At 73.2% G+C, this 57,671-nt stretch carries 49 protein-coding genes (1 of these 49 running past the window's edge); 36 read left to right on the top strand and 13 right to left on the bottom strand.

All coding sequences use genetic code 11. The annotated features are described in order from the left end of the window. The 6 genes from ABZ873_RS13335 to ABZ873_RS13310 all read left to right on the top strand — a co-directional run. Positions 1 to 157: the 3' portion of a ScbR family autoregulator-binding transcription factor gene (locus tag ABZ873_RS13335; RefSeq protein ID WP_360869781.1), read on the top strand. 1,604 nt of this gene lie to the left of the window's left edge; 157 of the gene's 1,761 nt are visible here — the last part of the coding sequence; the start codon falls outside the window, past its left edge; the stop codon is at positions 155 to 157. A 1,027-nt stretch (positions 158 to 1,184) separates the two neighbouring features. Continuing rightward, positions 1,185 to 2,099 (top strand): AfsR/SARP family transcriptional regulator, encoded by a 915-nt coding sequence (locus ABZ873_RS13330; protein ID WP_360869778.1) that lies wholly within the window; start codon positions 1,185 to 1,187, stop codon positions 2,097 to 2,099. 916 nt (positions 2,100 to 3,015) lie between these two features. Next, entirely contained in the window at positions 3,016 to 3,690 is a 675-nt protein-coding gene (locus ABZ873_RS13325; RefSeq protein WP_360869775.1) for a ScbR family autoregulator-binding transcription factor, read from the top strand. Positions 3,691 to 5,923: 2,233 nt separating this feature from the next. Continuing rightward, positions 5,924 to 7,315, top strand: a complete 1,392-nt coding sequence (locus ABZ873_RS13320) for a helix-turn-helix transcriptional regulator (RefSeq protein WP_360869772.1) — start codon at positions 5,924 to 5,926, stop codon at positions 7,313 to 7,315. 1,291 nt (positions 7,316 to 8,606) lie between these two features. Next, on the top strand, positions 8,607 to 9,557 hold the full coding sequence (locus ABZ873_RS13315; protein WP_360869770.1) for an SRPBCC family protein: 951 nt from the start codon (positions 8,607 to 8,609) through the stop codon (positions 9,555 to 9,557). Positions 9,558 to 9,571: 14 nt separating this feature from the next. Continuing rightward, complete coding sequence (locus ABZ873_RS13310; protein ID WP_360869767.1) at positions 9,572 to 10,225, top strand: hypothetical protein; 654 nt, start codon at positions 9,572 to 9,574, stop codon at positions 10,223 to 10,225. A gap of 55 nt (positions 10,226 to 10,280) precedes the next feature. On the opposite strand, the gene ABZ873_RS13305 is transcribed toward ABZ873_RS13310, so the two are convergent. Both ABZ873_RS13305 and ABZ873_RS13300 read right to left on the bottom strand, forming a co-directional pair. After that, complete coding sequence (locus tag ABZ873_RS13305) at positions 10,281 to 11,102, bottom strand: AfsR/SARP family transcriptional regulator (protein ID WP_360869764.1); 822 nt, start codon at positions 11,100 to 11,102, stop codon at positions 10,281 to 10,283. 154 nt (positions 11,103 to 11,256) lie between these two features. Next, complete coding sequence (locus ABZ873_RS13300; protein ID WP_360869761.1) at positions 11,257 to 11,469, bottom strand: hypothetical protein; 213 nt, start codon at positions 11,467 to 11,469, stop codon at positions 11,257 to 11,259. Between the two features lie 362 nt (positions 11,470 to 11,831). Here ABZ873_RS13300 and ABZ873_RS13295 point away from each other — a divergent pair, with 362 nt between their 5' ends. The 4 genes from ABZ873_RS13295 (at position 11,832) to ABZ873_RS13280 (ending at position 15,838) form a co-directional block, all read left to right on the top strand. Further along, the gene (locus tag ABZ873_RS13295; protein ID WP_360869758.1) at positions 11,832 to 13,061 is read left to right on the top strand and encodes an aminotransferase class V-fold PLP-dependent enzyme; all 1,230 of its coding nucleotides are present in this window, start codon (positions 11,832 to 11,834) and stop codon (positions 13,059 to 13,061) included. 63 nt (positions 13,062 to 13,124) lie between these two features. Then, the gene (locus ABZ873_RS13290; RefSeq protein ID WP_360869755.1) at positions 13,125 to 14,699 is read left to right on the top strand and encodes an acyl-CoA carboxylase subunit beta; all 1,575 of its coding nucleotides are present in this window, start codon (positions 13,125 to 13,127) and stop codon (positions 14,697 to 14,699) included. Further along, entirely contained in the window at positions 14,696 to 14,929 is a 234-nt protein-coding gene (locus ABZ873_RS13285) for a hypothetical protein (protein WP_360869752.1), read from the top strand. Before ABZ873_RS13290 ends, ABZ873_RS13285 begins: the two co-directional genes overlap by 4 nt. Positions 14,930 to 15,031: 102 nt before the next feature. Beyond that, entirely contained in the window at positions 15,032 to 15,838 is an 807-nt protein-coding gene (locus ABZ873_RS13280; protein WP_360869749.1) for an SDR family NAD(P)-dependent oxidoreductase, read from the top strand. A gap of 88 nt (positions 15,839 to 15,926) precedes the next feature. On the opposite strand, the gene ABZ873_RS13275 is transcribed toward ABZ873_RS13280, so the two are convergent. After that, positions 15,927 to 16,922: an AMP-binding protein gene (locus ABZ873_RS13275; protein ID WP_360869747.1), complete on the bottom strand. Its 996-nt coding sequence runs from the start codon at positions 16,920 to 16,922 to the stop codon at positions 15,927 to 15,929. Positions 16,923 to 17,288: 366 nt separating this feature from the next. Here ABZ873_RS13275 and ABZ873_RS13270 point away from each other — a divergent pair, with 366 nt between their 5' ends. The 4 genes from ABZ873_RS13270 to ABZ873_RS13255 all read left to right on the top strand — a co-directional run bounded on the left by ABZ873_RS13270 (position 17,289) and on the right by ABZ873_RS13255 (position 20,471). After that, positions 17,289 to 18,116, top strand: a complete 828-nt coding sequence (locus tag ABZ873_RS13270) for an NAD(P)H-binding protein (protein WP_360869744.1) — start codon at positions 17,289 to 17,291, stop codon at positions 18,114 to 18,116. Positions 18,117 to 18,196: 80 nt separating this feature from the next. Next, positions 18,197 to 18,832 (top strand): hemerythrin domain-containing protein, encoded by a 636-nt coding sequence (locus ABZ873_RS13265; protein ID WP_360869741.1) that lies wholly within the window; start codon positions 18,197 to 18,199, stop codon positions 18,830 to 18,832. Further along, positions 18,829 to 19,323 (top strand): anthrone oxygenase family protein, encoded by a 495-nt coding sequence (locus ABZ873_RS13260; protein WP_360869738.1) that lies wholly within the window; start codon positions 18,829 to 18,831, stop codon positions 19,321 to 19,323. Before ABZ873_RS13265 ends, ABZ873_RS13260 begins: the two co-directional genes overlap by 4 nt. Before the next feature lie 152 nt (positions 19,324 to 19,475). Further along, positions 19,476 to 20,471: an AraC family transcriptional regulator gene (locus ABZ873_RS13255; RefSeq protein ID WP_360869735.1), complete on the top strand. Its 996-nt coding sequence runs from the start codon at positions 19,476 to 19,478 to the stop codon at positions 20,469 to 20,471. Positions 20,472 to 20,573: 102 nt separating this feature from the next. On the opposite strand, the gene ABZ873_RS13250 is transcribed toward ABZ873_RS13255, so the two are convergent. The 6 genes from ABZ873_RS13250 to ABZ873_RS13225 form a co-directional block, all read right to left on the bottom strand. Next, entirely contained in the window at positions 20,574 to 21,242 is a 669-nt protein-coding gene (locus tag ABZ873_RS13250) for a 4'-phosphopantetheinyl transferase superfamily protein (protein WP_360869733.1), read from the bottom strand. Then, positions 21,239 to 22,075 (bottom strand): alpha/beta hydrolase, encoded by an 837-nt coding sequence (locus ABZ873_RS13245; RefSeq protein WP_360869730.1) that lies wholly within the window; start codon positions 22,073 to 22,075, stop codon positions 21,239 to 21,241. The genes ABZ873_RS13250 and ABZ873_RS13245 overlap by 4 nt, the downstream gene beginning before the upstream one ends. Next, a complete protein-coding gene (locus tag ABZ873_RS13240; protein ID WP_360869727.1) occupies positions 22,072 to 22,545 on the bottom strand; it encodes an SRPBCC family protein in 474 nt (157 codons plus the stop codon). Before ABZ873_RS13240 ends, ABZ873_RS13245 begins: the two co-directional genes overlap by 4 nt. A gap of 106 nt (positions 22,546 to 22,651) precedes the next feature. Further along, positions 22,652 to 24,178, bottom strand: a complete 1,527-nt coding sequence (locus ABZ873_RS13235) for an FAD-binding protein (protein ID WP_360869724.1) — start codon at positions 24,176 to 24,178, stop codon at positions 22,652 to 22,654. 13 nt (positions 24,179 to 24,191) lie between these two features. Next, on the bottom strand, positions 24,192 to 25,754 hold the full coding sequence (locus ABZ873_RS13230) for an NAD(P)/FAD-dependent oxidoreductase (protein ID WP_360869721.1): 1,563 nt from the start codon (positions 25,752 to 25,754) through the stop codon (positions 24,192 to 24,194). A 10-nt stretch (positions 25,755 to 25,764) separates the two neighbouring features. Further along, positions 25,765 to 26,661, bottom strand: coding sequence for a class I SAM-dependent methyltransferase (locus ABZ873_RS13225; RefSeq protein WP_360869718.1), 897 nt, complete (start codon positions 26,659 to 26,661; stop codon positions 25,765 to 25,767). 208 nt (positions 26,662 to 26,869) lie between these two features. On the opposite strand from ABZ873_RS13225, the gene ABZ873_RS13220 reads away from it, so the two are divergent. The 3 genes from ABZ873_RS13220 to ABZ873_RS13210 are packed head-to-tail and all read left to right on the top strand — an operon-like array spanning position 26,870 to position 28,871. After that, positions 26,870 to 27,124, top strand: coding sequence for a hypothetical protein (locus ABZ873_RS13220; protein ID WP_030390264.1), 255 nt, complete (start codon positions 26,870 to 26,872; stop codon positions 27,122 to 27,124). Between the two features lie 11 nt (positions 27,125 to 27,135). Further along, positions 27,136 to 28,122, top strand: coding sequence for a ketoacyl-ACP synthase III (locus ABZ873_RS13215; RefSeq protein ID WP_360869715.1), 987 nt, complete (start codon positions 27,136 to 27,138; stop codon positions 28,120 to 28,122). Next, entirely contained in the window at positions 28,119 to 28,871 is a 753-nt protein-coding gene (locus ABZ873_RS13210) for an SDR family NAD(P)-dependent oxidoreductase (RefSeq protein WP_360869712.1), read from the top strand. Before ABZ873_RS13215 ends, ABZ873_RS13210 begins: the two co-directional genes overlap by 4 nt. Positions 28,872 to 29,031: 160 nt before the next feature. Here ABZ873_RS13210 and ABZ873_RS13205 read toward each other — a convergent pair whose 3' ends face one another. Beyond that, complete coding sequence (locus tag ABZ873_RS13205; protein WP_360869709.1) at positions 29,032 to 29,937, bottom strand: bacterial transcriptional activator domain-containing protein; 906 nt, start codon at positions 29,935 to 29,937, stop codon at positions 29,032 to 29,034. A 324-nt stretch (positions 29,938 to 30,261) separates the two neighbouring features. Between ABZ873_RS13205 and ABZ873_RS13200 the strand changes: the two genes are divergently transcribed. From ABZ873_RS13200 to ABZ873_RS13145, 12 genes are all read left to right on the top strand, one after another. Further along, on the top strand, positions 30,262 to 31,473 hold the full coding sequence (locus ABZ873_RS13200) for an aminotransferase class I/II-fold pyridoxal phosphate-dependent enzyme (RefSeq protein WP_360869706.1): 1,212 nt from the start codon (positions 30,262 to 30,264) through the stop codon (positions 31,471 to 31,473). A gap of 95 nt (positions 31,474 to 31,568) precedes the next feature. Continuing rightward, a complete protein-coding gene (locus ABZ873_RS13195) occupies positions 31,569 to 32,822 on the top strand; it encodes a beta-ketoacyl-[acyl-carrier-protein] synthase family protein (protein ID WP_360869703.1) in 1,254 nt (417 codons plus the stop codon). After that, entirely contained in the window at positions 32,819 to 33,667 is an 849-nt protein-coding gene (locus ABZ873_RS13190; RefSeq protein WP_360869701.1) for a MaoC/PaaZ C-terminal domain-containing protein, read from the top strand. Before ABZ873_RS13195 ends, ABZ873_RS13190 begins: the two co-directional genes overlap by 4 nt. Next, the gene (locus tag ABZ873_RS13185) at positions 33,664 to 35,271 is read left to right on the top strand and encodes an AMP-binding protein (protein WP_360869698.1); all 1,608 of its coding nucleotides are present in this window, start codon (positions 33,664 to 33,666) and stop codon (positions 35,269 to 35,271) included. The genes ABZ873_RS13190 and ABZ873_RS13185 overlap by 4 nt, the downstream gene beginning before the upstream one ends. After that, positions 35,268 to 35,525 carry an acyl carrier protein gene (locus tag ABZ873_RS13180; RefSeq protein ID WP_360869695.1) on the top strand — a complete coding sequence of 86 codons (258 nt, stop codon included), beginning with the start codon at positions 35,268 to 35,270 and terminating at the stop codon, positions 35,523 to 35,525. The genes ABZ873_RS13185 and ABZ873_RS13180 overlap by 4 nt, the downstream gene beginning before the upstream one ends. Before the next feature lie 35 nt (positions 35,526 to 35,560). After that, positions 35,561 to 36,595, top strand: coding sequence for a hypothetical protein (locus ABZ873_RS13175; RefSeq protein WP_360869692.1), 1,035 nt, complete (start codon positions 35,561 to 35,563; stop codon positions 36,593 to 36,595). Then, the gene (gene trpA, locus ABZ873_RS13170; protein WP_360869689.1) at positions 36,588 to 37,475 is read left to right on the top strand and encodes a tryptophan synthase subunit alpha; all 888 of its coding nucleotides are present in this window, start codon (positions 36,588 to 36,590) and stop codon (positions 37,473 to 37,475) included. The genes ABZ873_RS13175 and trpA overlap by 8 nt, the downstream gene beginning before the upstream one ends. A gap of 72 nt (positions 37,476 to 37,547) precedes the next feature. Continuing rightward, a complete protein-coding gene (locus tag ABZ873_RS13165) occupies positions 37,548 to 37,922 on the top strand; it encodes an ectoine synthase (RefSeq protein ID WP_360869686.1) in 375 nt (124 codons plus the stop codon). Between the two features lie 61 nt (positions 37,923 to 37,983). After that, on the top strand, positions 37,984 to 39,129 hold the full coding sequence (locus ABZ873_RS13160; protein WP_360869683.1) for an acyl-CoA dehydrogenase family protein: 1,146 nt from the start codon (positions 37,984 to 37,986) through the stop codon (positions 39,127 to 39,129). Then, entirely contained in the window at positions 39,126 to 39,893 is a 768-nt protein-coding gene (locus ABZ873_RS13155) for an N-(5'-phosphoribosyl)anthranilate isomerase (protein WP_360869680.1), read from the top strand. Before ABZ873_RS13160 ends, ABZ873_RS13155 begins: the two co-directional genes overlap by 4 nt. Continuing rightward, on the top strand, positions 39,890 to 40,612 hold the full coding sequence (locus tag ABZ873_RS13150) for an indole-3-glycerol-phosphate synthase (protein ID WP_360869677.1): 723 nt from the start codon (positions 39,890 to 39,892) through the stop codon (positions 40,610 to 40,612). The genes ABZ873_RS13155 and ABZ873_RS13150 overlap by 4 nt, the downstream gene beginning before the upstream one ends. After that, positions 40,609 to 41,442, top strand: coding sequence for an alpha/beta fold hydrolase (locus tag ABZ873_RS13145; protein WP_360869675.1), 834 nt, complete (start codon positions 40,609 to 40,611; stop codon positions 41,440 to 41,442). The genes ABZ873_RS13150 and ABZ873_RS13145 overlap by 4 nt, the downstream gene beginning before the upstream one ends. Positions 41,443 to 41,530: 88 nt before the next feature. On the opposite strand, the gene ABZ873_RS13140 is transcribed toward ABZ873_RS13145, so the two are convergent. The 3 genes from ABZ873_RS13140 to ABZ873_RS13130 all read right to left on the bottom strand — a co-directional run bounded on the left by ABZ873_RS13140 (position 41,531) and on the right by ABZ873_RS13130 (position 44,220). Beyond that, entirely contained in the window at positions 41,531 to 42,166 is a 636-nt protein-coding gene (locus tag ABZ873_RS13140) for a DUF6875 domain-containing protein (protein ID WP_360869672.1), read from the bottom strand. Next, positions 42,163 to 42,714 carry a hypothetical protein gene (locus ABZ873_RS13135; RefSeq protein WP_360869669.1) on the bottom strand — a complete coding sequence of 184 codons (552 nt, stop codon included), beginning with the start codon at positions 42,712 to 42,714 and terminating at the stop codon, positions 42,163 to 42,165. Before ABZ873_RS13135 ends, ABZ873_RS13140 begins: the two co-directional genes overlap by 4 nt. 147 nt (positions 42,715 to 42,861) lie before the next feature. Next, positions 42,862 to 44,220, bottom strand: coding sequence for an aminotransferase class V-fold PLP-dependent enzyme (locus ABZ873_RS13130; protein WP_360869884.1), 1,359 nt, complete (start codon positions 44,218 to 44,220; stop codon positions 42,862 to 42,864). Positions 44,221 to 44,556: 336 nt separating this feature from the next. On the opposite strand from ABZ873_RS13130, the gene ABZ873_RS13125 reads away from it, so the two are divergent. The 7 genes from ABZ873_RS13125 to ABZ873_RS13095 form a co-directional block, all read left to right on the top strand. Then, on the top strand, positions 44,557 to 46,044 hold the full coding sequence (locus ABZ873_RS13125; protein ID WP_360869666.1) for a multicopper oxidase family protein: 1,488 nt from the start codon (positions 44,557 to 44,559) through the stop codon (positions 46,042 to 46,044). 277 nt (positions 46,045 to 46,321) lie between these two features. Next, on the top strand, positions 46,322 to 49,846 hold the full coding sequence (locus ABZ873_RS13120; protein ID WP_360869663.1) for a condensation domain-containing protein: 3,525 nt from the start codon (positions 46,322 to 46,324) through the stop codon (positions 49,844 to 49,846). A 74-nt stretch (positions 49,847 to 49,920) separates the two neighbouring features. Further along, a complete protein-coding gene (metK, locus tag ABZ873_RS13115) occupies positions 49,921 to 51,147 on the top strand; it encodes a methionine adenosyltransferase (RefSeq protein ID WP_360869659.1) in 1,227 nt (408 codons plus the stop codon). A gap of 160 nt (positions 51,148 to 51,307) precedes the next feature. After that, complete coding sequence (locus tag ABZ873_RS13110) at positions 51,308 to 52,288, top strand: carbohydrate kinase family protein (protein WP_360869656.1); 981 nt, start codon at positions 51,308 to 51,310, stop codon at positions 52,286 to 52,288. After that, positions 52,285 to 55,776: a methionine synthase gene (gene metH / locus ABZ873_RS13105; RefSeq protein WP_360869653.1), complete on the top strand. Its 3,492-nt coding sequence runs from the start codon at positions 52,285 to 52,287 to the stop codon at positions 55,774 to 55,776. Before ABZ873_RS13110 ends, metH begins: the two co-directional genes overlap by 4 nt. Positions 55,777 to 55,831: 55 nt before the next feature. After that, entirely contained in the window at positions 55,832 to 56,815 is a 984-nt protein-coding gene (metF, locus tag ABZ873_RS13100) for a methylenetetrahydrofolate reductase [NAD(P)H] (RefSeq protein ID WP_360869650.1), read from the top strand. Positions 56,816 to 56,820: 5 nt separating this feature from the next. After that, on the top strand, positions 56,821 to 57,671 hold an 851-nt coding region (locus ABZ873_RS13095; protein WP_360869647.1), incomplete at its 3' end, for an adenosylhomocysteinase.

Raw genomic sequence — 57,671 nt, 5'->3', positions numbered from 1 at the left:
GGGAACGGGCACAGGCGCGGGAGCCGGAACGGGCCCGAAGGCAGGGGCGGGCGGCCCAGGTGCAGGTGCGGGCAGAGGTGTTGGCCCAGGCGCGGGAGCGGAGGCGGGTACGGCCACAGTCGCAGGCGCGGGCCTATGTGCGCAGACGCTGGAGTAGGGGCGGGCGAAGGTACGGGCACGGACGCGGGCACCGGAACGGCTCGGGGCAGGGATGGGTGCTCCGGGCGCAGATGCGGGTACTGGGACAGGCGCAGGCGCTGCCGCGGACACAGGAGCGGCCACGGCCACGGGCGCGGGAATGAGCCCAGGCGCGAAGGAGTGGGCGTCCCAGGCGCAGGAACCGGAACGGGCACGTGTGCACGCGCGGGCCCAGAGTCGGCCTGGCTGCAGCTCCTGTACAGGCCACGGGCGAGGGCGTTGGGACGGGTGTCGGTACGGGACCGGGCCCAGATGCGGAATCCGGAACAAACGCTTGCATGCGTACGGGCACAAGCGCCAGCTCGGGCGCAGGCCCTGGGTACGGCGCTGGTACGGGGTGCCGGTCCGGGACCGGGTGGCCCCGGCGCAGAATCCGGAACGGGCGCTTGCGCGCGTACGGGCACAGGCGTCAGCCTGGGCACAGGCCCTGGGCGCGAGCGCTGGTACGGGACCGGGCGGCCCAGGCGTAGAAACCGGAACGGCCACGTGCACGCGCATGGGCGCAAGCACCAGCACGGGCACGGGCGCCGGTCCGGGCTGTCGGTACGGGACCGAGCGGCCCCGGCGCAGAAACCGGAACGGGCGCCTGTACGCGGACGGGCACAGGACCCGGCCTGGACGCAGGACTTGGGCCGGCCACGGGCGCGAGTGCTGGGAGGGGCCCTGGCGCGGGTGTCGGCACCGGATCGGCCCTGGGTGCGCCGCCACCCCGGCCCGCGCCCCAGCCCCCGCCCACAGACCAGACCGAGCGGTCTCTTTACAGCCCGGAAACCGGGCCCCTGTGGCCCTCGTCGAGCACCCGTCAAGCCTCGCCCAGTCCTCCCGCCGCCACCCATGGGGATCTCAAATGCCAGCTCACGCACACTTTCTGACGTTCCGTAGGAGCTGACTGACCGCCAAAACAGCGCGACCGGTTTGATATTGACAAACCGCCGGTCCTGTTTTCTACTGGCTGTGCGACTCATCCACGGACAGGGGAGTACGGCGTGGACATCGATGTACTGGGCGCTTTGGCCGTGCGGGAGAACGGAGTCTCCATCACGCCGACCGCTCCCAAGCCGCGGCAGGTCCTGGCCCTCCTGGCCCTCCATGCCGACCAGGTGGTGCCCGTATCGGCGCTGATAGAGGAACTGTGGGCGGGGGAGCCCCCGCGCAGTGCCCGCACCACCCTGCAGACCTACGTCCTGCAGTTACGCGCCCTGATCGCCACCGCCCTGGAACCCCCCAGAGCCGGCGACCCCCACGCCACCCCCGGCCCGCCCGCCGCAAGCGGCGCGGCCTCAGCCGCCGGTATGGGCATGGCGGGGGCGGGGCGGCGGCCGGGCGCGCGGACCGCGAAGGACATCCTCGTCACCCTGCCCGGCGGCTACCTCCTGAGCAGCGGGGGCGGAACCCTCGACGTCCGCGAGTTCGACCGCCTCGCCGGGACCGGCTACCGCGCCATGGACGCCGGGGACTTCCCCGGCGCCGCACGCCTGCTGCGCGAAGCGCTCGCCCTGTGGTCGGGGCCGGCGTTCGCCGACGTCCAGGGCGGCGTCCAGCTCGACATGGAGACCCGCCGGCTGGAAGAGACCCGCCTGTGCGCGCTCGACCAGCGTATCGAGGCCGACTTGCGGCTGGGCCGCCACCGCGAACTGCTCGCGGAACTGACCGTACTGGTCACCCGTTACCGCACCCACGAAAACCTCCACGGCCAGTTCATGCTCGCCCTGCACCGCTCGGGCCGGCGCGGCGAAGCCCTCGACGTCTACCAGCGGCTGCGCGCCACCCTCGTACGCGAACTGGGCCTGGAACCCTCCGTGGCCCTGCGCCGCCTGCAACGCTCGATCCTCATGGCCGGCCCGGAGAACCCGGCCGAGACCCACGCCGAACCCGGCGGCGAACGCCTCGTACGCGTCTGAGCACGGCCACCGGTGGGGCGTCTGCCCCGGGGGTGGGCGGGGTACGGGCTCCGCGGAAGCAGGGCCGGGCCCGCGGGTTCGGAAGCGGAAGCGGAACCAGGCGCGGGGCGCGGGAAGCCGGAAGCGAAAGTGCGGCCGGACCGGGGCCAGGGATGGGACCGGGACGGGTTCCATGCCAGCGGGATTACCGACGGCACCGGGTCCGGTCTCAGGGGACCGGGACCAGGGCCTGGTTCCAAAGACGCGGGAGAACGACACCGGAGTCCGGGGCTACGGACGGGACCGGGACCGGCGTCGGATCCAGGACAGCGAGACCACAGACGGGACCGGGCTGAGACAGGGTCCGGGTCCAGGGGACCGGGGCCACGGACCGGGACGCGACCGGCGTCCAGGCCCAGTGAGCCGGGACCACGGACGGGAACGGCAACGGCGCAGGGTCCCAGAGCAGCGGGACCAGGAAAGGGAACCAGGCCCAGCACCGGGACCGGGGACCGGGAGGCAGCTTCGGGGGAGTGGGACCCCGAAGGGCCCGCAACCGGCACCAGGTTCCAGAGCAACGGGACCAGGTACGGGACCGGCCCCAGGACCGGGTCACGACCGAGGCCGGGTCCCGCGGGATCGGGTCCGAGGACGGGACCCGGGACCGGGGAACGGGAGCAGGCCCGGGACCGCGACCGAGCCCAGAGACGGGACCGTGCCCAAAGACGGGACCGAGCCCACGGACGGGCCCGGCCCCAGAAGCAAGGCAGGGGTTCCGGGAAACCCGTAGCTCCGGTTACGGCCCCCCGGGGCGGGCAGCCGGAACAAGGGACAAGGAAGGGCAAGGAACAAAGGCAATAGAGACAAGGAACAAAGGGCAAGACGCAGCAAACGAGGGGGTCGGGGGACTGTGTCGGTGGCGAGAGGAGACGGATCGGTGCAGGAGAGGTCTGAACGGACCCGGAGGCGGCTGGTCTGGGCCGGGGCAGAGATGTTCCACCGCAACGGATACGCCCACGCCACCCTCGGCGAGATCGCCGCCGCGGCCGGGGTCACGAAGGGGGCACTGTACTTCCACTTCGCCTCCAAGGAAGAACTCGCCGAGGCCGTCCAGCAACGCGGCACCGCCCTCCTCCACGACGCGGTCCGCGCCCTGCGCGAGGACGGACTCTCCCCGCTGCAGGCCCTCATCGACATCACCCACTGGCTCGCCTGGACCCTCCACGAGGAACCGGCCATCCCCGCCAGCTTCCGCATCACCAAGGAATGCGGCGGCACCGGCCCCCGCGGCTGCGCCGGCACCCGCCCCGCCGTCGTCGACTTCCACGCCGCCTGGCTCTCCGCCGTCTGCACCCTGCTGCGCCTGGCCCGCGATGCGGGCGAACTCCCCGCCTCCGGCCGCCGCTGGGAAAGCGCCCAGGCCCTCGTCCAGGCCGCCGCCTGCGGCATCGAGACCATGGCCGGCACCGGCATGTCCTACGGAGAACTCCGCGGCAAGGTCGCCGCCCTGTGGACCCTGCTCCTGCCCGGCCTGGTACCCGAGGGCCGCGAACGCGACTACCGCACCGGAGCCGAACTCATCGAAGCCGAAGCCACCCGCACCGGCTGGTAACCCACCCCGCCCGGCCGCCCGGCCGCCAGCACCCGCCCACACCGACCGCCACACGGCGATCCCCCCGGACCGGCCGGCAGCCGAGCACCACCCCGGAACACCCCCCACCCGGCCCCCGAACCGGCCAGCCCCTCACCCGCGCCAAACGCCGCTGTACACACACCGCCACCAGCGCCCGCCCCGCTCCACGCGGTGCGTCACCCCGCCGGGCCCCGCGCAACGGCCGGCCGCCGCACCTGCCAGGGGCTACCCTGCGCACAGCGGCAACCAGCCCGGCCCGCCCGAGCACTACGCGCCGACAGCAAGCGGCAGTTGACTACCCCAGCCCACCCCCGCACGCTCCCGGCCCGCTCAGGCCCGGCGCGCGAGCGCCGCATCCCCACACCAGCCGCCAGCCCGGCACGACCGCACCCTGCTCAGGCCGCGTCCTACGTTGCCCCTGGCGGCCGGTAGCCGAGTACTGCGGCGTGGCCCCGTACGGCCGGGACCCCCAACTGCTGAGCGCGCGCACCGGATGAGCGCCGCGCACCACGCCCGTAGGGCGGCATCGTGCAGCCCCGCAGACCCCGAGATCCAGGTCCAGCCACGTCCTACCTCCCCCTGGCGGCCGGTAGCCCCGAGGGCTGAGGTGTGCCCCCGTACGGGCGGGGCCCCGCGCACCACGGCCCGCAGGACGGCACTGTGCGGGCCCGCACAGGCCAGGTCCCGGTCCGGTCGAGTCCTACGTGCCCCTGGCGGCCGGGATGGTCCCGTAAGGGCGGGCCCCGTGCATGCTGAGCGCGTCATGCAGCCCGTGGGGCGGCATCGTGCGGGCCCCGTAGCCCCATGGCCCATGGTCCGGCCGAGTCACTACGTGTCCCTGGCGGCGGAGATGGTCCCGTACGGCTGAGAACCTGCACCGGCTGAGCGCGCACCGCGTAGCGCGGCCCTGCAGGCGCAAGGCCCTTGGTCCTGCTGAGTCGTACGTGTCCCGGGCGGCCGGCAGCCGGGTAGTGAGGCGTGGCCCCCGTACGGCCGGGGCCGAGCCGGATGAGCGCGCCGGGGGAGCCGCGTACCACCGTCCGCAGGGCTGCCTCGCAGGCCCCAGACCCCTGGTGCGAGCGTTACAAGCCCATGAGGGGACGGTGGTTGGGGCGCAGTTGTCGGATCCCCGGGTCCTGCGGGTGTTGGCTCTCCTGACGTGTGCCCGTGGCTGGCAACCTGGTGCCGCGGAGCGCCACGTACGGCCCTGAATCCCCAGCCGGAGCTACGCTCCCCGGTTCTTGTCGTGCCCCCCCGGACGGGTGTCATGTAGCCGTGCGAAGAGGGCAGTTGGGAGCGGAAGTGTGATGTCCCACGGCTCCCAGGCCCCGGATTCCGGGCAATCCGCAGGTGTATGCCACCAGTTGACAAATCCGCGGTGTCCAGCGGCGCTGCGCGCCCCCGGATCCCTGCGGCATGCGTCCGGCGGAGCCCTGCGACGGGTCCGCTGCCCCAGGGGCAGGCGGCTAGGGGCGGCCGCGCCGGGGCCCGCGTACTAACGCTCCCGCGCCCCGCCCCCGTTCAGTGTCTCGGCCAGCCGATGTCGTCGTCCGGGCCTCGGCCCGGGCCGTGGGAGTGGTGGCTGTCCGGCACCGGGGGAGTGCGGGGTGCTTGTGCCGGTGGCCTCATCGTCGGCTCCAAGAAAAGGGCTGGGATACGGGCACGGTGGAGAGTCTGCCTCGGTCTGGTCGAGGACCGCTTGAGGAATGCATGAAGCCCGCACGGGGCCGGGACGAGATCCGCACGAGAGTCGCACCAGAGACGGACGGGCCCGGCATGAGACCCGCACCAGTCCCGCACGAGAGCGGCATGAGATCCGTATGAGGGCAGGTCAGAAGGGGTGGCAAAGGTTTGCCGGAGCCTTGCCGCCGCCCCTACGCTCGGTGCCCGTTCCCGACAGATTCCTTGCCCGCCGCCCCGCAGACCCGCCAGCCGCAGACCCGGAGCCCCGCAGACCCGGAACCCCGTGCACCCACCGGCCGCAGACCCGGAGCCCTGCCGCCCCGCAGACCCCGAGACGCGGAACCTCGCACAGTCACCGAGCGCAGACCCGGAAGTCCGCAGACTCGCAGGCCCGGAGTCCCGCCGACCGCACACCCGCCGCCCCGCAGACCCGGAACCCCGCAGGCCCGCCGACCGCAGGCCGGGAGCCCCGCCCACCCACCGCCCCGCCCGCCCACTCGCCCCCGCCCCGCCGACCCCAGGGACCCTCATGCTGCGACAGCCCGCGTTCGGACACCGCCTGCGCAAACTCCGCCTCGCCCAGGGCCTGTCGCAGACCGCCCTGGCCGGCGAGGGCATGTCCACCGGCTACCTCTCCCGCCTGGAATCCGGCGCCCGCCGGCCCACCGGACGGGCCGTGGACTACCTCGCCGGCCGCCTCGGCCTGCAGCCCGCCGACTTCGCCGAACCCGCCACCGGCTCCCTCGCCCACGCCCTCACCCTCGCCGCGTCCACCGGCTCACCCGACGCCGCCGAACCCCTCAGCCAGGCCCTGGCCGCCGAAGGCCACGAAAACCCCGTACTGCGCTGGCAGGCCCTGTGGATCCTCGCCCGCGCCGCCCGCCTCCAGGGCGACCACCCCCTCGAACGCGACCGCCTCACCCGCCTGACCGCCCTCGGCGACGACGTCGGCCTCAGCGAACTGCGCGTACGCGGCCTGACCCGCCTCGCCCGCTGCCTGCGCTCCCTCGGCGAGATCACCCCCGCCCTGGAAGCCGCCGTCGAAGCCCACCGCATCGCCGTCCACGACAGCCTCGGCGTCGAGGACCGCGCCACCGCCCTGCTCGCCCTGGTCTCCGTCCAGGCCGAAGCCGGCCGCACCGCCGAGGCCCGCACCCACGCCGACCAGCTCACCGCCCTCGTCGAAGGCCGCCGCGACACCCTGTGGGCCGAAGCCATGTGGACCGCCGCCGCCATCCGCATGCGCCAGGGTGACCACCCCGCCGCCCAAGCCTGCCTCGACGACGCCCTCGCCCGCTTCAGCAGCCGCGAGGACCTCACCCTGTGGATCCGGCTGCGCCTGGCCGCCGGCCGCCTGCACCTGCAGAAAACCCCCGCCGACCCCGCCCAGGCCCAGCACCGCGCCCAGGAGGCCGAAGCCGCCCTCGCGTTCGTCGGCACCCCCGCCCTGCGCCAGGACCTCACCGCTCTCAAAGCCGACCTCGCCTACGCCACCGGCCGCTACGACGACGCCCGCACCCTCCTGGGCGAACTCGCCGCCGACCGGCCCCGGATGACCTACCGCGGCCAGGTACGCCTGGAAATCCTCCGCCACCAGCTCCTCATCCTCGCCGGCGACCCCACCGGCATCCAGGGCCTGCGCACCCTGGCCCAACAGGCCCAGGCCGACACCAACATCGACCTCGCCGCCGAAATCTGGCGCGTCCTGGCCGACGCCCTCACCGAAGCCACCCACCCCGGCCACGCCACCCACGCCCCCCTCCCGACCACCCCCGCCCCCGGCCACGCGGGCACCGACGCCCCCGGCCGTGCCGACGCTCCCGGCCACCCGGGCACCGACACCCCCGCCCAGCCGGGCACCGACGCTCCCGGCCGTGACGCCGACTACGTCGGCCTCATCGACGCGGGCCTCACCGGCTGACCCCACCCGCCCCCGCCGGGCCCGACGCCTCACACCATGGCGGAACTCCGGCCGTACCGGCCCCCGGGTCGGCCGCGGCCGCCGCAGCTGCGCAGGCCCGTCCAGCGCACCCAGCTGCACCTTCGACTCCGTCGACACCGCTCACCCCGCCCGCGCGAGCGACCCCAGCCACCGAGGCCCCGTTCATCCAGGGCCATACCGGCCACCCCGGCGGCCCGACGCCCCAAGCCCCCGACCGCGACGGTGGCTTCGCCAGCCTCACCGATGCTGATCACGCCGCCCCTGCCGGGTGACCCCAGCCGCCCTGGCTGAGCCGATGCCCCATGCCGTGGCGGGACCCCGGCCGTTCCGGCTGTACCGGCCCCTGCGGGTCCGGCCGCCGGGGCTGCGCAGGTCCGTTCAGCCCCCGGCTGTGCCATCGACTGCGTCGGCACGGTCACCTCGGCCGTCTGAGCCACCCGGTCGCCCGGTCACCCGGGGCTGCGCCGATCACTCCGGCTGCTCAGACGGCCTTTGGCGGTCCGGCCTCGACGGCGACGCGGGCAGCCCCGGCCGCGACGATGCCCGCCCTGCTGTGACGGCGACAGCCGCACCGGCCAGGCCAACCACCCTGCCCGCGTGGCCGCCTCGGTCGCCCGAGGCCATGCCGGCCCCGGCAGTCGCGACGCTGCCCTCGGACGCCCCGGCCGTGGTGACGCCCCCCGCCCACACCGGCCGGGGGGCGACTGCCCTGCTGGGCAGGACCATCCCGCCCCGGCCACCCAGGGCGCGCCGTCTACTGCGGCCGTTTCACCGGACCGGGTCCCGGTCCGGTGCCCCAGGCCCGGCCAGGCAACCCGGTCACCCGGGGGCCACACTGACCACCCCGGCAGCCCCGCATCTCGCGGCCACACCGGCCGTGACGGCGACCCCGGCTGCACCGGCCACGCCCGCCACCACACCCGTGTCCACCACTTCGGTCACCGGCGCGCCATGCCGACCACCCCCGGAGGTCCCGACGCCCCCGGCCAGGCGCGGCCACCCCGCCACCCCCGGAAGTCCCCACGCCCCGGCCCGCCCGGCCACCCCAGCAGCCCCGGCGCCCCGCCCCGCCCGACCACCCCACCGCCCCGGCCCGCCCGACCTCAGCCACCCCGGGCAGCCCCACCGCCCCACCCCGCCCACCCCCCCCGCCTCCCCGCCCCCACGCCCCGCCGGGCCACCCACCCCCCCCCGGGTTGAGGCGCCCTCAAGTGCCCTCCGGCAGGGTGGGCACCCTCAGCATGGGGACGGTTCCGGGGAGGGGTGGGGCGTGGTGGGGCAGCGGGTGTACCGCAGTCGGGCCGGGCGGGGCGTGCCGGCGCCCGCCGGGGTGGTGTACGGGATGCTCGCCGACGCCGCGCGGTGGCCGCTGCTGCTGCCCGCACCCCTGCACGTCGAGCGCATCGACTTCGACGGCACCCGCGAACGCCTGCGCCTGTGGGACCTCACCACCGCCGGGCACGTCCGCTCCAGCCACCTCCACCGCACCCTGGACCCCCACGCCCGCACCCTCACCTTCCGCCAGGAAGACCTCACCCGCCCCCACACCCCCACCACCGGCACCTGGACCGTCCACCCCGACGGCGACACCCGCACCCGTCTGACCCTCCACCAGGAACACACCGCCGAAGCCCTCACCGACCCCGCACACCACCAGCAGCACGCCCAGCACGACACCGACACCCTCCTCGGCCAGCTGACCGCCGCCGCGGCCGGATGGGAACACCTCGACGGGCTCCTGCTGGCCTTCGAGGACTCCCTCCACCTCGACGGACCCCCCGAACTCGTCTACGACTTCCTCCACCGCATCGCCGACTGGCCCGCCCGCCTGCCCCACATCGACCACGCCGACGTCCGCGAGGACACCCCCGGCATCCAGCTCGCCGACCTGCACACCACCACCCCCGACGGCCGCCCCGCCACCACCCGCACCGCCCGCCTGTGCTTCCCCGCCGCCGCCCGCATCGTCTTCAAAGAACTCCACCCCCCCGCCCCCCTCGCCGCCCACACCGGAGAATGGACCCTCACCCCCCACCACGACGGCACCCGCGCCACCTGCACCCAGCAGATCCTCCTGCGCCCCACCCCCCACACCACCGCCGCCGGGCACGCCGAGACCCGCCGGCAGATCCGCACCCGGCTCTCCGCCACCAGCCTGCGCACCCTGCGCCTGGCCGACTGGCGCGCCCGCACCGCCGTACGCCGGCTGCGCTCGGCCTGAACGAAGGAGCCCCCATGGCCCCCACCCGGCCGGCCCCCCACACCACCCCCTACACGCCGCAGGCGCCGCTGTACGTCCACGGCCCCGACGGCCCCTGGGAAGAGGTCCAGGCCCGCCTGGAGGACACCGGCCGCGCGGTGGTCTGCGCCACCTGGGGGGAGTGGATGACCGCCGTCCTCCTCGACCCCGCCCTGCGGCCCCTGCTGGGGGAGGACTGGCCGCGGTTCCGCCGCACCCCGCAGGCCGCCGCCCGGATGCGGTTCGCCGTCTCCCGCCACCTCCTCACCCACACCGCCGCCCTCGCCCTGGACCTGCCCGCCCCCGCCCTCCGCCCGGTCCACGGCCCCGCCGGCCGCCTGCGCTACCACGCCCCCGACGGCTCCCCCTGCGTGGAGACGGCCCTGGCCCACAGCGGGGAACTCGTCGTCGCCGGCGTCAGCCGCACCGGCCCCCTCGGCCTCGCCGCCGAACCCGCCACCCCCCACGCCCTCCCCGGAACCGAACACCCCCCGCGCCTGCGCACCCTGCGGACCGCCCGCACCCAGGCCCTCGGCCCCGCCACGGGGGAGGGGAGCGGCACCGCACCCCCCGACACGGGACAGTGGCAGTACGCCACCCACCTCCTGCACGGCCGCTACCTGATCGCCCAGGCCCACCGCACCCCCTGACAACAGACCCGCCCCCGGCCCCGGCAGACGCCGGACACCGGGGGCGGGAGCGCTCTCAGGCCGCGAACAGGTCGAACGTGGAGGTGTGCCGCGGCCCCGCCAGCACATCCAGCGCCGGATCCACCGCCAGCATCGCCTGATGCAGCCGCTGCAACTGCGGCGACGGCTCCACCCCCAGATCCTCGATCAGCCGGGCCCGCAGCCTGCGGTAGACATCCAGCGCCGTGGCCTGCCGCCCCGACCGGTACAGCGCCACCATCACCTGCGAGTGCAGCCCCTCGTGCTGCGGATGACGCGCCGTCAGATCCGTGAGTTCGGCGATCAGTTCACTGTGCCGGCCCAGCCGCAGATCGGCATCGATCCGCCGCTCCACCGCCACCAGCCGGCTCTCCTCCAGCCGCATCACCTCGATGTCGAGGATCGGCCCCACCCGTACGTCGACCAGCGCGGGCCCCCGCCACAGCTCCAGCGCCGCCCGCAGCCGGGCCGCGCACACCTGGTCGTCACCGGACTCGAACGCGCCCTGCCCCTCACGCACCAGACGCTCGTAGTCGTGCACGTCGACACTGTCCTCGGGCACCTGCAGCAGATACCCGCCGTGCCGGGTGGCCAGCACCTCCTTGGCCCCGCCCGGGGAGTCCGGCCCCATCGCGGTCCCCAGCCGCCGGCGCAGCTGCAGGATGTAGGTCTGCAGCGTGGTCAGCGCGCTCTGCGGCGGCTGCGTCCCCCAGATCTCCTCCATGAGGGTGGGAACGGGTATGACACGCCCGGGATACAGCGACAGCAGCGACAGCACCTGTCTCGGCTTTCCCGCGGTCGGAACGATGGATCCCCCGTTGACCTCGGCACTCAACGGACCCAGAACCTGAATCCTCACGGTCTCCCCTCCGCACTCTTCGAATTCACCCGGTCACCCGGTCACCCGGCATTTTCTGCCACCGGTGGCGAAGGAAATGCCCCCGTGCCGCGCACGCTAGCCGGGGTGGAGGTATTCCATCTCTTTCCTCCAGCGGATTTCGAGCCGTCTTCGGTCACGGCCAGTCGATCCGCACCCCCGCCCCGCCCGCCGGCACCCCCGCGACCGGAGCCGCAGCGGGGGCCGCCGCGGCCGGGGCGACCGGCCAGTCGATCGGCCCGCCCGCCTGCGCACCGCCCCCCGAGACCAGCACAGCCGCGCAGGCCACCGCCACGGTGGCGACGACACGGACGATCCCGACGCGGGCGGTGCGGGCGGTGTTCCTCATGACGACCCCTCCATGGCAACGATGTGTTCTTCCCTGGCAAGTCCTGTGCCAAGAAGCTTCACCGCGACCGCTCGCGATCCGCTCCAACCTCACTCAAGAATCCCTGGAGAACACCACCCGAACCGCCCTGACCTGCACCGCAATTGACCCCGCCCGCCCTGGAAACCGTATTGCCCGGCATTGCCAGACAGGCCGGAACTAGAGCCCCGCCGGAGCGCCCGGCGCCCGGCATTGCCAATCCCGGCCACCCCTGGGCAAGGTATTGCCAAGCCATTGGCAATCACCGGACATCCCGGGCCGTGCGCACCCCATTTCCCTTTTTCCGCCGCACGGGCCCCGACAGCGGGGGGAGGCCCCTCACCATGAACGCGCCGCCGCAGCACGGCCACCACCGCACCGCCCACCTGGACACCGCCCGCACCGGACGCATGCCGGACGCCGTCCGCGCCGTACTGGCCCGCCGCACCGCCCTCGACGACCAGCGCGCCCCCACCCCCGCCGGCAGCACCGCCTCCCACGGACGGGTACGGGAACACCTCGGCCGGCTCCTGGGCGTCCCCGCCGCCCGCACCGCCCTGGCCACCAGCGCCGCCGACGCCTTCGACACCCACGTCCGCGACACCCCCCTCGGCCCCCGCGACCGGATCTGGACCACCCCCCACGAAACCCTCGCCCGCCTGCACACCCTGCACACCCTGCGCGAACGCACCCGCTGCCGTCTGGAGGTCATCCCCCTGCGCCCCGACGGCGACCTCGACCTGGACTGGATCGCCACCCACCTCGGCCCCGACGTCGCCCTCGTCTCCGTCGCCCACCTCTCCCCGGCCTGCGGAACCGTCAACCCCGTCGCCGCCATCGGCCGCCTCCTGGCCCCCCACCGCGCCCGCTACGCCGTCGACGCCTCCCACTCCGCCGGCCTGCTGCCCCTGCACGCCGCGGCCGCCGCCTGCCACCTCCTGACCGCCGACGGCCACCGCTTCCTGCGCGGCCCCCACCCCACCGCCTTCACCTGCACCACCCCCGGCCCCGAAACCGGCCCCGCCCCGGTGCCGGAGGTTCCCGAGCCCGCCGCCGTCGCCGCCCTGGAAGCCGCCCTGGCCCACCACGGCACGACCGCCGCCCGCCCCCATGAAGACCTCCTGCCCCGCCTGCGCGCCGCCCTCGCCCGCACCCCCGGCATCACCGTGCTGCCCGCCGGCCGCCACCAGGCCGGCATCCTCGCCTTCCGCCACCGCACCGTCCCCGCCGCCGCCCTGCGCCACGCCCTGGCCCGCCGCGGCGTGCTCCTGTCCAAGACCGTCGCCCACGAACACCCCCTGCACCCCGCCGGCCGCGACGGCGACCCCGCCCTGCGCGCCAGCGTCCACCACGACAACACCGCCCACGACATCGACCGCCTCGAACAGGCCCTCGCCGAAGCCCTCCGCGAACACCACACCACCACCGCCACCGCCACCCGCACCGGCAGCGCCGGCACCCGCCCCGCCCTCGCCGCCACGGCCGGCGACCACCCCACCCCCACCACCGCCACCGCCACCGCCCCGCGCCCGCTGCGCCGGCGCGGCCACCTCACCCTGCACCCCACCCCCTGAACCACCCCACTGCCTAACCACCGCGCCCCACAACCGTGTTCACCCGATCCCCGGAGGACAGTGATGACCATCAGTGACGCACCACCCGTCCGCGCCCTGGACCGCGCCGCGGAGCTGGCCGCCCTCAAGGCCCACGCGATCGCCGGCCCCGACGAGCGGGCCACCGAACGCCAGCACGCCAGAGGCAAACTCACCGCCCGCGAACGCATCGGCCTGCTCCTGGACACCGGATCGTTCCGCGAGATCGAAACCCTGCGCCGCCACCGCGCCACCGGCTTCGGCCTGGAGACCAAGAAGCCCTACACCGACGGCGTCGTCACCGGCTGGGGCACCGTCGAGGGCCGCACCGTCTTCGTCTTCGCCCACGACTTCCGCATCTTCGGCGGCGCCCTGGGCGAGGCCCACGCCGAGAAGATCCACAAGGTCATGGACATGGCCCTGGCCGCCGGCGCACCGCTGGTCTCCCTCAACGACGGCGCCGGCGCCCGTATCCAGGAAGGGGTCTCCGCCCTCGCCGGCTACGGCGGCATCTTCCAGCGCAACACCAAAGCCTCCGGCGTCATCCCGCAGATCTCCGTCATGCTCGGCCCCTGCGCCGGCGGCGCCGCCTACTCACCCGCCCTGACCGACTTCGTGTTCATGGTCCGCGAGACCTCCCAGATGTTCATCACCGGCCCCGACGTCGTCCGCGCCGTCACCGGCGAGGAGATCACCCACAACGGGCTGGGCGGCGCGGACGTCCACGCCACCGTCTCCGGCGTCGCCGCGTTCGCCTACGAGGACGAACCCGGCTGCCTGGAAGACGTACGCCACCTGCTGTCCCTGCTCCCCGCCAACAACCGCGAGATGCCGCCCCACCAGGACACCGGCGACCCCGCCGGGCGCCGCACCCCCGCCCTGGCCTCGCTGGTGCCCGCCAGCCCCCAGCAGGCGTACGACATCCGCGCCGTCATCGAGGAGATCGCCGACGACGGCGACCACTTCGAGGTCCAGCCCGCCTGGGCACCCAACGTGGTCTGCACACTGGCCCGCATGGACGGCCACGTCACCGGCTTCGTCGCCAACCAGCCCGCCGCGCTCGCCGGGGTCCTCGACATCCACGCCAGCGAAAAAGCCGCCCGGTTCGTACAGTTCTGCGACGCCTTCAACATCCCCCTGGTCACCCTCGTCGACGTCCCCGGCTTCCTGCCCGGCGTCGACCAGGAACACGGCGGGATCATCCGCCACGGCGCGAAACTCCTCTACGCCTACTGCAACGCCACCGTCCCGCGGATCTCCCTGGTCCTGCGCAAGGCGTACGGCGGCGCCTACATCGTCATGGACTCCCGCTCCATCGGCGCCGACCTCGCCCTGGCCTGGCCCACCAACGAGATCGCCGTCATGGGCGCCGAAGGCGCCGCGAACGTGGTCTTCCGCCGGGAGATCGCCGCCGCCGCCGACCCCGACGCCCTGCGCGCACAGAAGATCAAGGAATACACCGCCGAGCTCATGCACCCCTACTACGCCGCCGAACGCGGCCTCGTCGACGACGTCATCGACCCCGCCGACACCCGCAGCGTCCTCATCGACGCCCTCACCATGCTCCGCCCCAAATACGCCGACCTGCCGTCGCGCAAGCACGGCAACCCGCCCGTATGAGCACCCCCGCCGCCCCGGCCGGCCCCCCGCCCCCCGGCCCGGCCGGCCTGTGGCGGATCCGCGGGGGCGACCTCGGCCCCGACGAGACCGCCGCCGTCCTCACCGTCCTGACCGCCCTCCTCCTGCACCACACCACCCCGCCCCCGCCCGCGCCGCCGCCCCCGCGGCCGTCCTGGGACCGGGCACCCCGCGTCCGCCACCCCCGCACCGGCAGCTGGCGCCCCCACTGAGAACACCGCCCGGCGGGGGCGCCTCGATCCCCCTTCCGCCGCGCCACGAGTTGCCTGACCCACCCTGGGCGCGGCACACACGGGCGACGGAAGGGGACCACGATGACGGTCAGAGCGATGGACAGGGCCCCCGAGCGGCCCGTGGCCCTGGTCACCGGAGCCACCAGCGGCATCGGACTGGCCATCGCCCGCGACCTGGGCGCCCGCGGCCACCGCGTGTTCCTGTGCGCGCGCACCGCGGCCAAGGTCAAGCAGACCGTCGCCGACCTCCAGGCCGAGGGCATCACCGCCGAGGGCACCGCCGCCGACGTCCGCGACCGCACCGCCGTACGCGAACTGGTCGCCGCCGCCGTCGCCGCCTACGCGGACCCCGTCAGCATCCTGGTCAACAACGCCGGCCGCAGCGGGGGAGGAGCCACCGCCTCCCTGACCGACGAGCTGTGGCACGACGTCATCGACACCAACCTCAACAGCGTCTTCCTCCTCACCCGCGAAGTCCTCACCAGCGGCGGCCTGGCCGCCCAGCCCTGGGGCCGCATCATCAACATCGCCTCCACCGCCGGGAAGCAGGGCGTCCTCCTCGGCGCCCCCTACACCGCCTCCAAGCACGCCGTCATCGGCTTCACCAAAGCCCTCGGCAAGGAACTCGCCCCCACCGGCACCACCGTCAACGCCGTCTGCCCCGGCTACGTGGAAACCCCCATGGCCGCCCGCGTCCGCACCGGCTACGCCCAGGTCTGGGACACCACCGAGGACTACGTCCGCGAACAGCTCGAATCGAAGATCCCCCTCGGCCGCTACTCCACCCCCCAGGAAGTCGCCGGCCTGGTCGGCTACCTCACCACCGACCTCGCCGCGTCCATCACCGCCCAGGCCCTCAACGTCTGCGGCGGCCTCGGCAACTCCTGACCCCCGCACCGGAAAAGGGGGAAGGGCCCCGGACGGCCGTGCCGTCCGGGGCCCTTCCCCCTTGCGCGCGCCCGCCACCCGGTACGGGTCACACCGCCGGCGGGAAGGGCGCGGCGTCCCACACCACCGCCCGCGGGGCGATGCCCGCCTCCCGCCACCGCCCCACCACCGCCGGGTCCACCGCCTCGCCCGCCAGCAGGACATGCCGCAGCGCGGGCAGCCGGCCCGCGCCCGCGACCGCGGCGAGCCGGGCGAACGCCGACGGCAGCTGCACCGCCACCGTCACCTCCTCGCCGGCCAGCAGCCCCGCGAAGGCGTCCGCGTCGGCGCACACCTCCCGGTCCACCACCACCGCGCACCCGCCCGACAGCAGCGGCCCCCACAGCTCCCGCATGCCCACATCCAGGCTCAGCGAATGGAAGAACGACCACACATCCCCCGCACCGGCCTCCACCAGCCGTACGGACTCCCGCGCCCACGCCAGCACCTGAGCGTGGCTCACCTCCCCTACGCCGGCCGCCCGCCCGGGATCCCCGGCCGCGGGCAGCGCCAGGAACGCCGTCCCCGCCCCCACCCCGGCCGCCGTACCCGCTGACCGGGGGCGGGAGGCGAGGACGAACCGGCCGGCCTTGGCCACCGGTATCTCATCGCGCAGCAGCCCGCAGTCGGAGACCACCCAGCCGGCGCCGGCGGTGCGCATCAAGAACTCCTGCAGGCCCGCCGTGTGGGCCGGCTCCAGCGGCAGCACCGCCGCCCCCGCCCGCAGCACCCCGACCACCGCGCCCGCCATCCGGCACGAGCGGGCCGCCCGCACCCCCACCGCGCTGCCGGGCCCGGCCCGCCCCGACAGCCGCCGGGCGATCTCGTCCGCCAGCCACTCCAGCTCCAGATAGGCCACCTCGTCCTCGGTGTCCCGGGCGGCGATCCGGCCCGGGCAGGAGGCGGCCACCGCCGCGAAGGCACTGTCGAGGCGGTCCTCCTCCCGCGGGCCGCCCCCGTGCGGGCCCAGCCCGATCCGGCCGAGCAGACCCGCCAGGTCCGCGGACAACTCATCGAGCTCCGGACGATCCGGCGTGGCGTTCATACGGCCTCCCGGGCAGCAAGGACACGACATGGGCGAAGCCGATGCTGCCGCCCCGCACACGAGAACCGCTCAAGCCCCACCCCACCCCCCGCCGCACCCCTGCCCGCACCCGCCGCCCCCGCCGCGCCCCTCACCCGCCACCCCCGGACAGTGCGCTACAGCACCGCTCGAAGAGCCCTCCACGACCGGTCGAGGACCACTCCACAGGCCCTGGCCCACCCCCCGCGGCCATGCCTACGATTCCCGCACTCACGCCGCCGCCGCACCGCCAGCCGCCGCGCTCCGGCCACCACCGGTAGACGCACGCACATGGAACTGAGCTTTGTGGCGATGGCCCGTCTCGCGAGACTGGACTTGACTGTACTCATGACTCAGAACGCGCAGAACACCCAGATCACCCTTGTCATCGGCGGTCACGGCAAGACCGGACGCCGCGTCGCCGAACGCCTCACCGCGCAGGGCCGCCAGGTCCGCATCGGCTCCCGCAGCGGCGAGCCCGCCTTCGACTGGCACGAGCCCGCCACCTGGCAGCCCGCCCTCGAAGGCGTCGACCGCGTCTACGTCACCTACTACCCCGACCTCGCCTTCCCCGGCGCCGCCGAACAGGTCGCCGCGTTCTCCAAGGTCGCCGTCGCCGCCGGCGCCCGCCGCCTGGTCCTGCTCTCCGGCCGCGGCGAGGAAGCCGCCGAGGTCAGCGAGAACAACCTCAAGGCATCCGGCGCCGACTGGACCATCGTCCGCTCCAGCTGGTTCAACCAGAACTTCTCCGAGAGCTTCTTCCTGGAGCCCGTACTGGCCGGCGAGATCGCCCTGCCCACCGGCGACGCCGTCGAAGCCTTCGTCGACGCCGACGACATCGCCGACGTCGTCGTCGCCGCCCTCACCGACGACAAGCACATCGGCAAGACCTACGAACTCTCCGGCCCCCGCCTGCTCAGCTACAGCGACGTCGCCGCCGAACTGTCCAAGGCCACCGGACGGCAGATCACCTACATCTCCGTCACCAACGAGGAATACCGCGCCGTCCTGCGCGAGAACGACCTCCCCGAGGACTTCGCCGACCTCTTCACCATGATCCTCGACGGCCGCAACGCCCACCTCGTCCACGGCGTCGAGGAAGCCCTGGGCCGCAAGCCCAAGGACTTCGCCGACTTCGCCCGCGAGGCCGCCGCCACCGGCGTCTGGAACGTCTGACCACCACCACCGCAGACCCCACCGACCGGGCGGCGACTCTGGTACGGCCGCCGCCCGGCCCACGGGCCACAGGAGGACCCATGCCCGCCCACAGGACGTACTCCAGCGAACACGGACTGGCCTCACTGCCCCCGCACTTCCACGGATTCGCCCTGATGCACATCGCGATGCGCCGCGACGCAGCCCGCCTGCGGACCGCCGCACCCCGCTGGAACGGCGCCGGAACCCTGTGGTGGCAGCACCTGCGCGAAACCATCGAATGGCACCACACCAGCGAGGACCACGTCCTGTGGCCCGCCCTGCGCCACCGCGACCGCGACTTCGACGCCCAGGCCCGCGAACTCCACGACGACCACGAAGAACTCGACGCCGCCATGACCGCCGTCACCACCGCCATCACCCGCCACGGCGACGGCCTGCCCGCCGCGGCCACCACCTTCGAAGGCGTCCTGCGCGACCACCTGCGCGACGAGGAGACCATCGTCTTCCCCGTCTTCGACCGCCTGGGCGAACGCGCCTACCTCGCCGAAGAACGCAAAGTCGTCGCCAGCGCACCGATGCACGTCATGACCCGCCTGCAGCCCTGGATGTTCGACGGCGCCTCCCGCCAGGACCTCCAGCACGTCCGCGCCACCATCCCGCCACCGGTCCGCCTGCTCGGCGCCACCGTCCTGCAACGCCGCTACACACGCACCCTGAAGGGAATCCTCACGTGACCACCACGACCACACAATCGGTGACCCTGGTGGCCGCGACCGTGGGCACCGGCCTCATGGCCGGCCTCTACTTCGCCTTCGACATCTCCGTGATGCCGGGCCTGGGCCGCGGCGACGACCACACCTACGTCACCGCCATGCGCAACATCAACGACGCCATCGACAACGGCCTGTTCGGGCTGCTCTTCCTCGGCGCGTTCCTCGCCACCGGCATCGCCGCCACCCAGGCCCAGCGCGGCGGCCACCGCGACACCGCACGCTGGGGCTGGCTCGCCTTCGCCCTCTACGGCCTCTCCCTCGCCGTCACCGCCATCGTCAACATCCCCCTCAACAACCAGCTCGCCCGCGCCGGAGCCGACGCCACCGCCGCCCGCACCCGCTTCGCCGGCCGCTGGAGCACCGGCAACATCGTCCGCACCCTCGCCTGCACCGCCGCCCTCGCCGCCCTCGGCCGCGCCCTCACCCTCCACGGCCGCCCCGACACCCCCTGACCCGCCGGACAGGCCCCCACCCCCCACCCCGTGGACCGCGCCCGCTCTCCATCCGTCCCCCGCGGGAGAGCGGGCGCACCCCCACGCCCCGGCCTGTACCGGCCGCCCGCACGGGCTGACGTACCGGCCCGATCTCCGACAGGATCCAGGACATGGACACCCTCACCGGCCTCCTGGAAGGCCCCAAAGCCCGCGGCGCCTTCCTGCTGAAATCCGTCTTCAACCCGCCCTGGTCCCTGCGCGTGGAGGACCACGCCCCCCTCTCCGTGGTCACCATGGTCCACGGCGACGCCTGGCTCCTGCCCGACCACGCCGACCCCGTGCGCATCCGCCCCGGAGACGTCGCCGTCGTCCGCGGACCCGACCCCTACACCGTCGCCGACTCCACCGGCACCCCCGTCCAGATCACCGTCGGACCCGAACAGCGCTGCAGCACCCGCGAAGGCGAAGACGTCACCGACACCATGGCCCTGGGCGTCCGCACCTGGGGCGACACCTTCCAGGACGCCGGCACCGCCGTCATGCTCAGCGGCACCTACCAGGCCCCCAGCGAAATCGGCCGCCGCCTCCTCAGCGCCCTGCCCACCCTCCTGGTCCGCCCCGCCGAAGCCGCCGACAACACCCTCGTCACCCTCCTCACCAGCGAGATCTCCAAAGACGAACCCGGCCAGGAAATCGTCCTCGACCGGCTCCTGGACCTCCTGCTCATCGGCGTCCTGCGCACCTGGCTCGCCGCCCCCGGCAGCGGAGCCCCCGCCTGGTACCGGGCCCAGTCCGACCCCGTCGCCGGCCCCGCCCTGCGCCTGCTCCACGAGAACCCCGCCCACGGCTGGACCATCGAGGAACTCGCCCACAAGGTCGGCGTCTCCCGCGCCTCCCTCGCCCGCCGCTTCACCGACGTCGTCGGCGAACCCCCCGTCGCCTACCTCACCGGCTGGCGCCTGGCCCTGGCCGCCGACCTCCTGCGCGAACCCGACGCCACCATCGCCGGCGTCGCCCGCCGCGTCGGCTACAGCTCCGGCTTCGCCCTGTCCACCGCCTTCAAACGGGTCCGCGGCATCAGCCCCCAGGAATTCCGCACCGGCACCACCCCCGCCACCGCCCCCGAAGCCCCCCGCCCGCCCCGCACCGTCGTCCTGCCCACCTGAAAACCCGCCCTGCCCCGCCCGCCCCGCCGCCGCACACCACCCCGGCGGCGGGCCCCCCGGGCACAAGGACACAAGCCCCTACGGGCACAGGGACACAAGCTCCTACGGGGCCACCCCGGCCGGAGCGTGGCGTACCACCGCGGTCAGCACCAGCCCGCCCGCCACCAGCCAGCGCCCCTCGTACACCGGATCCACCACCGCCGCCGCGGCCACCGGCGGCCGCAGCACCGCCCGGAACGTCCCCTCCCGCGACAACGCCACCTCCGCGTCGGCGAACCCCAGCCACAGCCCCGTCGCCGGATACCACGCCTTGTACACCGCCTCCTTCGCACAGAACAGCAGCCGCTCCCACGGCACCGAACCGTCCCGCGCGCCCAGCACGGCCAGCCGTCCGCGCTCCCGCTCGGAAGCGACCAGCCCCAGCACCCCCTCCGGCAGCGGCCCGGCCGGCTCGGCGTCGATGCCCAGCGCCGCCACCGTCCCCGCGGGCGCGGCCACCGCCGCACGGTAGCCCTCGCAGTGGGTGATGCTGCCCACCACCCCCGCCGGCCAGCCCGGCGCACCCCCCGGCCCGGGCAGCAGCGCCACCGGCTCCCGCCCGATCCCCGCCAGGGCCCGCCGCGCGCACGCCCGGGCCGTCGCGAACTGCCGGCGCCGCCGCTCCCGCCGCCCCGCCATCAACGCCGCCTCCGCCGGGAACAGCACGGCGGGCGCCTCGTCGTCGAAGGCTTCCGACGACGCGACGCCCGGCGGGAGGAGTTCCTCGATCATCGCGCGGCGAGCTCCGCCACCGCACCGACCGCCAGCAGCGGACGCTCCAGCGGCAGCATGTGCCCCGCCCCCGCCGCCTCCTCGAACCGCGCCCCCGGCAGGACCTGCGCCAGCGCCCGCGCCAGCGCACCGTCGATCACCTTGTCGGCGTCGCCGTGCACCACCACCGCCGGCACCGTGACCGCTTTCAGCGCCTCACGGACGTCCCAGCCGCGCGTGCAGCGGAAGAACTCCGCCCGCACCCGCGGCACCGCCGCCGCGAACATCTGCCGGTTGACCTCCCGCACCACCGGATCCACCGCCCTGCCCATGGTCGACCCCAGCAGCCGGCGCCCCAGCCACGGCACCCGCAACGCCCGCGAGAACAGCGCGCTGCCCATCATCCGCACCTCGCTGTCGGGGGTGTCCTGCCCGTGCGCGGCCGTCCCCAGCAGCACCAGACCCCGCAGCCGGCCCGCCGACGGCGACACCGACGCGTACGACAGCGCGGCGAACCCGCCGCCCGAATGACCCACGACCACCGCCTCCCGCGCTCCGGTCTCGCCCAGCACCGCAGCCAGGTCCGCGCCCAGCCGCTCCACCGACACCGGGCTACGGCCCAGCGTGGAGGCGCCGTGACCGCGCTGGTCGTAGAGCACCACCCGGTGCCCGGCCCGGATCAGCCGGTCCGCGACCGTCCCCCACGCCCGCCGGGTGTGCGCCCACCCGTGCACCAGGACCACATCCGCCGCCGGCCCCGTCCCCGCCAGCGGGGCCAGGACGCTCACCGCCAGCTCCGCACCGTCGTCGGTGCGCACCCGCAGCTCGTGGGTGACCTCCCCGGCCGTGGTCACCGCGCCACCGCCGACAGCCGCCGGTTGAGGGACTCGAACGCCGCCAGGGTGCCCTTGGAATGCTCCGCGCCCAGGTCGGCGACCTTCGCCAGCACCTTCAGCCAGCCGTGCGGCCGGCCCGTGAAATGCATCGAGATCCGGGTACGGCCGCCGTCCAGCGGCTCCAGACGGAAACTCGACGGCCCGCGGAACACCCCGTCGACGTACTCCACATCCAGGCGCCGGCCCGGCTCGACCGCCACCGTCCGGGAGGTGAACCGCAGTTTCAGCCCGCCCTTGTCGACACCCTTGGTGTGCACGGTCACCCCCACCCGCCCGCCGACAGCGTCGGGCGCGCCCGAGACGGACGTGAAGGTGTTGTGCGGCACCCACCAGGTGCCGGCCCCGCGGAACTCCGCGACGAGCGCCTCCCAGACGGCGTCCGCCGGGGCGTCGATCACCGCCTCGTCGATCAGGTCGTACGTGGTCATCACAAACCCTTTCCTCGCTAGCGGAACAACACAGAAGACGGCGGGGCAGAGGGGAACCGGCCCCCTGCCCCGCCGCCGGCAGGTCCACGACCGCCCGCACCCGCCGTCAGGCGAAGAAGCCCTGGCCGGGGGTGAACAGGTTCTGGGGGTCGTACTTCTTCTTCGCGTTCACGAAACCGCTCCACCGGTTCCCGAAGTGCTTCTTCCAGTCCGCACCCGACATCGGGATCGAACCCACCAGGTAGCGCTTGGCACCCAGGCCCACCGCGATGTCGTACAGCCGCCGGTTCTGGTCGATCATCCCCTGGATGTCCGGCTCACCGGGGTTGGGGAAACGCAGCAGGTCGAACAGGTACACCACCGACTCGTTCGGCATCATCGCCAGCGGCCGCTTGATCTTGGAGGAGAAGAACGGGTAGAAGAGCAGGAACCCGCCGCCCAGCGAATCCGCGTCCAGCTCCCGCTCCACCAGCTTCATGAACTGCTTGGTCTTCGACGCCGGCAGGAACATGCTCAGCCACGGCTTGGGCGTGTACCAGTGACCGCCCTCCTTCAGGACCGCCTCGTAGGCGTCCAGACGGAACATGTAGTCCCGGAAGGACACGTCCTCGATGACCGCGTCCGCCCGCACGTCCCGCAGACCGCACAGCAGCTTCTCGCGGTCCGGGGCCGTGGTGTTGTACGTCGCGCCGACCTCCAGCTTGTACCGCCAGCCCGACCCGTCCGGCTTGCGCAGCATCTCCCCGGCGTGGACCTGGAAGCGGCCCTCGGCCAGCACCTTCTCCGAGTCCGCCAGATACGCCTCGACCGTCGGGTAGAACAGGCTGAAGATCACCGACCGCTTCGGCGCCGGCACCAGCCGCACCGTGACCCGCACGATGATCCCGACCTGACCGCCGCCCGACAGCGCCGCGTTGAACAGATCGGAACGCACCTGCGCCGACGCGGTGACCAGCTTGCCGTCACCGGTGACGATGTCGATCGACTGCACCGTGTCGCACAGCAGACCGTACTTCTGCACCGTCCCGCCGATCCCGCCGATGCTGATCGTCCCGCCCACCGAGATGTACAGGTAGTCGGGCAGCGCCGGCGGGGTCTTGCCCGACTTCAGGGCCTCGTCCGTCAGCTGCCCCCACGTCACACCCGCCTCGACCACCGCGTGGTCGGAGCCGACCGACACGATCCTCGACATGCCCTTGGCGTCGATGGAGATCCCGCCCGGCACCCGCGCCTGCCCGTACACCGAGTGCGACTCGATGTCCGCGCCGGTCCCGCCCTGCCCGTTGACCGCGACCTTGATGTTGTTCGCCCGCGCATAGTTCACGATCTTGACGATGTCGTCCACACCGCCCGGCCGCAGCACCGCCCACGGCTTGCTCGGCGCCCCGTCGAAGAGGTGCCCGAAGTCGTTGGCGAACGCGTCGACCACGCCCGGGGTCGTCTCCAGCGTCCCGGCCAGCCCCGGCACCGGCACGACGTCCGAACTGCCCGCGGCCTCCGCGGCCGTCGCCCAGCTCTGCGAGACCGTGTTCCAGCCGACCACGGCCACCGCCGTCGTCGCGATACCGCCCAGGACCCGGCGGCGGGACGGCTGCGCGGCGGAGTCCGCCGCCCTTCTGTGGGTGTTGCTCATCTGACTGCGTCTCCTACTGGTGAGGTACCGGCGTGGTGCTGCGCACCCGGGAAGCGAGCTGGTACTCGCTCAGGTCAAGGCGCTTGGTGCCCCGGCGGAACCGCCAGGTGTACGTCGGGAACACCGAGGTGTTGCGGCCGTTGGCGTCCAGGTACCAGCTGCGGCAGCCGCCCGACAGCCAGACCGTGCCCTCCAGGTGCTTGTCGAGCCGGTCGTTGTAGGCGTCCTGCGCCTCCCGCCGCACCTCGATACTGGCCAGGCCCCGCTTCTGCGCCTGCACCAGCGCGTCCACGATGTACCGCACCTGCGCCTCGATCATCACCGTCTGCGAGGAGTGCCCCAGCGCGGTGTTCGGGCCCAGCAGCATGAACAGGTTCGGGAACCCGGCGACGGTCGTCCCGCGGTGCGCGGACATCCCGTCCTTCCACGCCTCCCGCAGCTGCACCCCGCCGCGCCCGAAGATCCGGCGCGCCACCGGGCGGTCGGTGGCCTGGAAACCGGTGCCCAGGATGATGGTGTCGACCTCGCGCTCGACCCCGTCACCGCCCACGACCGACTTCGCCCGGACCTCGGCGATCGCCTCGCTGACGATCTCCACATTGGGCTGCTGGATCGCCGGGTACCAGGTGTTGGAGAACAGCAGCCGCTTGCACGCCACCAGGTAGTCCGGCGTCAGCCGGGCCCGCAGCGCCTCGTCGGCCACCGACTTCTTCAAGTGGTCGCTGGCCATCTTCTGGACCTTCTCGGCCAGCTTGGGCCGCTTCCAGAAGAACGCCAGGATCTCCCGCCCCCACATGTTGAAGCCCCGCCGGAACTGCTGGTAGCCCGGCAGCGACCGCAACAGGGCCGTGTGCAGGGGGCTGTTGGCCTTGTCCGGCTTCGGGCCCACCCACGGGGGAGTGCGCTGGTAGAGGTCCAGGTGGGCGACCTCGGGCTGGATCGCGGGCACGAACTGGATCGCCGAGGCACCGGTGCCGATGACGGCGACCCGCCGGCCGGCCAGGTCGTGGCCGTGGTCCCAGTCCGAGGAGTGGAACACCGTGCCCTCGAAGTCCGCCAGCCCCTTGATGTCCGGCACCGCCGCCTCACTGAGGTAGCCGGTGCCGGTCACCAGGAACTGCGCGGTGTAACGGCCCTGGGAGGTCTCGATCTGCCAGTGCCGCTCGCCCTCGTCCCAGCGCGCCGCCTCCAGCTCGTGCCCGAAGCGGATGTGCGGGCGCACCCCGAAACGGTCCGCGGTGTCGCGCAGGTAGGCGAACAGCTCGTCCCGCGAGGCGAACGTGGACTTCCAGTTCGGGTTCCGGGCGAAGGAGAACGAGTACAGGTGGGACATGACGTCGCACGCACAACCCGGATAGCTGTTGTCACGCCAGGTGCCGCCGACCTCGTCGGCCCGCTCGAACACCAGGAAGTCGTCGATGCCCGACTGCAGCAGCCGGATGGCGGTGCCCAGGCCCGAAAAACCGGTACCGATGACCGCGACCCGCAGATGCCGGGTCGGGCCGTGGCCACCGGAGTGCCCCTCGGTGCCCGTACGCGCCCCGCCGTCCTTGGCCGGCTCGAGAATGCTCGTCACGTCGGGCCTCCTAGCGGCGCGTGATGGTGACGCGGAAGTTGTTGAAGAACTTGTCCTCGAGCGTGTACGCGAAGATGTCCAGGTAGCGCTCGAAGCGGGAGACGACCTCCTCGCCCTCCAGGGCGACCGCCTCGTCGCGGCGCTCGGCCAGCAGCACCAGCCACGCCCGGCAGGCCATCGCGAACGACTCGCGCTCGTTGACGATCTCGTCGATCTCGAACAGGCCCTCCGCCGCCGCGGACAGCTCGCTCAGGTGCGGGATGTGGCAGCCCTCGAACTCCGAGCGCTGCAGGAACTTCAGGTCGTCCAGCAGCGCCCGGTTCATCGGCAGCGCCTCGGCCGTCATCGTGTGCAGCACGAACTTCGCCCCCGGGTTCAGGGCGCCCGCGACCTGCTGGAAGAAGTACCGGTAGCGCTTGGTGCGCTCCTTGGGCGGCAGGTTGGAGGACACGAAGTGCTCCAGGGCGTTGATGCAGAACGCCGCGTCGTACTTCTCGCTGTCGTCGGCGACCTTGTAGTCCGCCCAGCTCTGCACCAGCGTGGTGATCCGCGGGTTGTCCAGCCCGGCGATGAACGCCTCCTGGGTCCGCGACAGCGTCAGCCCCACCGCCTGCTCGGCACCGTGCACGGTGGTCAGCCGGTTGAGCATCGTGCCCCAGCCGCAGCCGATGTCCAGCACCCGCCCGGTGCGGCCGGCGGCCACCCCCGCGAGCTCGGCGAACTTGTCGAGCTTGCGCTCCTGCGCCTCGTCCAGGGTGGCGACCAGGTCCTCGCCGTCCTCCCAGTAACCGCCGGAGTACATCATCGTGGGGCCCAGCAGGAGCCGGTAGAAATCGTTGCTGACCTCGTAGTGGTGCCTGATCGCATCGACCTCGGGGTCCACCGACTTGGGCGCGACCGTTGTCATCCTGATCCTCATTTCCTGCGTGTTCCGGCGGGCCGTCGTTTTCCGAATTCGCGATGAGGAAACCCGATCGCCCGCAAGGCCCGCGCAAGACGCCCCCCGCACAACCGGCCGGACCGTGTTGCGCGTTCCTTGCGGCCCCGGGGATTTCATCACTCTCGAAAACCAGACACGCACTGCCGAGTTGCATTGCCGAGAGAGGACCGACCCCATGTCGCTGCCCACCATCGAAGAACTGGCGAGCCAGCTCGAGGCCGTCTCGGGTGCCGCGGAGGTCAGCCCCGACGCCCCGCTCCAGCACATCGCGGACGTCGACTCGCTGGACCTGATGGAGTGGCTGTACGGATTCCAGAACCAGTACCCGCACATTCCGGCCGACGAGTCCCTCTTCGCCGACCTCGACGACACCACCACACTGCGCGACGTCTACGCGAAGATCGTGGACCTCGTCCCGGCCCAGGCGTAGCGAGGGGCGACGTGACCGGCTTCGACATCACCGGGTGGGGCATGTCCGTACCCGAACGCATCGTCACCAGTTCCGAACTCGCGGAACGCTTCGGCGTCGACGAGCACTGGGTCGTCAGCCGCTGCGGCATCCGCGAGCGGCGGGCGGTCGACCCGGGGCAGACCACCGCCTCCCTGGCCGTCGAGGCCGGCCGGCGCGCGCTCGACAAGGCGGGCCTGACCGGAGCGGACATCGCCCACCTCATCGTGGCGACCGCCACCCCCGAGCAGCCCTCGCCGGCGACCTCGGCGTTCGTCCACCACGAACTGGGCATCGCGGGCAGCGCCCACGACGTCAACTCCGAGTGCGCGGGCTTCGTCTACGGGCTGGTCTCCGCGATGGCGCTGATCGCCCTCGACCCCCGCCCGATCCTGCTGATCGGCTCCGACACCCACACCCTGACGGCCAACCCGGCCGACCGGGACCTGTCCATCCTCGTCGGCGACGGCGCGGGCGCCCTGGTCATCCAGCCCGGACCGGAGAACCGCGTCAAGGCATGGAACCTGGGCGCCGACGGCTCCTGCACCGGCTCCCTGAAGGTCCTGGCCGGCGGCAGCCGGATGCCCACCACCCAGGAAACCCTCGACGCGGGCCTGCACTACGCGCAGATCAACGGCAACGAGATCTACCTCAACGCCGTCCGCTACACCGTCCGCACGGTCCGCGAGACCCTGGAGAGCGCCAAGGTGGACGCCGCCGACATCGACCATGTCGTCCCCCACCAGGCCAACATCCGCATCATCAACTCGATCCTGGCGCACACCGGCCTGCGCCAGGAAGCACTGATCACCAACCTCCAGAAGTACGGCAACACCGCCTCGGCGTCGATCCCGATCGCACTGACCGAGGCCCTGGAGGAGGGCCGTATCAAAACCGGCGACAAGGTCCTGCTCGCAGGCTTCGGCGCCGGTATGACCTGGGGTTCGATCCTGATGGAATGGGGCGGTGCCGCGGCATGAGCAAGAACGGTGCGGGCGTACGGCCCGACTCCCCGGTCGCCCTGGTGACCGGCGCCTCCGGCGGCCTCGGCCAGGCCCTCGCGCTCGAACTCGACGCGCTGGGCTGCCGGGTCGCCGTCCACTACAACAGCTCCCGCGACGGCGCCGAGGCCGTCCGGGAGAAACTGACCAACCCCTCCGTCCTGGTCAGCGGTGACGTCGGCTCCTGGGAGGCCACCCAGGCCCTCCACGCGCAGATCACCGCCGAACTCGGGCCCGTCGACGTCCTGGTCAACAACGGGGCCATCCGCAAGGACAGCCTCATGGCCATGCAGAACCCCGCCGACTGGGCGCAGGTCATCCAGACCAACCTGATCGGCTCCTTCCACACCGCCCGCGCCAGCGTGCCCCACATGCTGCGCCAGAGGTGGGGCAGGGTCGTCAACATCGTCTCGCCGTCGGGGATCATCGCCACCGCCGGCCAGACCGCCTACTCCGCCTCCAAGGCCGGCCTGATCGGTTTCACCCGCACCCTGGCCGCCGAATGCGGCCGCCGCGGGGTCACCGTCAACGCCCTCTCACCCGGGTTCATGATCACCGGGATGACCGAGACCCTGCCCGACCGGGTCATCGAGGGCATGGAGGACAAGGCACCCATCCCGCGGTTCGTCACCGTGGAGGAAGTCGCCCGCAGCATCGGCCTCTTCCTCGACCAGGACTGCATGACCGGCCAGGTCCTGTCCATCGACAGCGGCGTCACCATCACCTGACCCCGCCCGCCGCACCCGCACCCGGCCCCGGCCTCCCGACCCCCCAGGGAGACCGGGGCCACCCCCATGCCCCCGCACCCGCGCCCACGGCACACACCAAGGGGGCCGCCACCACGCAGCAGCGCGGCGGCGGCCCCCTTCCTGCCGTGGGGTACGGGGGTCAGGCGGCGGGGGAGGAGCCCACCCGCCGGTGGGTGACACAGCCGTGCTCGGTCAGCGAGCACGGACGCGGCACCGGCACCCGGTGATCCATCTCGAACACCCCCATCAGCACCGGATCCAGGCACGTCACCGGCCGCGCCGCCGGCCGCGGCTCCGGAGTGCGCAGCAGCTCCAGATACGCCGCCTCCGTCTCCGGCGCCGGATCGATCCCCAGCTCCTCCGCCAGCACCTCCCGCAGCTGCTGGTAACTGCGCAGCGCCTCCGCCCGGTTGCCCGCCCGGGTGTGCGCCGCCATCCGGCAGCGGTAAGCGCTCTCACGGAACGGAGCCCGCCGCACCGCCTCCTCCGCGTAGCGCAGCGCGTGGTGCTCGTCGCCCAGCGCCGAGGAGGACAGACTCGCCGTCTCCAGCGCCTTGAGCCGCAGCTCCTCCAGCTGCTCGCGCATCGCATCCACCCACTCGCCCTCGTGCGAGGGCAGGAACGAACCCCGCAGGTTCGACACCGCCCCCGCCGCGAGCTGCTGCGCCACCGCGAAGGCGCCCTCCGCGTACGCCTCGGCCGCCTCGCTCACCGCGGCCTCGGCGACCTCCACGTCCACCGCCACATCCGCCGGCACCCGCAGGATGTACCGGCCGCCCTGCGCGACCAGGGGAGTGACCCCGGGCCGGTCCTGCGGGGTCGTCACGAACGTACGCACCCGGCTCACCAGGCTGCGCAGCGCCGACGCCCAGGTGTCGGGAAGGCCCTCGGGCCAGATGGTTTCGGCCAGCTGGTCACGGTCGGTGCCGCCGGCCCGCTCCAGGAGCAGCCGGGCGAACGCGACCTGTGCCTGCGCGCTCGACAGGTGTTGAGGCGGTGCTCCGTCCGGCTCGATCGTGACAAGACCTATGAGTCTGATCAGCACTATGCACTCTCCGAAACGGTCGGCTTCCGGCCGTGTCCCCCATAAGTTCGTGCGATCCGAAGGATACCGGCGGCCCTTCTCGGCATGTCAACACAGGCCGCCGCACATTACCCCGCGAATAAAACCGCAGGTCCCGGCATTCCGGGCCGGTATTCGAGTCCCGCTCCGGCCGCACTCCACTCCCGCTGCGGCCCGGCTCTTGCGCCGCTATTGCGCCCCCCGAGCCTTAATGGAATTCCACTAGAGCCCGGCCGGAGAAACGGCGGGGCGCCGATGGAGTTCCCTTCTGTGTCTCCGCCGGCCGACCGCGACGAGGAGAACCACGTGAACGCATCCGAAGCCTGGGACCGGCTCCAGCCGAAACTGGCCTACTTCCGCGACCGCGTCCGCACCCTGGAGTACGAGCCCAGCCGCAAGAACAGCTTCGTCGCCTACACCGCCGAACGGGACTCCGCCTACGCCGACCAGGACGGCCGCCGCCTGCTGATGATGTCCGGGTACTCCTACCTCGGACTCGCCGGCGACGAGCGCGTGGTCTCCGCCGCCAAGGCCGCCGTCGACCGCTACGGCACCGGCAACCACGGCGTCCGCGCCCTGGCCGGCACCACCCCCCTGCACGAGGAGCTGGAGGCGGAGGTCGCCAAGGTCGCCGGCCGCGAACGCGCCCTGGTCTTCGGCTCCGGCTACGCCGCCAACGTCGGCACCGTCGGCGCGATCGTCGGCCCCGGCGACACCGTCTTCATCGACAAGTACGACCACGCCAGCATCGTCGACGGCTGCAAGCTCTCCGGCGCCACCGTCACCCGCTTCCGCCACAACGACGTCGCCCACCTGGAGCGCCGCCTGGCCGCCGCCCCCGACACCGGCGTCCGCCTGGTCATCGTCGACAGCGTCTACTCCATGGACGGCGACATCGCCCCCCTGGTCGACCTGCGCAAGGTCTGCGACGCCCACAACGCGCTGCTCATGGTCGACGAGGCCCACGCCCTCGGCGTCATCGGCGCCACCGGCAAGGGCATCGAGGAGCACTTCCACCACGAGGTGAAGGTCGACATCAAGCTCGGCACCCTCTCCAAGGCCATCCCCTCCATGGGCGGCTGGGTCGCCGGCTCCGCCGAACTCATCCACCACCTGCGCTACGCCGCCCGCCCCTTCCTGTTCTCCGCCGCCCTGGGCGGGGCCCAGACCGGCGCCGCCCTGGAATCCCTGCGGATCATGCAGCGCGAACCGGAGCGCGTGCGCTTCATCCAGCGCGAGTCCGCCCGTTTCCGCGGCCTGCTCAACGACGCCGGCATCAGCACCGTCGACAGCGAGACCGCCGTCGTCCCCGTCATCGCCGGCTCCGACGAGTCCGCCTACGACCTGGCCACCGCCTACCGCAGGAACGGCGCGATCGGACTGCCCGTGGTCACCCCGGCCGTCCCCAACGACCTGGCCCGGCTGCGGATCGCCATCACCGCCGCCCACACCACCGCCGACCTCACCTTCGCCGCCGAGGCCCTCATCACCTCCGCCCGCGAGTGCCACATCATCTGACCCCGCACCCCCGCCACCACGCGCACCACCCGCGCACCCCCGCCACCACGCGTACCACCCCCGTACCTCCACCCGGCACGCCCAAGGGAGCAGACATGCCTGGACCGTCCAGGGGCAGCTCGGCACAACCGCCCGTCGCCATCACCGGCATGGGCGTGGTCACCCCCGGCGGATGCACCCCGGACGAGCTGTGGCACACACTGCGCACCGGCCGCTCCACCGCCGCCGCGCTCACCCACATCGACCTCAGCCGCCACCGCGTACGCATCGGCTGCCGCGTCCGCGGCCTGGAGAGCCTCACCGGACTGCTCCCCGCCAAGGAAGCCCGCCGGATGGACCCCTTCGCCCACTACGGCACCGCCGCGGCCCTCGCCGCCCACGCCGACGCCGGCTCACCCACCGCCGAACCCGGCCGCACCGCCATCGTCGTCGGCAACGCCGTCGGCGGCCGCGCCACCAGCGACCTGGAGTCCGCGCACTTCACCGAAGGCGGACCCGCCCGCGTCAACCCGCTGATGCCGCTGATGACCATGCCCAACGCCGCCGCCGCCCACATCGCCATCCGCCTGGGCTGGACCGGACCGGCCCTGACCGTCGCCAACACCTGCGCCAGCGGCGCCGACGCCATCGGCCACGCCCTGATGCTGCTGCAGACCGGCCGCGCCGACCTGGTCATCGCCGGCGGCACCGAACACACCCTCACCCCCGTCACCCTGGCCGGCTTCGGCAACCTCAGCGCGGTCTCCTTCCGCAACGACGACCCCGAACACGCCTCCCGCCCCTTCGACAAGGACCGCGACGGCTTCGTGATGGGGGAGGGCGCCGGCTTCGTCGTCCTGGAACGCCTCGCCGACGCTCGCGCCCGCGGCGCGGCCACCTACGGCCTGGTCGCCGGATACGCCGCCACCGCCGACGCCCACCACCTGGCGATGCCGCTGCCCGACGGAGCCGGCGCCGCCGCCGCCATGACCGCAGCGATCGCCGACGCCGGCCTGGACCCCGCCGACATCGTCCACGTCAACGCCCACGGCACCTCCACCCCCTACAACGACCGCTCCGAAGCCGCCGCCCTCACCAAGGTGTTCGGCACCGCCCAGCCGCCCGTCACCGCACCCAAATCGGTCATCGGCCACCTCATCGGCGCCGCCGGAGCCGTCGAACTCATCGCCACCGTGCAGGCCATGCGCCACTGCGAGGTGCCGCCCACCGCCAACCACGAACAGCAGGAGCCAGGAATGGACCTCGACGTCGTCCACGGCCGACCCCGCGCCGTGCGCCCGGGACCCGCGATCACGAACTCCTTCGGGTTCGGCGGCCACAACTCCTCCCTGGTGGTGACGCCGGTATGACCACCCTCGCCCTCCCCGCCCCCACCCGCACCCTGACCGTCACCGAACCCCAGATCACCGACTACCGGGCCGCCGCCCGCGCCGGACTGCCCGCCGCCCGCCCCGGCCAGGCGTCCCCCGTCCACACCTTCGTCCTCGCCCACACCGTCGCCGAACAGACCGTCGCCGCCCTGACCGCCGCCGAACCCGGCCCGGTCTCCGTGGTCCACCTCGGCCAGGACATCCGCACCCTGCGCCCGGTCCGCCCCGGCGAACAGGTCACCGTAGGGCTGGAGGTGGCCGGCATCCGCAAGGAACCGCGCGGCGCCCGCATCGCCCTGCGGGTCCGCCTCACCGGCGAGGACGGCCCCGCCCCCTTCGCGGAACTCCTCATCTCCGCCCTGCTGGTCGGCGCCGTCCTGCTGGAACCCTTCGGCGACATCACCGGCGCCGCCCCCGCCCCCGCCCCGCAGGGCACCGGCACCCCCCACAGCGCCGTCCACGAGCTCACCGGCGACTCCATCAGCTCCTACGCCCACGCCTCCGGCGACCTCAACCCCATCCACCTCGACGAGAGCGCCGCCCGCGCCGCCGGCTTCGACACCGTCATCGCGCACGGCATGAGCGTGGTCGCCCTCGCCGTCGAGGAGGCCGTCGACCGCTTCGCCGGCGGCGACTCCGCCCGCGTCCGCGGCCTCGGCTGCCGCTTCTCCGCCCCCGTCGCCCCCGGCACCCCGCTGGAGATCGTCCTGCAGCCCGACGCCGGCGCCCGCCTGGTCCGCTTCACCTGCAAGACCCCGCAGGGCGCCGCGGTGAAGTCCGGCTGGATCGAACTCGCCGCCCCCGCCGACGGAGCCCCCCGATGACCCCACACCCCACCACCGCGCAGACCGTGCCGGCGGTCGAGCTCGGGCTCCTCGGCGGCTTCCTCACCCAGGTCCGCGACCGCCCCGACGCCACCGCCCTGCTCTTCAACGGCCAGGAGACCACCTACCGCGAGCTGTACGAACAGGCCGGCCGCGAACGCGACCGCCTCGCACGCCTGGACCTCGCCCCCGGCGAGCCCGTCGGTGTCCTCGCCGACAAGTCCCCCGCCACCGTCGCCCTCGTCCTGGCCTGCCTCCTCGCCCACCGCCCGCTGCTCCTGCCCTCCCCGGCCTTGGCCGACACTCTCCTGGCCGACCTCTTCGCCCAGGCCGGCTGCGCCCACGTCCTGGCCCCCGGCGGCCACCGCGCCCGCGTCACCCCCAGCCCGCACACCGCGGCCATGCCCCTGCCCGCCGACGAGGCCGCCGAGGTGGCGCTGATGCTCACCACCTCCGGCTCCACCAGCCTCCCCAAGATCGTCCCGCTGGGCCTGGACGCCGTGGACCGCTTCACCCGCTGGGCCGCCCACGCCTTCACCATCGGCCCCGGACGCACCGTCCTGAACTACGCCCCCCTCAACTTCGACCTGTGCCTGCTGGACGTCTGGACCAGCCTCGCCCGCGGCGCCCGCGTCGTCCTCGTCGACCCCGCCCTCGCCGCCCACGGCCGCCACCTGCGCGACCTGGTCCTGCGCCACGACGTCGACGTCGTCCAGGCCGTCCCCATGGCCTTCGGCCTCCTGCAGGACGCCGCCGCCAAGACCGGCGACACCTTCCCCCGCGTCAGCCACGTCATGTTCACCGGCGACGCCGTCACCGACCGCACCCTGGCCGCCCTGCCCCAGCTCTTCCCCCACGCCCGCATCCACAACATCTACGGATGCACCGAGACCAACGACAGCTTCCTCCACGAGGTCGACCCCGCCCGCACCACCACCCCCGTCCCCATCGGCCGCCCCCTGCCCGGCGTCCGCGCCCTCCTCCTCGACCCCGACACCCGCACCCCCGTCGAAGGCCCCGGCAGCGGCGAACTGTACGTCTCCACCCCCTTCCAGACCCGCGGCTACCTCGACCGCACCCGCCACGCCGACAAGTTCACCGGCCACCCCCTCGGCCTCGACGACCGCCGCTGGTTCCGCACCGGCGACCTCGTACGCCGCGACGCCGCCGGCACCCTGCACCTGACCGGCCGCACCGACTTCCAGGTCAAGGTCCGCGGCGTCGCCGTCAACACCGCCGAGATCGAACGGGTCCTGCACGAGCACCCCGACGTCCTCGAAGCCGGCGTGACGGCCCTGCCCGACCCGATCGCCGGCAAAAGACTCCTCGCCGCGGTCCACCGCGCCCCCGGCTCCCCCCTCACCGCCCTGCAACTGCGCACCCACTGCGCCCGCCACCTGCCCAGGGCCGCCGTACCCCACCAACTGACCCTCACCGACGAGCCGCTGCCCCGGACGGCCACCGGAAAAGTCGACCGCAAGGCCCTCGACCGGCTCGGCACCACACCCGGCACCACACCCAGCGCGGTCCCGACCGCACCCACGACACCCGTTCCCGCGCCGGCACCCGCCGCCGCACCTCTCGCCGAAGGAATCCGCTCATGAGCAACGTCGACACCATCAAGAACTTCGTCATCACCGAGTTCCTGCCCGGCACCTCCGCCGCCGAGCTCGCCACCGACCACGACCTCCTCAACGACGGCGTCATCGACAGCCTCGGCGTCCTCAAGCTCATCGCCTGGGTCGAGGACCGCTTCGAGCTCGCCATCGGCGACGCCGACCTCGACCCCGACAACTTCCGCAGCGTCCGCTCCATCGACGCCTTCATCACCGCCTCCCGCCGCACCGCGGCCGCCTGACCCCACCCCGACGCACGACGAGACGGAGACCGACCGTGCACGACGCACTCACCGGCCTGCTCGAACAGCGGGCCCCGGTCGAACGCGACACCTGGCGGTCCTGGTGGGACCAGCTCGGCGAAGGAACCCTCGACAGGGCCGAAGTCCTCGCCCTGCTCGCCGCCCTGACCAGCCGCCTCCCCGACCACCGGACCCTGCGCCCCCTGCTGGACTCGCTCGCCGAACGCCGGCCGGCACCCCCGGCGGCGACCGGCTGGGAGGGCACCGTGAACGTCGTCGGCACCGGCGGCGGCCCCCGCACCTTCAACATCTCCACCGCCGCGGCGTTCGTCGCCGCGGCGGCCGGGGTCAAGGTCGTCAAAACCGGCTCCCGCGCCTACACCAGCTCCCTCGGCTCCGTCGACCTGCTGGAACGGCTCGGTGTCCGTCTCACCACCTCCCACACCCACACCGAGGACACCCTCGCCGCCCACGGCATCGCCTTCGCCGGCCCCTACGTCTACCCCGCCCAGCTGACCCGCCTGGCCCGCACCGTGGTCCCCGACAGCCTCAAACCCTTCGGCCGGTTCCTCAACGCCCTCGGCCCCTTCCTCGCCGACCTGCCCGTCACCGCCCAGATCACCGGAGTCTCCGCCGCCGCCCCCCTGGACACCCTGCGCCACCTCGCCGCCACCACCACCGGCCGCCGCATCTGGCTCACCAGCAACGACACCGGAGCCGACGAACTGCTGCCCTTCGCCACCAACACCATCCACGGCCCCAACAGCCTCACCCGCATCATCCGCCCCGGCGAACTCACCCCCGGCGACGGCTCCTTCGCCGACCTGCGGCCCGCCGACACCGCCACCGCCGTCCCGCACTTCCGCACCGTCCTGGCCGGCACCGCCGGCCGCGTCGCCACCCGTACCGTCTGCCTCGGCGCCGCCGCCCTCATCGTCGCCTCCGGCGCCCGCCGCGACTGGCCCTCCGCCGTCGCCGTCGCCGAGGACGCCATCCACTGCGGCGCCGCCGCCGACCTCGCCCACCGCCTCACCACCACCCCCCGCCCCCTGGCGGTGACCCATGCCTGACCCCACCACCGCCACGCCGGCCGCCCAGGGCCCGGCCGCCACCGCCACCCAGGGCACAGCCGCCCCGGCGCCGTTCTTCCCCACCCGGCGGCCCGGCACCCCGCCCGGGCTCGCCCTCTTCCTCAACGCCGGCGACCCGCCCCTGCCCGCCCTGCACGAACTGCTGCCCATGCTCGACGAAGAAGGCGTCGACTGCCTCGAACTGGCCGTCCCCTTCCCCGACTCCGTCACCGACGGCCCCGTCATCCGCCGCTCCGCCCGCCGCGCCCTGGACACCGCCGCCGCCGGCCTGGACGACGTACTCGCCACCCTCGCCGCCGTCCGGCCCCGCCTGCACCGGCTGCGGATCGCCCTGCTCGCCGACTGGAGCCACACCCTCAAACACCGCGACCCCGCCACCACCACCCGCGAGATCGCCGCCGCCGGCGCCGACGGACTCCTCGTCCACGCCCTGCCCCCACGGCTGCGCCAGACCTACCGGGACGCGGCCACCACCGCCGGACTGCCCCTCGTCACCACCTGCTACACCAGCAGCCCGCCCCCCACCCAGGCCCAGGCCGCCACCGAAGCCACCGCCTACCTCTACCTCGTCGCCCACTACGGACGCAGCGGCACCGCCCCCGCCACCGGCCACGCCGCCCTGGCCCGCACCGTCACCGCCCTGCGGGCCCACACCGACTCCCCGATCGCCGTCGGCTTCGGGGTCAGCACACGGCAGGACGTCGAAGCCGTCGGCGCGGCCGGCGCGGACGCCGCGATCATCGGCTCCGCCGCGGTCGCCGCCGTCGAACACGCCCACCACAGCGGCACCGACGTCACCGAGGCCCTGCGGACCTTCGTCCGCCAGGTCCTGCCCGCACCAGCGCACCACACCGCCTGACACCGGGCGCGAAAGAGAGCACCGCACCACCCACCACACACACCGAGACACCGAACCCACCGGGAGACAGCCATGATCGTTCGCGACATCGAGTCCGTGAAGACCGTCGAGTGGGGCAACGGCCTCAGCCGCCGCTTCCTCCTCGCCGAGGACGGCCTGGGCTACTCGCTCACCGACACCACCGTCCTGGCCGGCACCAAGTCCCGCCTGGAGTACGTCAACCACCTCGAAGCCTGCTACTGCATCGAGGGCTCCGGCGAGGTCATCGAACTCGACGGCACCTCCCACGAGATCGTCCCGGGCCGGATGTACGCCCTCGACCAGCACGACGCCCACTACCTCGTCGCCAGCCCCCACGAGGACCTGCGCCTGGTCTGCGTCTTCTCACCCGCCCTGCGCGGCGACGAGGTCCACAGCCTCGACGCCCACACCTCCTCCGCCTACTAGCCGCCCGCCGCGACCCACCCACACCCGCACCACCACCGCATCCGAACAAAAGGGGTCCCTCGTGATCCGATGGAACGCCGACCAGGCAGACCTGCGCGAAGGTCTGGAACGCTGGGGAGACGCACTCAGCGCCGACCACATCGAGCTCGACGCCCAGAGCGCCTTCTCCCACGACAAGTGGAAACTCGTCCAGAAGACCGGAATCCTGGGCCTGCCCTTCGACGAGGACCACGGAGGTCTCGGGCAGTCCCTCCTGACCACCATGTACGTCCTGGAGGGCCTGGGGGAGTACAACCGCGACGCCGGCCTCAGCTTCTGCATCACCACCTCCATCTGCTCCACCGGCATCCCCCTCCAGCAGTTCGGCACCATCGAGCAGAAGGAGCGCTACCTGCCCCACATCTGCTCCGGCGAGGCCATCGGCGCCCACGCCATCACCGAGGCCGAAGGCGGCTCCGACGCCATGGCCATGACCACCCGCGCCGTCCGCGACGGCGACGACTTCGTCATCAACGGCAGCAAGGTCTTCGTCAGCAACGGCCCCATAGCCGACGTCATCGTCGTCTACGCCCGCACCCACCCCGACGGCGGACCCCTGGGCACCACCGCCTTCCTCGTCGACCGCGACACCCCCGGCCTGACCGCCGGGAAACCCCTCAAGAAGATGGGACTGCGCACCTCACCGCTGAGCGAACTGTTCTTCGACGACGTACGCGTCCCCCGCACCGCCGTCCTGGGCCGCGTCGGCGGCGGCCTGCTGGTCCTGGACTACGTCATGAAACGGGAGATCCTCCTCTCCTTCATCGTCAACGTCGGGGAGATGCAGCACCGCCTGGACCGCTGTGTCGACTACGCCAAGACCCGCACCTCCTTCGGGAAGGCGATCGGTTCGTACCAGACGATCGCCAACAAGATCGTCGACACGAAGATCCAGCTGGAAACCGCCCGCAAATGGCTCTACGACACCGGAGAGAAACTCCAGGCCGGCGAGAACATCACCACCGACCTGGCCATCTCCAAACTCGTCACCAGCGAGAGCAACCTCGCCACCAGCCTCACCGCCGTCCAGATCTTCGGCGGCCACGGCTACATGGCCGAACTCGGCCTCGAACAGGACGTCCGCAACGCCGTCGGAGGCACCATCTACTCCGGCACCAACGAAATCCAGTACAACCGCATCGCCTCCACCCTGGGACTGGGCAAGTGAGCACGCCCCGCCCGCTGTCCCGGACGCTGCTGAAGGTCTGCGGGGCCACCGCCCCGCACGACATCGAAGCGGCGGCGGCCGCCGGGGCCGACTGCGTCGGCCTCTGGCACGGTATCCCCGGCGGCCCCTCGGAACTGGACCAGGACGGGCTCGCCGCCCTCGCGGCGGCGGCCCGCTCCGCCGGCCTCCTGCCCGTCCTGGTCACCTTCCTCTCCGACCCCCGCCACCTCACCGCCCTCGTACGCGCCACCGGCGCCGGCTGGGTCCAGCTCCACGCCTACCAGCCCCCCGCCGCCGTACGCGCCCTGCGCGAAGCCCTCCCCGCCGAGACCGGCATCGTCAAGGTCCTCCACGTCCAGCAGGACGGCCACTGCGTCGAACGCCCCCTCATCGGCGCCTACGGCCGCGCCGGCACCGACCTGTTCCTCCTGGACACCGCCACCGGCGACGGCCGCATCGGCAGCACCGGCGCCGCCCTCGACCCCGCCCGCCTCACCCCCCTCCTGCCCCGCCTGACCCGCCCCTTCCTCCTCGCCGGAGGCATCACCCCCCACTCCCGGCCCGCCTACGACGACATCGTCACCCACCCCGGATTCCGCGGCATCGACGTCGACACCGCCGCCCGCTCCCCGCACACCGGAGCCTTCGCCGTCCCGCAGATCGCCGCCCTGGCCCGCGCCTGGCGCACCACCACCACCCCCGGACCCGGACCCGGACCCGCTGCCGTCCCCGCCGCCGACCCTGAGCTGGAGCCCTCGCGATGACCACACCCCACCGGACCGGCTTCCCTTTTCTCGAGGCCCTCCGCGCCTCCCCGACCCCCGTGGTCATGGAAGTCAAACGACGCGACGCCCACGGCTACGACATGCTCGGCGGCCGCACCCCCGCCGCCATCGTCGGCGCCTACGAAAGAGCCGGCGCCCCCTGCATCTCCGTCGTCACCGGCCGCTGGTTCGGCGGCTCACCCGCCCTGCTGCGCGACGTCGCCGCCCTGACCCCCCTGCCACTGCTGCAGAAGGACTTCATCACCAGAAAGGACCAGATCCGCACCGCCCGGGAACTGGGCGCCTCCGCCGTCCTGCTCACCGCCGCCCTGCTGCCCGCCTCCAGCATGCGCACCCTGGTCACCGAATGCCTCCTGGCCGGCCTCACCCCCTTCGTCGAGATCACCGGCGAGAACGAACTCGAAGCCGTCCACCACCCCCAGGAATGCGTGATCGCCGTCAACAACAAGGACATCAAGACCCGCGAACGCGACACCGGCGACCTCGGCCGCTCCCTGGACCTGCTGCCCGCCGTCCGCGCCGCCGGCGCCGCCTGCCCCGTCAGCGCCAGCGCCATCGACACCCCCGCCACCGCCGCCGCCCTCCTCGACGCCGGCTTCGGCGGCCTCCTGGTGGGCACCTCACTGCTGCGCACCGGCTCACCCGAAGCCTGGGTGGACGCCATGACCGGCGCACGGAAAGGGCTGGCCCTGCGATGACCCCACCCACCACCGCCGCCCGGCCCTGCACCCTCAACGCCGCCGGCATCGAACTCTCCGCCCTCCTCGCCCTCCCCGACCGGGCCACACCGCGCGCCACCGTCCTGGCCATCCACGGCCGCGGCATGCGCGCCGCCTACTGGAACACCTTCATCCCCCTGGCCACCGCCGCCGGCCACGCCGTCCTGGCCGTCGACCGCCCCGGCTACGGCCACTCCGCCCACCAGCTGCCCGACGGCCAGGACCTGCCCGGCCAGGCCGAAACCCTCCACGCCGCCCTCAAGGAACACAGCGCCCAGTACGACACCGGCGCCGGCATCCTGCTCCTGGGCCACTCCGACGGCGGCAAGGTCGCCCTCCACACCGCCGCCACCAGCGGCGCCGTCCCCCTGCTGGGCGTCGACGCCTCAGGGGTCGGCCACCACTACAACCCCGAGGCCCTGCACTTCCCCTCCACCCTCGGCGCCGGCGCCACCCGCCTCAACTGGGGCCCCCTGCACCTCTACCCGCCCGGCACCTTCCAGGCCAGCCGCACCCTCCTGGCCCCCACCCCGCCCCGCGAAGCCGCCGAGACCCTGCGCTGGCCCGCCCAGTACGCTGACCTCGCCCCCCGCGTGCGGATCCCCGTACGCCTGACCTTCGCCGAACACGAAGCCTGGTGGCACCTCACCGACCACACCGTCGCCGCCATGACCGCCCGCCTGACCGGCAGCCCCGCCGTCACCGTCGACCACCTGCCCGCCTCCGGCCACAACATCAGCCTCGGCCACACCGCCGCCACCTACCACCAGCGCGTCCTGGACTTCCTCGACACCCTCCTCACCCCCTGAACCACCCCTGAGCGCACAGCAGTCCGCGCCGGCAGCCCCAGGCTGCCGGCGCGGAACGCATTTCCCCGGACCCGGGGGGGCGGACGGATCAGGCCGCCACCACCCGGCTCACCAGCTGATCACGCACCCGCGCCGGCAACCCCGGCGCGAACCGCTGCAGATAGTGATCCATATGCGCGTCGTCACCCACCAGGAACGGCAGGTCGAACACCAGCAGCTTGCGGACCGCCAGCAACGGCACCGGCGCCCGCAACGGCCGGAACGCCTCGTTGTACAGGCCCGGCTCCGCACACACCGGATGGAACTGACCGATCATCAGCCCCTCCGCCACGAACTCGTCCTTCGCCTTGCGCTGCAGCTCATCGAGCTCCACCGAATCCGTCGGATCGAACCCCGGCAGCACCAGCAGGATCGTCAGCAGCTCCCGGTCCTGCTCCGACAGCGGCGCCGACAGCACCGCGTGCCGGGTCCGCAGCGAGTCCACCGCCGACGCCAGGTCCTCACAGCCCGCCGACGGCAGCGCCAGATGGAACAGCTCCTTGCGCAGCGAAGGCTGCGTGTACGGGCACACCGGACCGCTGCGCCCCAGCTCAGGATGGCTGGAGACCAGGAACTCACGGCTCCACGCCAGCACCTCGCCCAGCGGCCCCAGAGCCGCCGCCGGCGCCTGACCGCGGGCGATCTCCCCGGCGGTCCACGACTGGATCAGATCGTCTCCCCTCATCGGGGGTCCCTCCACATGGGTCGCAGGACGGGCCCGTCACCGGGCAGGACCAGATCGCAGCCGAACCGCTCGAAGCCCACCCGCCGGCTGGCGGCCTCACCACCGGGGGAGCTGGCCTCCACGTACGCCCCCACGCCCTCGGCGTCCGCGCGGTCCAGCATCCGCGACAGCAGCCCCGACATCAGACCGGCCTGCCGGCGGCCCGCGCTCACCGCCCCGAAGGAGACGTAGTAGTGCGGCCGCCCCGCCGGATGCCGTGCCGCCTGGAGGGCTGCGATCGTACGCATCGCCTCCGCGTGCTCACCCAGCACCCGCGACAGCGCCGCGTCCACGGCCGCCTCGTCCGGCTCGGCACCGGCGGGCAGGAACAGCAGCACCGCCTCACCGTCCCCGGCGGTGAACACCCCGCCGTGCGCGGCGGACAGCTCCACGAACACCCGGAAGAAGCCGGGCAGCAGCTCCGCCCGCCGCCGCTCGTCGGGGATCATCCAGCGCGTCAGCGCGTCCTGCTGGAAGGACGTGGCCAGCAGCCCCGAAAGACGGGCCACAGCCGAGGGACCCAGCCGGTTCACAGAAGAAAGTGCGGACAAGACAAGCCTCCGGTCGGAAGAAGAACGAGCAGGGGAGAGAAGAAGCGAAGAAGAGAAGAAGGCAGGGGGGAGCGGGGCAGCGGGGGAGCGGGGGAGCGGGCGCGGTCACGCCGTGGTGCGGCGGCCGTGCGCGGCGAGTTCCTCCAGCCGCGCGTGCAGCACCGGCAGGAAGTCCTCGAACTCCGGCTTGATCAGCACACTGCGCACCACCCGCGCCGCGTCCGCGTCCCGCACCACCCGCGGATGACGCCGTACGAACGCCTCCGCGTCCGCCCGCAGCACACTGACGAACACCGGATCGCTCTGCGCGTCCATCCCCGCCCGCAGCAGCCGCTGCGAGGCCGCGTCGATCGAGGACAGCGCACCGTCGCCGGTCACCGGGAAATACGTCACGATGTCCAGGTCCGGGCGCTGGTACAGCTCCAGCTCCCCGGAAGCGGCCAGCAGGTCCGCCCACCGCAGCGCGGCCCGCCGGTTCGCCGACAGGATCCGCCCGAAGCCCTCCGGGGTCAGCGGCAGCACCTGCAGGGTCAGCCACAGCGCGGCCGCCGCCGCACCCGCCCGCGAGCACTCCAGGCTGATCTCACCCAGATGCAGCTCCGCGTCGGTGAAGTACGTGTACGGCGAGTCGTGCGCGAAATGCCGGCCCGCCCGCGGATCGGGGAACAGCACCGCCCCGCACCCGTACGGCTGCAGCCCCTGCTTGTGCGGGTCCACCACCACCGAGTCGCAGGAGGCGATCGCCCGCCAGGGCGCCGGATCCACACCCCCGCCGTCCTCCGCCGTCCCGCCGGCCCGGCCCAGGATCGCGTAGAACCCGCCGTACGCCGCGTCCACATGCACCCGCACCCCGTACCGGCGGGCCAGCGCCAGCACCTCGTGCACCGGATCGACCGCGCCCAGCCCGGTGGTCCCGGTCGTCACCACGACCGTGCCGACCCGCCCGCCGCGCAGCACCTCCTCCAGCGCCCCGAGATCGATCCGCCCGGCACCGTCGGCGGGCACGCGGTGGCCCTCCATGCCCAGCACCCGGCACATCCGCTCATGGGTGTAGTGGCTCTCGGAGCTGTAGGCGATCCCGCGGCCGGGATGCACCTGCCGGGCCACATACAGGGCCTCCAGGTTCGCCATCGTCCCGCTCGTCGTCAGATGCCCGACATGCGCCTCCAGCCCGAACATCCCCGCCAGGGCGGCGACCGCCTCCCGCTCCATCTGCGTCGTCGCCGGACCGCCCTCGGCGGCATGGTTGTTCGGGTTGAACAGCATCGCCGTCAGATAGCCGGTCACCGCCGCCGGATGCGGCGGCTTGACCATCTGCCCGGCGTACCGCGGATGGAAGAACGGATAGTTGTCGTCCATCCGCTTGGCCAGCCGCTCGAACGCCTCCCCGAACACCGCACCGTCCACCCGGTGCGCCTCATGGCCGCGGTACGGGCCGAACTGCCCGCCCCACCGCTCCGCCACCTCCAGCGCGCGCGGCAGCCAGTCGCGTAAGTCACGCAGATCACGTCGGTCCACGGACGCCTCCCCCCAGCAGGCCGCCCCCGCGGACGGGGCCGGCACGGTCGCGCGTACGCGGTCGTACGTACGCACGAGGAGCCTGGCCCAGCCCCCGCAAGGCCCGCGCAACGCCGGACGCCCGCACACCATCCCGGCTCGAGCCCGCCGCAAGCCGCGTCTGGTGCACTCGCCGCGCGCCACCCGTGCCGGGCCCGCCCCGCCACCCGCACCCGCCCGCCCCGCATCCCCGGGGCGGGGCGGCCGCACCCCGTCAACCCGCCTTCCCAGGAGGACACTTCCATGGTCACCAGACGCAGCCTGCTCGGCGGCGCCCTCGCCGCCACCGGCGCCGGACTCCTCACCGCCGGCGGCCTCACCCCGCTGCTCACCGCCCACTCCGCCCCGGCCGCCCCCGCCCCCGGTGCGGGCGGTCCGGGCGGTGCGGGTGGTCCGAAGGTGGCGCTCCCGCCGCCGTTCACCGTCCGGATGCCGTCCCCGCCGGTGCTCTCACCGGTCTCCACCCTCGGCGGCCAGGACACCTACGCCGTCACCATCAAGGAAGTCACCCGCGAGATCATCCCCGGCACCCAGACCAAGGTCCTCACCTACGACGGCCACTTCCCCGGCCCCGTCCTGCGCGCCCGCAGCGGCCGGCGCGTCGTCATCCGCCACCGCAACCAGCTCACCATGCCCGTCGCCGTCCACCTCCACGGCGGGAACGTCTCCCCGGACAACGACGGCGCCCCCATGGACACCTTCGCCCCCGGCACCTCCCGCACCTACACCTACCCCAACCAGCAGAGCGCCGCCGGACTGTGGTTCCACGACCACGCCCACCACATGGAATCCGAACACGTCTACCGCGGCCTGTCCGCCACCTACCTCCTCACCGACGACACCGAACGCGCCCTGCCCCTGCCCGCCGGCCAGTACGAGATCCCCATCGCCCTGCGCGACGCCCACTTCGACGACGCCGGACAGCTCCACTACGTCATGGACGACGTCTTCGGCCGCACCACCCTCCTCGCCAACGGCCGCCCCACCCCCTACGTGGAGGTCGCCGCCCGCAAATACCGCTTCCGGCTGCTGAACTCCTCCAACATGCGCTTCTTCCAGCTGCGCCTGGCCGACGGCGGCCAGATCACCCAGATCGGCACCGACGGCGGACTGCTGGAGCGGCCCTTCACCACCGACACCGTCGGCCTCTCCCCGGCCGAACGCGCCGACGTCGTCATCGACTTCTCCCGCTACCCCGTCGGCACGAAGATCGTCCTGGAGAACACCCTGGGCCCCGGCACCCCCGAACAGGTCGGCAAGGTCCTGCGCTTCGACGTCGTACGCACCGCCCCCGACCCCAGCCGCATACCCGACCGGCTGCGCACCCTGCCGCCCATGGCCAAGGCCACCGTCGAACGCACCGTCGTACTCAGCATGGACGAGGACGGCCGCCAGGAACCGCGGGGGTTCATGGACGGCCGGGTCTGGGACGCCCAGCGCATCGACCAGACCGTCACCCACGGCACCTCGGAGATCTGGACCGTCACCAACACCAACAAGCTCGCCCCGCACAACTTCCACATGCACCTGGTGCAGTTCCGCGTCCTGGAACGCAACGGCGCCCCCGTCACCCCCGCCGAAGCCGGCCTCAAGGACACCGTCCGCCTCTTCCCCGGCGAAACGGTCAAACTCCACGCCACCTTCGACACCTACCGCGGCACCTACGTCTACCACTGCCACCTGCTGGACCACTCCGCAATGGGCATGATGGCCAACTTCCGCATCAGATAGCCCTGCTGCACACCGGGGCCGGGGGGGCGGGAGCGAGCCGGACCCGGAGCCGGAACCGAGGCCGAGGCAGGGGCCCGGGCGGGAGCCGGGTCCGGGGCAGGGTCATGGGCAGGGGCCGGGCAGGGGTTCGGGCCCGGGGGAGCTGCGCTCGACGCGCGCTCAAGGACGGGCCGAGGACCCGCCACGAGAATCCTCGGCAACAGACCATGTCCGGCCCGTGTCCCCCACGAGTCCCCTCATGCGTCCAGAACACCGAAAGGGAAGAGGAGGGAAACCGATGGCCGACACCCTGGCCATGACCGCGGTCCTCACACCCGGCCCTCCCACCTCCCTCGACCTCCACGGCAGGCTCACCCCCGCCGCCCTCACCGCCGCCCTCGCCCTCCTCCCGCCGTGCACACCCACCCTGCACCGGCACACCGCCCACCACCACACCCTCACCCTGCCCCCGCCGCCGTTCCCCGCCGGACGCCTCTGCGACCTCCTCACCGGAACCCCGGCGGCGGGCCACCCCCCGGCCCCCGCCCCCTCCTTCCTCACGGCACCGGCACCGGCACCGGAGCCGGACGGGCCGCCACCCCTGCCGCACCCCCGCCGCGAACTGCTCCTCGACGCCCTCACCCACCCCGGCGCCGCCCTGCACATCGAACAGCTCCACTGGCGCTGGCACGGCCCCCTGGACACCCGCCGCTTCACCGCCGCCTGGCAGACCCTCTACGACACCGAAGCCGTCCTGCGCACCGCCCTGGCCAGACCCCCCGCACCCGGCACCGGCCCCCACCTCACCGTCCACCCCCACGCCACCCCCCAGCTGCAACGCCACCCCCGCGGCAGCGCCGACTGGCACGCCCTCCTGCTCAGCGAACGCATGCGGGAATTCGACCTCCACCGGCCCGGCACCGCCCTGCGCATCGCCCTGCTGGAGGAGAACGGCCCCACCCACCGCGTCCTGCTGACCTACCACCAGGCCCTCCTCGACGGCTGGAGCGCCCGCCTGCTGCGCCGCACCCTGCACCGCGCCTACCTCGCCGACGGCCGCCCCGCCGGCAGCGAACGCCGCCCCGACATCCGCGACCACCTGCGCTGGACCGCCCTCCAGGACACCGCACCCGCCCGCGCCTACTGGGCCCGCACCGCCGCCCCCGCCGACGCCGCCCGCCTGCCCGGCCCACCCCACCCGCCCCACCCCGCCCCCGGCCACCCCCCGCGCGGCCACGGCCGCAACCGCCAACGCCTCACCCCCTACGAAGCCCTGCGCCTGCGCACCTGGGCCGCCTCCCGAGGCGCCGCCGAAAGCACCGCCCTGCACGCCGTCTGGGCCCTGCAACTCCACCGCGCCACCCCCGACGCCCCCGCCGTCACCTTCACCACCACCGTCTCCGGCCGCGGCATCCCCCTCCCCGGCGCCGAACGCCTCCCCGGCCCCCTCCGCAACACCCTCCCCCTCCACACCCCCATCACCCCCACCACCCCCCTCACCCACCTCCTCACCACCCTCACCACCCAAACCCTCCAATCCTCCCCATACGAATGGCTCCCGTCCTCACCCCCCGCCCCGGCCCCCGGCACCGAGCCGCACCCTCACACCGACGCGGGCGCAGCCAGTTCCCCGGACCCCCGCGTGGACCTGGGCGCCGACACCGCCCCCGGTGCGTCTGCTGCCCCGGCCCCGGCCCCGTCCAACGAGCCTCGCCCCGGCCCGGCTTCGGCTCCCGGTACCGCCCCGGGCCCGGGTCCCCACCCGGCCCTCGGCGCCGAGCCGTGCTCTCACACCGACGCGGCCGCAGCCGGTTCCCCGGACCCGCGCACGGATGGGGGCGCCGCCACCGCCCCGGAGTCAGGCGCTGGTTACGGCGTCGAAGCCGCCCCGTGCCCCGGCCCCAACTCCACGCCCGGCCCCGACCTGCCCTCGGGCACGGCCCCGGGCCCCGGCCCGGGTCCGGCTGCCACCCCTGCGCCAGCGCCGTCCAACGAGCCGAGCCCCGGCCCGGCTTCGGCTCCCGGTACCGCCCCGGGCCCGGGCACCCACACGGCCTCCGGCGCCGAGTCCTGCCCTCGTACCGACGCGGCCGCAGCCGGTTCCCCGGACCCGCGCACGGATCGGGGCGCCGCCACCGCCCCGGAGTCAGGCGCTCGTCACGGCGCCGAGATCACCCCGTGCCCCGGCCCAGACTCGGCGCCCGGCCCCGGCCTCGACCTGCCCTCGGGCCCCGGACCGGGTCCGGCCACCACTCCTGCCCCGGCGCCGTCCAACGAGCCGAGCCCCGGCCCGGCTTCGGCTCCCGGTACCGCCCCGGGCCCGGGTCCCCACCCGGCCCTCGGCGCCGAGCCGTGCTCTCGTACCGACCTGGGCGCAGCCAGTTCCCCGGACCCGCGTACGGACTTGGGCGCCGCCACCGCCCCGGAGTCAGGCGCTGGTCACGGCGCCGAGACCACCCCGTGCCCCGGCCCAGGCTCCGCGCCCGGCCTCGACCTGCCCCCGGGCAGCGCCCCGAGCCCGGGGGCCCACCCGAGCCCCGGCTCCCGTCCGTGCCCCGGCCCGGGTCCGCACTGCGCCAACGCCCCGGCCACTGCCCCTGGCCAAGGACCCGGTACAGGCCCGGCCCTCGCCAGCGGCACCCCCGGCGAGGGACCCGGTACGGGTCCGGCCCGCATCGGCGGCGCCGAGTCCGCTCCCGGCGAGGACCTGCACGGCGCCCCCGGCGAAGGATCCGGTACGGGTCCGGCCCGCATCGGCGGCGCCGACTCCGCCCCCGGCCAGGGGCCGCACAGGGCTCCCGGCCAGGCGCCCGGTACGGGCTCGCGTCGCGCGGGCGGCACCGACGCCACCCACGGCGAGGGCCCCCACGGCGCCCCCGGCCAGGACCCGCACGAGGCCCCCGGCCAGGACCCGTACGGCGCCCCGGGCGAGGCCCCGCACGAGGCCGCCCGCCAAGCCCCCGGCACGGCTTCGCACCGTGCCAGCGGCCACGCCCCCCGCCAGGCGACCGGCCCGGCCTCGCACCGCGCCCCCGGCCCCGCCCCCCGCCAAGGGGCCCGGCCCGAGACACTCGTCGGGTTCGAGGCGCTGGCGCCCCTCGGCCCCGCCGACGACCCCGTACACGCCGAGCTCGCCGCCGAAGGCATCCGCGTCGACCCCGCCGAAGCCATCGCCGCGCACACCCCGCTGCTCTACACCCTCACCGCCCACCACGACACCGAAGGCGGACTCGTCCTCACCGCCGTCCACGACCGCACCCGCATCACCGACACCGACGCCGCCGAAACCCTCGCCCAGACCGCCCTGCTGCTGCGCGCCCTGCCCGACACCGCCGGCCACGACGCCACCGTCGCCCAGGCCCTCGCCCTCCTCGCCGCCCTCCCCGTGCCCCGCACCATCCGCCCCACCCCCGCCACCACCACCGCCCGCACCCTGCGCATCCTGCGCGCGGCCACCCGTACCGGCACCGGCACCATCTGCCTGCTCCCACCCCCCGGCGCCCCGCCCGGCTGCTACGACGCCCTCGCCGACGCCTACCCCGGCCCGCAGGCCCTGGCCACCGTGCCCCCGCCCGCCGACGCCCGCAGCGTGCTCGCCGCCCTCCGCCCCGCCCTCGCCCGCGGCGAACCCCTCCTGCTGGGCGGCTTCTCCGGCGCCGGCTCCCTCGCCTGCGAAGTCGCCGAACGCATCGCCGCCCACGGCTGGTACCCGCCCCGCGTCGCGATCGCCGGCACCCTCACCGCCCCCCGCGGCGGCCCCGACCCGGTCCGGGCCCTCGCCCGGACCCTGCGGACCGCGGCGGCCACCACCGCCCGGCCCTGAACCACCCCGCACCACCCACCCGCACCACCCACCCGTACCACCCGACACTTTCGTCCCACACCACCAGGAGTGACATGTCCCGTCGTCTGTTCACCTCGGAATCCGTGACCGAGGGGCACCCGGACAAGATCGCCGACCAGATCAGCGACACCATCCTCGACGCCCTCCTCGCCCAGGACCCCACCTCCCGCGTCGCCGTCGAAACCCTGATCACCACCGGCCTCGTCCACATCGCGGGCGAAGTCACCACCCAGGCGTACGCCCCCATAGCCCAGCTCGTCCGCGACAAGATCCTCGACATCGGCTACGACTCCTCCGCCAAGGGCTTCGACGGAGCCTCCTGCGGAGTCTCCGTCTCCATCGGCTCCCAGTCCCCGGACATCGCCCAGGGCGTCGACACCGCCTACGAACAGCGCGTCGAAGGCGCCGCCACCGGCGAGGACGGCGACGCACTCGACCGCCAGGGCGCCGGCGACCAGGGCCTGATGTTCGGCTACGCCACCGACGAGACCCCCGAACTGATGCCCCTGCCCATCCACCTCGCCCACCGGCTCTCCCGCCGCCTGTCCGAGGTCCGCAAGAACGGCACCCTCCCCTACCTGCGCCCCGACGGAAAGACCCAGGTCACCATCGAGTACGACGGCCACCGCGCCCTGCGCCTGGACACCGTCGTCGTCTCCTCCCAGCACGCCTCCGACATCGACCTCGAAGCCCTGCTGACCCCCGACATCAAGGAACACGTCGTCGACCACGTCCTCGCCCGCCTCGCCGACGACGGCATCAAGCTCGACACCGACGGCTACCGCCTCCTGGTCAACCCCACCGGCCGCTTCGAGATCGGCGGCCCCATGGGCGACGCCGGCCTCACCGGCCGCAAGATCATCATCGACACCTACGGCGGCATGGCCCGCCACGGCGGCGGCGCCTTCTCCGGCAAGGACCCCTCCAAGGTCGACCGCTCCGCCGCCTACGCCACCCGCTGGGTCGCCAAGAACGTCGTCGCCGCCGGCCTCGCCGCCCGCTGCGAGGTCCAGGTCGCGTACGCCATCGGCAAGGCCGAGCCCGTCGGCCTCTTCGTCGAGACCTTCGGCACCGAGACCACCGACATCACCCGCATCACCGACGCCATCACCGAGGTCTTCGACCTTCGCCCGGCCGCCATCATCCGCGACCTGGACCTGCTGCGCCCGATCTACGCCCAGACCGCCGCCTACGGCCACTTCGGCCGCGAGCTGCCCGACTTCACCTGGGAACGCACCGACCGCGCCGACCTCCTCAAGGCCGCCGCCACCCGCGCATAACCACCCCGCGTCACCATCGCCCCAGCCCCACCCCCGCCGGGGCCCGGCCACCCGGCCCCACCCGCCGCCCCGCCGGGCCCCAGCACCCCCGCACCACCCCCGCACCACCCCTTCCACCGAGACCGGACCGACCGACCGACCAGCTCAGGAGTGAGTCCACGTGCGTATCGCGGTGACCGGATCCATCGCCACAGATCACCTCATGGCCTTCCCCGGCCGGTTCGTCGACCAGCTGCTCCCCGACCAGCTGCACACCATCTCCCTGTCCTTCCTCGTCGACACCCTCGAAGTCCGCCGCGGCGGAGTCGCCGCCAACATCGCCTACGGCCTCGGCGGACTCCGCATGGAACCCCTCCTCGCCGGCGCCGTCGGCCCCGACTTCGCCGAGTACGAGGTCTGGCTCAAGGAACACGGCGTCGACACCGCTCCCGTGCACGTCTCCGCCGACCACCAGACCGCCCGCTTCATGTGCATGACCGACCAGGACTCCAACCAGATCGCCTCCTTCTACGCCGGCGCCATGGCCGAAGCCGCCCGCGTCGACCTCCACGCCCTGCACGCCGCCACCCCCCTGGACCTGGTCCTCGTCTCACCCAACGACCCCGCCGCGATGCTCCGCCACACCGAACAGGCCCGCGAACTGGGCATCCCCTTCGCCGCCGACCCCTCCCAGCAGCTCGCCCGCCTCACCGGCGCCGAGGTCCGCACCCTCGTCACCGGCGCCCGCTGGCTCTTCACCAACGAATACGAATCCGCCCTCCTGCGCGAACGCACCGGCTGGGACCACCGCCAGGTCCTCGACCAAGTCGGCACCTGGATCACCACCCTGGGCGCCCAGGGCGTCCGTATCGACGCCAAGGACACCCCCACCCTCACCGTCCCCGCCGTCCCCGACGTCCACGCCGCCGACCCCACCGGCGTCGGAGACGCCTTCCGCTCCGGCTTCCTCGCCGCCGTCGGCTGGGACCTGCCCCTGCGGACCGCGGCCCAGCTCGGCTGCGCCATGTCCGCCCTGGCCCTGGCCGCCGTGGGCTCACAGTCCTACGAGATCCAGCCCCAGCGGCTCCTGAACACCCTCCGCACGGTGTACGGGGAGCACGCGGCCGGGCTGCTGGAACCGAAGCTGGGGACGCCGGCATGACCACCAACACACCGCACACGACGGACACACCGCACGCGCAGGCCCGCGCCGACGCCCTCCGCGCAGCACTCACCACCCGCGTGGTCGTCGCCGACGGCGCCATGGGCACCATGCTTCAGGAACAGGACCCCAGCCTGGAGGACTTCCAGCAGCTGGAAGGCTGCAACGAGGTCCTGAACGTCACCCGCCCCGACATCGTCCGCTCCGTCCACGAGGCGTACTTCTCGGTGGGCGTGGACTGCGTCGAGACCAACACCTTCGGCGCCAACTACGCCGCACTCGCCGAATACGACATCCCCGACCGCAACTTCGAACTCTCCGAAGCCGGCGCCCGCATCGCCCGCGAGGTCGCCGACGAGTTCACCACCTCGACGGGACAACAGCGCTGGGTCCTCGGATCCATGGGACCGGGAACCAAGCTCCCCACCCTCGGACACATCACCTACGCCCAGATCCGCGACGCCTACCAGATCAACGCCGAAGGACTCCTCACCGGCGGCGCGGACGCGCTGCTGGTGGAGACCACCCAGGACCTCCTGCAGACGAAGTCCTCCATCATCGGCGCCCGCCGCGCCATGGACGCCCTCGGCCTGCACGTCCCGCTGATCTGCTCCGTCACCGTCGAGACCACCGGCACCATGCTCCTCGGCTCCGAGATCGGCGCCGCCCTGACCGCGCTGGAGCCGCTGGGCATCGACATGATCGGCCTCAACTGCGCCACGGGCCCGGCGGAGATGAGCGAGCACCTGCGCTACCTCGCCCGCAACGCCCGTATCCCGCTGTCCTGCATGCCCAACGCCGGCCTGCCCGTCCTCACCAAGGACGGCGCCCACTACCCGCTCAGCGCCCCCGAACTCGCCGACGCCCAGCAGGGCTTCGTCCGCGACTACGGCCTCTCCCTCGTCGGCGGCTGCTGCGGCACCACCCCCGAGCACCTGCGCCACGTCGTCGAACGCGTACGGGGGAGTGCACCCGGCCCCCGCGACCCGCACCCGGAACCCGGCGCCGCCTCCCTCTACCAGACGGTGCCGTTCCGGCAGGACACCTCGTACATGGCGATCGGTGAGCGGACGAACGCGAACGGGTCGAAGAAGTTCCGTGAGGCGATGCTGGAGGCGCGCTGGGACGACTGTGTGGAGATGGCGCGGGACCAGATCCGTGAGGGCGCGCACATGCTGGACCTGTGTGTGGACTACGTGGGCCGTGACGGTGTCGCGGACATGCAGGAGCTGGCCGGCCGCTTCGCGACCGCTTCGACGCTGCCGATCGTGCTGGACTCGACCGAGGTCCCCGTCATCCAGGCGGGGCTGGAGAAGCTCGGCGGGCGTGCGGTGATCAACTCGGTGAACTACGAGGACGGCGACGGCCCCGAGTCGCGGTTCGCGAAGGTGACCCGGCTGGCGCAGGAGCACGGTGCGGCGCTGATCGCGCTGACCATCGACGAGGAGGGCCAGGCCCGCACGGTCGAGCACAAGGTGGCGATCGCGGAGCGGCTCATCGAGGACCTGACCGGCAACTGGGGCATCCAGGAGTCGGACATCCTCATCGACACCCTGACCTTCACCATCTGCACCGGCCAGGAGGAGTCCCGCGGGGACGGTATCGCCACGATCGAGGCGATCCGCGAGCTCAAGCGCCGCCACCCCGACGTGCAGACCACCCTGGGCCTGTCGAACATCAGCTTCGGCTTGAACCCGGCCGCCCGCGTGCTGCTGAACTCGGTCTTCCTCGACGAGTGCGTGAAGGCGGGGCTGGATTCGGCGATCGTGCACGCCTCGAAGATCCTGCCGATCGCCCGCTTCGACCAGGAGCAGGTCGACACCGCCCTGGACCTCGTCTACGACCGGCGTCGTGAGGGCTACGACCCGCTCCAGAAGCTCATGGCCCTGTTCGAAGGCGTCAACACCACATCCCTCAAGGCCGGCCGGGCCGAAGAACTCCTCGCCCTGCCCCTCGACGAACGCCTCCAGCGCCGCATCATCGACGGCGAGAAGAACGGCCTCGAAGCCGACCTCGACGAAGCCCTCACCACCCGCCCCGCCCTGGAGATCGTCAACGACACCCTCCTGGAGGGCATGAAAGTCGTCGGTGAGCTCTTCGGGTCCGGGCAGATGCAGCTGCCGTTCGTGCTCCAGTCGGCCGAGGTCATGAAGACGGCTGTCGCCTACCTCGAACCGCACATGGAGAAGACCGACGCCGAAGGCAAGGGCACCATCGTGCTCGCCACCGTCCGCGGCGACGTCCACGACATCGGCAAGAACCTCGTCGACATCATCCTGTCCAACAACGGCTACAACGTGGTCAACATCGGCATCAAGCAGCCGGTCTCCGCGATCGTCGAAGCGGCCCAGGAGCACAAGGCCGACGTCATCGGCATGTCCGGCCTGCTGGTCAAGTCCACGGTGATCATGAAGGAGAACCTGCAGGAGCTCAACCAGCGCAAGCTCGCCGCCGACTACCCGGTCATCCTGGGCGGCGCCGCCCTCACCCGCGCCTACGTCGAACAGGACCTCCACGAAATCTACGAGGGCGAGGTCCGCTACGCCCGCGACGCCTTCGAGGGCCTGCGCCTCATGGACGCCCTCATCGCCGTCAAACGCGGCGTCCCCGGCGCCGAACTCCCGCCCCTCAAGCAGCGCCGCGTCGCCCGCCGCGACAGCCCGCTGCTCCAGACGGCCGAAGCCGCCCCGGCGGGCCGCTCCGACGTCGCCGCCGACAACCCCGTACCCACCCCGCCGTTCTGGGGCACCCGCGTCATCAAGGGCATCCCCCTCAAGGACTACGCCACCTGGCTGGACGAGACCGCCCTGTTCAAGGGCCAGTGGGGGCTGAAAGACGCCGACACCATCGCCACCGACGGCCGGCCCCGGCTGCGTGGCTGGCTGGACCGCCTCCACACCGACGGCCTCCTCGAAGCGGCCGTCGTCCACGGCTACTTCCCCTGCGTGTCCAAGGGCGAAGACCTCATCCTCCTCGGGGAGAACGGCTCCGAACGCGCCCGGTTCACCTTCCCCCGCCAGAGCCGCGGCCGCCTGTGCCTGGCGGACTTCTTCCGCTCCGACGAATCCGGCGAGACCGACGTCGTCGGCCTCCAGGTGGTCACCGTAGGCAGCCGTATCGGGGAGGAGACCGCACGGCTCTTCGCCGCCGACTCCTACCGCGAGTACATGGAACTCCACGGCCTGTCGGTGCAGCTGGCCGAGGCCCTGGCCGAGTACTGGCACTCCCGGGTCCGCGCCGACCTCGGGATCGGCGGCCTCGACCCCCAGAGCATGGACGGCATGTTCCGCACCGAGTACCAGGGCTGCCGCTACTCCCTGGGCTACCCCGCCTGCCCCGACCTGGAGGACCGCGCCAAGATCGCAGACCTCCTGCGGCCCGAACGCATCGGCGTCGAGCTCTCCGAGGAGTTCCAGCTCCACCCCGAGCAGTCCACCGACGCCATCGTCCTGCACCACCCCGAAGCCAGCTACTTCAACGCCCGCTGAATTCAGTCCATTCACCATCCCGAGCGCTCCCGCGACGAGCCGGAAGGAGTCCGACATGCCGGCTGCCCTGGCCGCCACCGCCGAACGCCCCCGCACCCCCCACCCCACCACCACCCCGGCCCCCGCCCCCGCCCGGGCCGGCGTCCGCGAACTGCTGGCCCAGGGCAGGCGGACCTTCTCCTTCGAGTTCTTCCCCCCGAAGACCGACGCCGGCGAGCGCACCCTGTGGGCGGCCATCCGCCGCATCGAAGCCCTCGCCCCCTCCTTCGTCTCCGTCACCTACGGAGCCGGCGGCTCCTCCCGCACCCGCACCGTCGAGGTCACCAAACGCATCGCCACCGAGACCACCCTGCGCCCCGTCGCCCACCTCACCGCCGTCGGCCACTCCGTCGCCGAACTCCGTCACATCATCGGCCAGTACGCCGACGCCGGCATCCGCGACGTCCTCGCCCTGCGCGGCGACCCGCCCGGCGACCCCAAAGGCAGGTGGACGGCCCACCCCGAGGGCCTGGACCACGCCCACGAACTGGTCACCCTCATCCGCCGGCTGGGCGACTTCACCGTCGGCGTCGCCGCCTTCCCCGAACGGCACCCCCGCTCCCTGTCCTGGACCGAGGACATCCGCCACTTCGCCGCCAAATGCCGGGCCGGCGCCGACTACGCCATCACCCAGATGTTCTTCCACCCCGAGGACTACCTGCGGCTGCGCGACCGGCTCCACGCGGTGGGCTGCCTGACCCCGGTCATCCCCGAGATCATGCCGGCGACCGATTTCCGCCAGATCCGCCGCTTCGCCGAACTCAGCGACGCCCGCTTCCCCGACCACCTCGCCCGGCGCCTCGAAGCGGCCAAGGACAACCCGGCCGACGGACACCGCATCGGTGTCGAGTACGCCACCGCCATGTCCGCACGCCTCCTCGCCGAAGGCGCACCCGGCCTGCACTACATCACCCTCAACAAGTCCACCGCGACTCTAGAGATCCATCAGAACCTGAACCCCAGCACCACTCACCACCACGCCACCACCGACACGGAGTAGAACCCATGGACTTCAAGGTCGCCGATCTCTCCCTGGCCGCGTTCGGCCGCAAGGAGATCACCCTGGCCGAGCACGAGATGCCCGGTCTGATGTCGATCCGCCGTGAGTACGCCGAGGCGCAGCCGCTGGCCGGCGCCCGGATCACCGGCTCCCTGCACATGACCGTGCAGACCGCCGTCCTCATCGAGACCCTGGTCGCCCTCGGCGCCGAGGTCCGCTGGGTGTCCTGCAACATCTACTCCACCCAGGACCACGCGGCCGCCGCGATCGCCGCCGCCGGCATCCCCGTCTTCGCCTGGAAGGGCGAGACACTGGAAGAGTACTGGTGGTGCACCGAGCAGGCCCTGACCTGGCCCGGCCACGCCGGCCCCAACATGATCCTCGACGACGGCGGCGACGCCACCCTCCTGGTCCACAAGGGCGTCGAATACCAGAAGGCCGGACAGGTCCCCGACCCCTCCACCGCCGACAACGAGGAGATGGCCCTCGTCCTGGAACTCCTCGGCAGGACCACCCTCGACTGGTCCGCCCTGGCCGCCGGCATCCGCGGTGTGACGGAGGAGACCACCACGGGTGTGCACCGTCTGTACGAGATGATGCAGTCGGGTGAGCTGCTGTTCCCGGCGATCAACGTGAACGACGCGGTGACGAAGTCGAAGTTCGACAACAAGTACGGCTGCCGGCACTCGCTGATCGACGGCATCAACCGTGCCACCGATGTCCTGATCGGCGGCAAGGTGGCCGTGGTCTTCGGTTACGGCGATGTGGGCAAGGGCTGTGCGGAGTCGCTGCGCGGTCAGGGTGCGCGGGTGGTCATCACCGAGATCGACCCGATCTGTGCGCTGCAGGCGGCGAT

Source organism: Streptomyces sp. NPDC047014 (assembly GCF_040644195.1).
In the GTDB taxonomy this organism is placed as follows: Bacteria; Actinomycetota; Actinomycetes; order Streptomycetales; family Streptomycetaceae; genus Streptomyces.
Note: the sequence above shows the minus strand (reverse complement) of the source record. Positions and strands in the feature narration are given on the sequence as shown.

What these genes read in the sequence shown, in the direction of transcription:
- ABZ873_RS13295 (WP_360869758.1), top strand. Translation starts at nt 11,832, where the DNA reads ATGAACGCGCCGCCGCAGCACGGCCACCACCGCACCGCCCACCTGGAC.
- ABZ873_RS13255 (WP_360869735.1), top strand. Translation starts at nt 19,476, where the DNA reads ATGGACACCCTCACCGGCCTCCTGGAAGGCCCCAAAGCCCGCGGCGCC.
- ABZ873_RS13270 (WP_360869744.1), top strand. Translation starts at nt 17,289, where the DNA reads ATGACTCAGAACGCGCAGAACACCCAGATCACCCTTGTCATCGGCGGT.
- metH (WP_360869653.1), top strand. Translation starts at nt 52,285, where the DNA reads ATGACCACCAACACACCGCACACGACGGACACACCGCACGCGCAGGCC.
- ABZ873_RS13150 (WP_360869677.1), top strand. Translation starts at nt 39,890, where the DNA reads ATGACCACACCCCACCGGACCGGCTTCCCTTTTCTCGAGGCCCTCCGC.
- metF (WP_360869650.1), top strand. Translation starts at nt 55,832, where the DNA reads ATGCCGGCTGCCCTGGCCGCCACCGCCGAACGCCCCCGCACCCCCCAC.
- ABZ873_RS13190 (WP_360869701.1), top strand. Translation starts at nt 32,819, where the DNA reads ATGACCACCCTCGCCCTCCCCGCCCCCACCCGCACCCTGACCGTCACC.
- ABZ873_RS13185 (WP_360869698.1), top strand. Translation starts at nt 33,664, where the DNA reads ATGACCCCACACCCCACCACCGCGCAGACCGTGCCGGCGGTCGAGCTC.
- ABZ873_RS13220 (WP_030390264.1), top strand. Translation starts at nt 26,870, where the DNA reads ATGTCGCTGCCCACCATCGAAGAACTGGCGAGCCAGCTCGAGGCCGTC.
- ABZ873_RS13250 (WP_360869733.1), bottom strand. Translation starts at nt 21,242, where the DNA reads ATGATCGAGGAACTCCTCCCGCCGGGCGTCGCGTCGTCGGAAGCCTTC.
- ABZ873_RS13235 (WP_360869724.1), bottom strand. Translation starts at nt 24,178, where the DNA reads ATGAGCAACACCCACAGAAGGGCGGCGGACTCCGCCGCGCAGCCGTCC.
- ABZ873_RS13225 (WP_360869718.1), bottom strand. Translation starts at nt 26,661, where the DNA reads ATGACAACGGTCGCGCCCAAGTCGGTGGACCCCGAGGTCGATGCGATC.
- ABZ873_RS13275 (WP_360869747.1), bottom strand. Translation starts at nt 16,922, where the DNA reads ATGAACGCCACGCCGGATCGTCCGGAGCTCGATGAGTTGTCCGCGGAC.
- ABZ873_RS13300 (WP_360869761.1), bottom strand. Translation starts at nt 11,469, where the DNA reads ATGAGGAACACCGCCCGCACCGCCCGCGTCGGGATCGTCCGTGTCGTC.
- ABZ873_RS13125 (WP_360869666.1), top strand. Translation starts at nt 44,557, where the DNA reads ATGGTCACCAGACGCAGCCTGCTCGGCGGCGCCCTCGCCGCCACCGGC.
- ABZ873_RS13310 (WP_360869767.1), top strand. Translation starts at nt 9,572, where the DNA reads ATGGCCCCCACCCGGCCGGCCCCCCACACCACCCCCTACACGCCGCAG.
- ABZ873_RS13140 (WP_360869672.1), bottom strand. Translation starts at nt 42,166, where the DNA reads ATGAGGGGAGACGATCTGATCCAGTCGTGGACCGCCGGGGAGATCGCC.
- metK (WP_360869659.1), top strand. Translation starts at nt 49,921, where the DNA reads ATGTCCCGTCGTCTGTTCACCTCGGAATCCGTGACCGAGGGGCACCCG.
- ABZ873_RS13290 (WP_360869755.1), top strand. Translation starts at nt 13,125, where the DNA reads ATGACCATCAGTGACGCACCACCCGTCCGCGCCCTGGACCGCGCCGCG.
- ABZ873_RS13280 (WP_360869749.1), top strand. Translation starts at nt 15,032, where the DNA reads ATGACGGTCAGAGCGATGGACAGGGCCCCCGAGCGGCCCGTGGCCCTG.
- ABZ873_RS13320 (WP_360869772.1), top strand. Translation starts at nt 5,924, where the DNA reads ATGCTGCGACAGCCCGCGTTCGGACACCGCCTGCGCAAACTCCGCCTC.
- ABZ873_RS13165 (WP_360869686.1), top strand. Translation starts at nt 37,548, where the DNA reads ATGATCGTTCGCGACATCGAGTCCGTGAAGACCGTCGAGTGGGGCAAC.
- ABZ873_RS13210 (WP_360869712.1), top strand. Translation starts at nt 28,119, where the DNA reads ATGAGCAAGAACGGTGCGGGCGTACGGCCCGACTCCCCGGTCGCCCTG.
- ABZ873_RS13195 (WP_360869703.1), top strand. Translation starts at nt 31,569, where the DNA reads ATGCCTGGACCGTCCAGGGGCAGCTCGGCACAACCGCCCGTCGCCATC.
- ABZ873_RS13120 (WP_360869663.1), top strand. Translation starts at nt 46,322, where the DNA reads ATGGCCGACACCCTGGCCATGACCGCGGTCCTCACACCCGGCCCTCCC.
- ABZ873_RS13145 (WP_360869675.1), top strand. Translation starts at nt 40,609, where the DNA reads ATGACCCCACCCACCACCGCCGCCCGGCCCTGCACCCTCAACGCCGCC.
- ABZ873_RS13240 (WP_360869727.1), bottom strand. Translation starts at nt 22,545, where the DNA reads ATGACCACGTACGACCTGATCGACGAGGCGGTGATCGACGCCCCGGCG.
- ABZ873_RS13265 (WP_360869741.1), top strand. Translation starts at nt 18,197, where the DNA reads ATGCCCGCCCACAGGACGTACTCCAGCGAACACGGACTGGCCTCACTG.
- trpA (WP_360869689.1), top strand. Translation starts at nt 36,588, where the DNA reads ATGCCTGACCCCACCACCGCCACGCCGGCCGCCCAGGGCCCGGCCGCC.
- ABZ873_RS13180 (WP_360869695.1), top strand. Translation starts at nt 35,268, where the DNA reads ATGAGCAACGTCGACACCATCAAGAACTTCGTCATCACCGAGTTCCTG.
- ABZ873_RS13285 (WP_360869752.1), top strand. Translation starts at nt 14,696, where the DNA reads ATGAGCACCCCCGCCGCCCCGGCCGGCCCCCCGCCCCCCGGCCCGGCC.